The 56,281-nt window shown below is 71.6% G+C and carries 50 protein-coding genes and 1 tRNA gene (2 of these 51 cut by a window edge); 33 read left to right on the plus strand and 18 right to left on the minus strand.

Features of this window, described 5'->3' with window-relative positions; translation table 11 throughout:
* A protein-coding gene (locus ACF3NS_RS05235; RefSeq protein WP_392468262.1) for a condensation domain-containing protein crosses the window boundary here: on the minus strand, positions 1-154 show its 5' portion. It extends 1,676 nt beyond the left edge of the window; the window shows 154 of its 1,830 coding nt (coding positions 1-154); it begins with the start codon at positions 152-154; its stop codon lies beyond the left edge, outside the window.
* Between the two features lie 102 nt (positions 155-256).
* On the opposite strand from ACF3NS_RS05235, the gene ACF3NS_RS05240 reads away from it, so the two are divergent.
* The 4 genes from ACF3NS_RS05240 (at position 257) to ACF3NS_RS05255 (ending at position 6,247) form a co-directional block, all read left to right on the plus strand.
* Positions 257-808, plus strand: coding sequence for a DUF5709 domain-containing protein (locus tag ACF3NS_RS05240; RefSeq protein ID WP_288799579.1), 552 nt, complete (start codon positions 257-259; stop codon positions 806-808).
* Positions 809-1,039: 231 nt separating this feature from the next.
* Positions 1,040-2,245, plus strand: coding sequence for an NADP-dependent malic enzyme (locus ACF3NS_RS05245; RefSeq protein WP_372490210.1), 1,206 nt, complete (start codon positions 1,040-1,042; stop codon positions 2,243-2,245).
* A 218-nt stretch (positions 2,246-2,463) separates the two neighbouring features.
* Positions 2,464-3,921 (plus strand): sugar transferase, encoded by a 1,458-nt coding sequence (locus tag ACF3NS_RS05250; RefSeq protein ID WP_392468265.1) that lies wholly within the window; start codon positions 2,464-2,466, stop codon positions 3,919-3,921.
* Positions 3,922-4,972: 1,051 nt separating this feature from the next.
* The gene (locus ACF3NS_RS05255) at positions 4,973-6,247 is read left to right on the plus strand and encodes a hypothetical protein (RefSeq protein WP_392468267.1); all 1,275 of its coding nucleotides are present in this window, start codon (positions 4,973-4,975) and stop codon (positions 6,245-6,247) included.
* Here the strand turns inward: ACF3NS_RS05255 and ACF3NS_RS05260 are convergent.
* A complete protein-coding gene (locus tag ACF3NS_RS05260; protein WP_392468269.1) occupies positions 6,244-7,113 on the minus strand; it encodes a glycosyl hydrolase in 870 nt (289 codons plus the stop codon). The two genes, ACF3NS_RS05255 and ACF3NS_RS05260, sit on opposite strands and share 4 nt — an antisense overlap.
* A 316-nt stretch (positions 7,114-7,429) precedes the next feature.
* On the opposite strand from ACF3NS_RS05260, the gene ACF3NS_RS05265 reads away from it, so the two are divergent.
* The 5 genes from ACF3NS_RS05265 (at position 7,430) to ACF3NS_RS05285 (ending at position 13,337) form a co-directional block, all read left to right on the plus strand.
* The gene (locus ACF3NS_RS05265) at positions 7,430-8,770 is read left to right on the plus strand and encodes a glycosyltransferase (protein ID WP_392468271.1); all 1,341 of its coding nucleotides are present in this window, start codon (positions 7,430-7,432) and stop codon (positions 8,768-8,770) included.
* Between the two features lie 14 nt (positions 8,771-8,784).
* Positions 8,785-9,864: a glycosyltransferase family 4 protein gene (locus ACF3NS_RS05270; RefSeq protein ID WP_392468274.1), complete on the plus strand. Its 1,080-nt coding sequence runs from the start codon at positions 8,785-8,787 to the stop codon at positions 9,862-9,864.
* Positions 9,865-9,899: 35 nt separating this feature from the next.
* The gene (locus ACF3NS_RS05275) at positions 9,900-10,550 is read left to right on the plus strand and encodes a hypothetical protein (protein ID WP_392468275.1); all 651 of its coding nucleotides are present in this window, start codon (positions 9,900-9,902) and stop codon (positions 10,548-10,550) included.
* A gap of 145 nt (positions 10,551-10,695) precedes the next feature.
* Positions 10,696-12,000 carry a hypothetical protein gene (locus tag ACF3NS_RS05280; protein ID WP_392468276.1) on the plus strand — a complete coding sequence of 435 codons (1,305 nt, stop codon included), beginning with the start codon at positions 10,696-10,698 and terminating at the stop codon, positions 11,998-12,000.
* The gene (locus ACF3NS_RS05285; protein WP_392468278.1) at positions 11,997-13,337 is read left to right on the plus strand and encodes an oligosaccharide flippase family protein; all 1,341 of its coding nucleotides are present in this window, start codon (positions 11,997-11,999) and stop codon (positions 13,335-13,337) included. The genes ACF3NS_RS05280 and ACF3NS_RS05285 overlap by 4 nt, the downstream gene beginning before the upstream one ends.
* Before the next feature lie 19 nt (positions 13,338-13,356).
* Here ACF3NS_RS05285 and ACF3NS_RS05290 read toward each other — a convergent pair whose 3' ends face one another.
* Together ACF3NS_RS05290 and ACF3NS_RS05295 are read right to left on the minus strand one after the other, a co-directional pair.
* Positions 13,357-14,538 (minus strand): cellulase family glycosylhydrolase, encoded by a 1,182-nt coding sequence (locus ACF3NS_RS05290; RefSeq protein WP_392468279.1) that lies wholly within the window; start codon positions 14,536-14,538, stop codon positions 13,357-13,359.
* A 55-nt stretch (positions 14,539-14,593) separates the two neighbouring features.
* Positions 14,594-15,661, minus strand: a complete 1,068-nt coding sequence (locus ACF3NS_RS05295) for a glycosyltransferase (protein ID WP_392468280.1) — start codon at positions 15,659-15,661, stop codon at positions 14,594-14,596.
* 148 nt (positions 15,662-15,809) lie between these two features.
* On the opposite strand from ACF3NS_RS05295, the gene ACF3NS_RS05300 reads away from it, so the two are divergent.
* Positions 15,810-16,634 carry a hypothetical protein gene (locus ACF3NS_RS05300; protein WP_392468281.1) on the plus strand — a complete coding sequence of 275 codons (825 nt, stop codon included), beginning with the start codon at positions 15,810-15,812 and terminating at the stop codon, positions 16,632-16,634.
* Between the two features lie 355 nt (positions 16,635-16,989).
* Here the strand turns inward: ACF3NS_RS05300 and ACF3NS_RS05305 are convergent, their stop codons facing one another.
* Entirely contained in the window at positions 16,990-17,853 is an 864-nt protein-coding gene (locus tag ACF3NS_RS05305) for an Fpg/Nei family DNA glycosylase (protein WP_392468283.1), read from the minus strand.
* Between the two features lies 1 nt (position 17,854).
* Entirely contained in the window at positions 17,855-18,880 is a 1,026-nt protein-coding gene (locus ACF3NS_RS05310) for a Ku protein (RefSeq protein WP_392468285.1), read from the minus strand.
* An 83-nt stretch (positions 18,881-18,963) separates the two neighbouring features.
* On the opposite strand from ACF3NS_RS05310, the gene ACF3NS_RS05315 reads away from it, so the two are divergent.
* On the plus strand, positions 18,964-19,956 hold the full coding sequence (locus tag ACF3NS_RS05315; protein WP_392468287.1) for a DNA ligase: 993 nt from the start codon (positions 18,964-18,966) through the stop codon (positions 19,954-19,956).
* Positions 19,949-20,821 carry a non-homologous end-joining DNA ligase gene (gene ligD, locus ACF3NS_RS05320; RefSeq protein WP_311966637.1) on the plus strand — a complete coding sequence of 291 codons (873 nt, stop codon included), beginning with the start codon at positions 19,949-19,951 and terminating at the stop codon, positions 20,819-20,821. The genes ACF3NS_RS05315 and ligD overlap by 8 nt, the downstream gene beginning before the upstream one ends.
* 104 nt (positions 20,822-20,925) lie before the next feature.
* Here ligD and ACF3NS_RS05325 read toward each other — a convergent pair whose 3' ends face one another.
* Complete coding sequence (locus ACF3NS_RS05325; RefSeq protein WP_392468289.1) at positions 20,926-21,924, minus strand: hypothetical protein; 999 nt, start codon at positions 21,922-21,924, stop codon at positions 20,926-20,928.
* 281 nt (positions 21,925-22,205) lie between these two features.
* On the opposite strand from ACF3NS_RS05325, the gene efeU reads away from it, so the two are divergent.
* From efeU to ACF3NS_RS05345, 4 genes are all read left to right on the plus strand, one after another.
* The gene (gene efeU / locus ACF3NS_RS05330) at positions 22,206-23,090 is read left to right on the plus strand and encodes an iron uptake transporter permease EfeU (RefSeq protein ID WP_392468292.1); all 885 of its coding nucleotides are present in this window, start codon (positions 22,206-22,208) and stop codon (positions 23,088-23,090) included.
* A complete protein-coding gene (gene efeO, locus ACF3NS_RS05335) occupies positions 23,087-24,265 on the plus strand; it encodes an iron uptake system protein EfeO (protein ID WP_392468295.1) in 1,179 nt (392 codons plus the stop codon). The genes efeU and efeO overlap by 4 nt, the downstream gene beginning before the upstream one ends.
* Positions 24,265-25,560, plus strand: coding sequence for an iron uptake transporter deferrochelatase/peroxidase subunit (gene efeB, locus ACF3NS_RS05340; protein WP_154593899.1), 1,296 nt, complete (start codon positions 24,265-24,267; stop codon positions 25,558-25,560). The genes efeO and efeB overlap by 1 nt, the downstream gene beginning before the upstream one ends.
* Before the next feature lie 367 nt (positions 25,561-25,927).
* Positions 25,928-26,833: a hypothetical protein gene (locus ACF3NS_RS05345; RefSeq protein ID WP_392468298.1), complete on the plus strand. Its 906-nt coding sequence runs from the start codon at positions 25,928-25,930 to the stop codon at positions 26,831-26,833.
* 287 nt (positions 26,834-27,120) lie between these two features.
* Here the strand turns inward: ACF3NS_RS05345 and ACF3NS_RS05350 are convergent, their stop codons facing one another.
* The 3 genes from ACF3NS_RS05350 to ACF3NS_RS05360 form a co-directional block, all read right to left on the minus strand.
* Complete coding sequence (locus tag ACF3NS_RS05350; RefSeq protein WP_392468299.1) at positions 27,121-28,992, minus strand: alpha/beta fold hydrolase; 1,872 nt, start codon at positions 28,990-28,992, stop codon at positions 27,121-27,123.
* A gap of 222 nt (positions 28,993-29,214) precedes the next feature.
* Complete coding sequence (locus ACF3NS_RS05355) at positions 29,215-30,882, minus strand: FAD-binding dehydrogenase (RefSeq protein ID WP_392468302.1); 1,668 nt, start codon at positions 30,880-30,882, stop codon at positions 29,215-29,217.
* A gap of 144 nt (positions 30,883-31,026) precedes the next feature.
* Positions 31,027-32,157 (minus strand): threonine aldolase family protein, encoded by a 1,131-nt coding sequence (locus ACF3NS_RS05360; protein ID WP_392468304.1) that lies wholly within the window; start codon positions 32,155-32,157, stop codon positions 31,027-31,029.
* A 135-nt stretch (positions 32,158-32,292) separates the two neighbouring features.
* On the opposite strand from ACF3NS_RS05360, the gene ACF3NS_RS05365 reads away from it, so the two are divergent.
* The 3 genes from ACF3NS_RS05365 to ACF3NS_RS05375 are packed head-to-tail and all read left to right on the plus strand — an operon-like array spanning position 32,293 to position 36,409.
* A complete protein-coding gene (locus tag ACF3NS_RS05365) occupies positions 32,293-34,530 on the plus strand; it encodes an MMPL family transporter (RefSeq protein ID WP_392468305.1) in 2,238 nt (745 codons plus the stop codon).
* Complete coding sequence (locus ACF3NS_RS05370) at positions 34,527-35,789, plus strand: sensor histidine kinase (RefSeq protein WP_392468308.1); 1,263 nt, start codon at positions 34,527-34,529, stop codon at positions 35,787-35,789. The genes ACF3NS_RS05365 and ACF3NS_RS05370 overlap by 4 nt, the downstream gene beginning before the upstream one ends.
* Positions 35,786-36,409 carry a response regulator gene (locus ACF3NS_RS05375; RefSeq protein WP_392468310.1) on the plus strand — a complete coding sequence of 208 codons (624 nt, stop codon included), beginning with the start codon at positions 35,786-35,788 and terminating at the stop codon, positions 36,407-36,409. Before ACF3NS_RS05370 ends, ACF3NS_RS05375 begins: the two co-directional genes overlap by 4 nt.
* A 47-nt stretch (positions 36,410-36,456) precedes the next feature.
* Here ACF3NS_RS05375 and ACF3NS_RS05380 read toward each other — a convergent pair whose 3' ends face one another.
* The gene (locus ACF3NS_RS05380; protein WP_154593891.1) at positions 36,457-37,068 is read right to left on the minus strand and encodes a LysE/ArgO family amino acid transporter; all 612 of its coding nucleotides are present in this window, start codon (positions 37,066-37,068) and stop codon (positions 36,457-36,459) included.
* A 71-nt stretch (positions 37,069-37,139) separates the two neighbouring features.
* Between ACF3NS_RS05380 and ACF3NS_RS05385 the strand changes: the two genes are divergently transcribed.
* The gene (locus ACF3NS_RS05385; RefSeq protein WP_154593890.1) at positions 37,140-37,997 is read left to right on the plus strand and encodes an ArgP/LysG family DNA-binding transcriptional regulator; all 858 of its coding nucleotides are present in this window, start codon (positions 37,140-37,142) and stop codon (positions 37,995-37,997) included.
* Positions 37,998-38,103: 106 nt separating this feature from the next.
* Here the strand turns inward: ACF3NS_RS05385 and ACF3NS_RS05390 are convergent, their stop codons facing one another.
* Entirely contained in the window at positions 38,104-38,922 is an 819-nt protein-coding gene (locus ACF3NS_RS05390; protein WP_392468315.1) for an HAD family hydrolase, read from the minus strand.
* Positions 38,923-39,046: 124 nt separating this feature from the next.
* Between ACF3NS_RS05390 and ACF3NS_RS05395 the strand changes: the two genes are divergently transcribed.
* The 5 genes from ACF3NS_RS05395 to ACF3NS_RS05415 are packed head-to-tail and all read left to right on the plus strand — an operon-like array spanning position 39,047 to position 41,637.
* The gene (locus ACF3NS_RS05395; RefSeq protein WP_392468318.1) at positions 39,047-39,289 is read left to right on the plus strand and encodes a hypothetical protein; all 243 of its coding nucleotides are present in this window, start codon (positions 39,047-39,049) and stop codon (positions 39,287-39,289) included.
* On the plus strand, positions 39,286-39,579 hold the full coding sequence (locus ACF3NS_RS05400; RefSeq protein ID WP_392468320.1) for a hypothetical protein: 294 nt from the start codon (positions 39,286-39,288) through the stop codon (positions 39,577-39,579). The genes ACF3NS_RS05395 and ACF3NS_RS05400 overlap by 4 nt, the downstream gene beginning before the upstream one ends.
* Before the next feature lie 35 nt (positions 39,580-39,614).
* Positions 39,615-40,610 (plus strand): FAD:protein FMN transferase, encoded by a 996-nt coding sequence (locus ACF3NS_RS05405; RefSeq protein WP_392468323.1) that lies wholly within the window; start codon positions 39,615-39,617, stop codon positions 40,608-40,610.
* Positions 40,607-41,275, plus strand: a complete 669-nt coding sequence (locus ACF3NS_RS05410; protein ID WP_154593885.1) for a ferric reductase-like transmembrane domain-containing protein — start codon at positions 40,607-40,609, stop codon at positions 41,273-41,275. The genes ACF3NS_RS05405 and ACF3NS_RS05410 overlap by 4 nt, the downstream gene beginning before the upstream one ends.
* The gene (locus ACF3NS_RS05415) at positions 41,272-41,637 is read left to right on the plus strand and encodes a hypothetical protein (RefSeq protein WP_392468326.1); all 366 of its coding nucleotides are present in this window, start codon (positions 41,272-41,274) and stop codon (positions 41,635-41,637) included. The genes ACF3NS_RS05410 and ACF3NS_RS05415 overlap by 4 nt, the downstream gene beginning before the upstream one ends.
* An 85-nt stretch (positions 41,638-41,722) precedes the next feature.
* Here the strand turns inward: ACF3NS_RS05415 and ACF3NS_RS05420 are convergent, their stop codons facing one another.
* Positions 41,723-43,267: an amino acid permease gene (locus ACF3NS_RS05420; RefSeq protein WP_288799309.1), complete on the minus strand. Its 1,545-nt coding sequence runs from the start codon at positions 43,265-43,267 to the stop codon at positions 41,723-41,725.
* Positions 43,268-43,565: 298 nt separating this feature from the next.
* Here ACF3NS_RS05420 and ACF3NS_RS05425 point away from each other — a divergent pair, with 298 nt between their 5' ends.
* The 5 genes from ACF3NS_RS05425 to pntB all read left to right on the plus strand — a co-directional run bounded on the left by ACF3NS_RS05425 (position 43,566) and on the right by pntB (position 49,628).
* A complete protein-coding gene (locus ACF3NS_RS05425) occupies positions 43,566-44,684 on the plus strand; it encodes an energy-coupling factor ABC transporter permease (RefSeq protein ID WP_392468330.1) in 1,119 nt (372 codons plus the stop codon).
* Positions 44,677-45,510, plus strand: coding sequence for a cobalt ECF transporter T component CbiQ (gene cbiQ / locus ACF3NS_RS05430; RefSeq protein WP_392468333.1), 834 nt, complete (start codon positions 44,677-44,679; stop codon positions 45,508-45,510). Before ACF3NS_RS05425 ends, cbiQ begins: the two co-directional genes overlap by 8 nt.
* Positions 45,492-46,274 carry an energy-coupling factor ABC transporter ATP-binding protein gene (locus tag ACF3NS_RS05435; protein ID WP_154593880.1) on the plus strand — a complete coding sequence of 261 codons (783 nt, stop codon included), beginning with the start codon at positions 45,492-45,494 and terminating at the stop codon, positions 46,272-46,274. The genes cbiQ and ACF3NS_RS05435 overlap by 19 nt, the downstream gene beginning before the upstream one ends.
* A 321-nt stretch (positions 46,275-46,595) precedes the next feature.
* Positions 46,596-48,224 (plus strand): Re/Si-specific NAD(P)(+) transhydrogenase subunit alpha, encoded by a 1,629-nt coding sequence (locus ACF3NS_RS05440; protein ID WP_392468337.1) that lies wholly within the window; start codon positions 46,596-46,598, stop codon positions 48,222-48,224.
* A 6-nt stretch (positions 48,225-48,230) separates the two neighbouring features.
* Positions 48,231-49,628: a Re/Si-specific NAD(P)(+) transhydrogenase subunit beta gene (gene pntB / locus ACF3NS_RS05445; protein ID WP_392468340.1), complete on the plus strand. Its 1,398-nt coding sequence runs from the start codon at positions 48,231-48,233 to the stop codon at positions 49,626-49,628.
* A gap of 726 nt (positions 49,629-50,354) precedes the next feature.
* Here the strand turns inward: pntB and ACF3NS_RS05450 are convergent.
* The 4 genes from ACF3NS_RS05450 to upp form a co-directional block, all read right to left on the minus strand.
* Positions 50,355-50,531: a hypothetical protein gene (locus ACF3NS_RS05450; protein ID WP_392468343.1), complete on the minus strand. Its 177-nt coding sequence runs from the start codon at positions 50,529-50,531 to the stop codon at positions 50,355-50,357.
* Between the two features lie 184 nt (positions 50,532-50,715).
* Positions 50,716-51,711, minus strand: coding sequence for a PH domain-containing protein (locus ACF3NS_RS05455; protein WP_392468346.1), 996 nt, complete (start codon positions 51,709-51,711; stop codon positions 50,716-50,718).
* A gap of 15 nt (positions 51,712-51,726) precedes the next feature.
* Positions 51,727-51,897 (minus strand): hypothetical protein, encoded by a 171-nt coding sequence (locus ACF3NS_RS05460; protein ID WP_154593876.1) that lies wholly within the window; start codon positions 51,895-51,897, stop codon positions 51,727-51,729.
* A 206-nt stretch (positions 51,898-52,103) separates the two neighbouring features.
* Complete coding sequence (upp, locus tag ACF3NS_RS05465; RefSeq protein ID WP_288798669.1) at positions 52,104-52,742, minus strand: uracil phosphoribosyltransferase; 639 nt, start codon at positions 52,740-52,742, stop codon at positions 52,104-52,106.
* Between the two features lie 97 nt (positions 52,743-52,839).
* On the opposite strand from upp, the gene ACF3NS_RS05470 reads away from it, so the two are divergent.
* Both ACF3NS_RS05470 and ACF3NS_RS05475 read left to right on the plus strand, forming a co-directional pair.
* Positions 52,840-53,271 (plus strand): nucleoside deaminase, encoded by a 432-nt coding sequence (locus ACF3NS_RS05470; RefSeq protein ID WP_154593969.1) that lies wholly within the window; start codon positions 52,840-52,842, stop codon positions 53,269-53,271.
* Positions 53,272-53,281: 10 nt separating this feature from the next.
* Positions 53,282-53,371, plus strand: a tRNA-Ser gene (locus ACF3NS_RS05475).
* 419 nt (positions 53,372-53,790) lie between these two features.
* Here the strand turns inward: ACF3NS_RS05475 and ACF3NS_RS05480 are convergent.
* Positions 53,791-55,899, minus strand: a complete 2,109-nt coding sequence (locus ACF3NS_RS05480) for a hypothetical protein (protein ID WP_392468350.1) — start codon at positions 55,897-55,899, stop codon at positions 53,791-53,793.
* 66 nt (positions 55,900-55,965) lie between these two features.
* Between ACF3NS_RS05480 and ACF3NS_RS05485 the strand changes: the two genes are divergently transcribed.
* A protein-coding gene (locus ACF3NS_RS05485; RefSeq protein WP_392468353.1) for an enoyl-CoA hydratase/isomerase family protein crosses the window boundary here: on the plus strand, positions 55,966-56,281 show its beginning. Its footprint extends 479 nt past the window's final position; only the first 316 of its 795 coding nucleotides appear in the window; it begins with the start codon at positions 55,966-55,968; its stop codon lies off the right edge, out of view.

Here is a 56,281-nt window from a genome sequence, read left to right on the forward strand (position 1 = left end):
CCTGCCCGACGAGCTCGGTCAGGAGGGCCACGCCCCAGGCGGGTGATGCGGGATCGGTGAGGTGTCCCTGCAGCATGCCGCGCTGGGCGGGGACGAGGGGGAGCCGACGACGGGTGGCGCGGTCCGTCGAGGGGGCGGCGGCCGAGAACGTCACCGCGCCAGGATAGGTGAACGGCGCGAGCACCGGGGTCGAGTGCGGCGGACGCTCCCGCCGGGCGACGCCGTCGCGCCGGCCCGCCGTGGCAGAGTGGGCACTATGAGCGACCAGTTCAATCTCGAGCCCGGCGACAGCGGCGACCAGGACTCCTTCAGCATCGATGACGAGACCCAGCTGAGCGGCGAGGACCAGCTCCTTGAGCGAGGGGTGGACGACCTGCTCGACGAGGGCTACTCACCGCCCGAGCGCCCGCGGGAGGTCGAGAGCTATGGCATTACTGCCCAGGAGCAGCACGACGGCGAGACCATCGACATGCGGCTCGAGGAGGAGCTGCCGGACGACCCGCAGGACGAGCACGACCCCCGCGCGCACGTGCGCCACGGCGACGACCGCGTCGGTGGCGACGACCCGGACGCCATCGCCGCTGAGGACGACTTCCTCGGCGACCCCGAGGTGGGCGATCGTCGTGCCGGCCGGCTCGTGGCGCCGGACGAGGGCGCGCACGAGGACCGTGAGTCGGATCTCGTGGCCGAGGACGAAGGGTTCAGCGGAGGTGCGGCCTCGGCCGAGGAGGCCGCCGTCCACGTGATCGACGGCGACCGTGACCTGGACGAGGACGAGGACGATCGCGAGTACCCGCGCCTGGGCTGACGCCCTGCCTCGGCTCACCCGGGCCTGCCGGGTCCTGTGACTGAGCGCACGGTGACGGCCGGCATACCGGCCGGTAGCCTGTGGGGACCGTGATCGCCCGACGGTGGCTCGGCTCCCACCACGGAGTCGTCTGCCGAGGGTGACGCACCGAGACCATCGGCTCGAACGGCGACCCATCCCGTCGCGACGACCACGCGCCCAGCGCTGCCACGCCGTCCTTTGGGGTCTGCCATGTCCTATGCCCACGCGTCCCGCCTGACCACCACGCCGGATCCGATCGTCCCCGACCCGACCGACCCGATCTTTGCCATGCACCTCGGCGGCAAGATCGAGACCGCGCTGCGGTGCGAGGTGCGCGATGCCACCGACCTGTCCCGCGCCTACAGCCCCGGCGTCGCCCAGGTGTGCACGGCGATCGCCGAGAACCTCTCTCTCGCCGACACCTACACCTCACGGGCCTCGACGATCGCGGTCGTCAGCGACGGGACCGCGGTCCTCGGGCTGGGGGACATCGGGCCGCACGCCGCGATGCCGGTGATGGAGGGCAAGGCGATGCTCTTCAAGCACTTCGGTGGCCTCAACGCCGTCCCGATCTGCCTCGACACGACCGACGCCGACCAGATCGTCGAGACGGTGGTGGCGCTCGCGCCGACCTTCGGCGGCATCAACCTCGAGGACATCAGCGCCCCGCGGTGCTTCGAGATCGAGCAGCGGCTCAAGGACCGGCTCGACATCCCCGTCTTTCACGACGACCAGCACGGCACGGCGATCGTCACCCTGGCCGGGCTCATGAACGGCGCGAAGGTCCTCGGTCGCGAGCTGGCTTCCCTGCGCATCGTCATCACCGGGGCCGGGGCGGCGGGCGTCGCCATCACCAAGGTGCTGCAGCGCGCAGGGGTGCGCGACATCGTGGTCTGCGACCGCCAGGGCATCATCGGCTCTCACCGCGGTGACCTGCCGCCCCACAAGAGGCAGCTTGCCGCCACCACCAACCACCGGGACCTGTCCGGCGACATCTCGCGGGCACTGCGCGGCGCCGACGTGCTGATCGGCGTGGCCGGGGGCACCGTGCCGGAGGCAGCGGTGAGCCGGATGGCCGAGGACGCCATGATCTTTGCGCTCGCCAACCCCGACCCCGAGGTCCACCCCGACATCGCGGCCCGTCACGCGGCCATCGTGGCGACGGGCCGCAGCGACTACCCGAACCAGATCAACAACGTCCTCGCCTTCCCCGGGATCTTCAAGGGGGCCCTGAGCGTTGGTGCTTCCCGCATCACGGAGGGCATGAAGCTGGCAGCCGCCGAGGCCATCGCAGCCTGCGTCCCTCACCCCACGCCCGATCGTGTGGTTCCCAGTCCGTTCGACCCTGCGGTGGTCGAGTCGGTCACCCGATCGGTCGCACGCGCAGCTCAGATGGAGGGTGTCCTTCGTCACTGACGTGACAGATGGGCGTAACCGGGCGTATGGAGACCCGCTAAAGAGCCATACACTACGTGTCGGTCTAGGGCCGATGGGGTGAGTACCGCTTCGCAGTTGGTCCGATAGATACCCGCCGGTCACCTCGGTGCGAGAGCCTGTGCAGGTGGGCCGGTCGGTCCTCGTGCAGGCGTCTCGGCTCACCGGCGCAGCCGCACCTCATCCTGAAGAAGACGGGCATGACAGACGTGATCGACTCGCGCGGCAAGCACCGCGCCGTGAGCGGCTCTACTCGCGCGCGCCCTCGTCTGCTCACGGACCCCGAGCTCCACGCCTACACGCCCACGCTGTGGACCAGGGTGCGCAGCGTCGCGGCGGCGACGGTCATCGCCGACGTGACCGCCTGCCTGCTCGCCTGGCTGCTGACGGGCATCGACGCCCGTCCCGCGCTGCTGATGACGGCGATCCTCGTGGCGCTCTTTGCGGGCAGCAAGCTCTATGACTCGCGGCTCAACCTCTCCGCGCTGGACGACCTGCCCGCCATCGCCGGCCGCTGGGTCATCGCGTGCGCCGCCGTCGCCATCGTGGGGGCCGGGGTGGAGAGCCGCCCGATGGCCAACGTCGTCCAGGAGCTGCACGTCCTGGCCTTCCCCCTCGCCCTGCTCGCCCTCGTCCTGATCGGTCGCGCCCTCGTCTACGCCGCCATCCGCTGGGCCCGCCGGACGGGACGCGTGGGGCACCGAGCCCTGATCCTCGGCGCCGGTGTGGTCGGTCACGAGATCGCCCAGCTGCTGCAGGACCACCCGCAGTACGGCCTGCGCCCCTACTGCTTCCTGGACAGCGACCCCAAGGTCGTCGACTCCATGGATGTCCTCCCGGTCCTCGGCGGGCCCGAGGAGCTCGAGCGCACCCTGACAGACAACCGGATCCACGTCGTGATCGTCGCCTTCTCCTCGATGAAGGAGTCGGAGATGGTGCCGCTGATCCGCACCTGCGACCGCCTGGAGTCCGAGCTGTTCGTCGTCCCCCGCCTCTACGAGCTGCACCACGTCGAGGGAGACATGGACACCGTCTGGGGCGTTCCGCTGGTGCGGCTGCGGCGGTCGGCATACCGCTCGCCCATGTGGCGCGTGAAGCGGCTGGGCGACATCGTGCTGTCCGGCCTGGCGCTGGTCGTCCTGTCCATCCCCATGGCGCTGGTCGCGCTCGGTGTCCGGCTCGACGGCGGGCCGGGGATCATCTTCAGGCAGGAGCGGGTGGGGGTCGACGGTCGTCCCGTCACCGTCATGAAGTTCCGCTCCATGCGCCCCGTCAACGAGGCCGAGTCGCAGACCAACTGGAACATCGCCAAGGACAACCGGTTGAGCGCGTTCGGCAAGTTCATCCGCAAGACCTCCCTCGACGAGCTCCCGCAGCTGATCAACATCCTGCGCGGCGACATGAGCGTCGTCGGCCCACGCCCCGAGCGCCCATACTTCGTGGAGCAGTTCCAGCAGATGTACCCCGCGTACGGTGCCCGCCACCGCGTGCCCTGCGGCCTGACCGGCTGGGCAGCCGTCAACGGGCTGCGCGGCGACACGTCGATCGCCGAGCGCGCGCGCTTTGACAACTACTACATCCAGAACTGGTCGCTCTGGCTGGACGTCAAGATCATCCTGCGCACGGTGAGCGCGGTGGTGACCGGCGCCGGTGGGTGATGGCTTCCCCCTCTCCGAGGTCACCGTCGCCATCGGAGCGCCTGGCCCAGGGGAGGGCGTCTGTGGTCCGTTCCCCGGTGGCCGCCGTCTGCCTGGTTGCCCTGGCCCTGCCCGGCATGGCCATCTTTTTCCCCGACCTGGACGATCCGACCCAGGCGGACGCTGTCCTCGTCCTCGGAGCGTCGACACCCGAGCGCCTGGCTGCGGCTCGAGGCGTAGCCGACAAGGTGCGTCCGCGCGCGGTCATCATCTCGGCATCCCGATGATCTAGGGGGGCGATACCGAAGCCCTGCGAAGGCCCGTCCGACTACCTGTCTACTGCTTCGACCCCGACTCCGCCACCACTCAAGGGGAGTCACGCGCTTTCGCGGAGCTGGCGCGGCGCCATGGGTGGCGGCGGTTCGTGGTCGTGACCTTCCGACCTCAGGCCAGCCGAGCCCGCCTGCTCGTAGGGCGCTGTTGCGACGGCCATATCAACGTAGTCGACTCCCGCGAGCACCTTCCCTGGGCCTACATGTACTTGTACCAGTCCGGTACCTTCGCCAAGAGCCTTGTGCGCCAGCGATGCTGACTTGTCCGACGTGACCTGTCCCCGTTGTGTAGCCTGATCAGAACGTCGACACGACTTGGGGGAGTAGAAGTGACGTGGCGAGAGTCTTGGAGGAGTGTCCCGACCTGGCTGACGTCTGGGGATGAGCACATCGCTGTCCAGATCCATCAGCCTGAGGGCCCTTTGACGGCGGCATGTGTCCTTGTTCCCTCCGCGGGACGGGAAGCCATGGTGAGTTTCCGGGCTGTCCGGGCGCTAGCAGTGCAGCTCCAGGAGGCCGGGGTCCTAGTCCTTCGCCCCGATCTGAGCGGCCACGGGGACTCCGCTGCCGTCCCTATGTCGGACGACCCCGCGACACGGTGGGCGGAAGATGTGCGAGCCACCGCCGAGCTGGCCCGTTCGCTCGCTCCGGGCCTCCCGGTCAACGTGGTCGCCCTTCGGCTGGGTGCGCCCATCGCTCGGCCCGTCCTCGACGCTTTCGACGGCGCGCGAGTGGCATGGGTGCCGGTCCGACCCAAGGCGTGGCTTCGGAGCGAGACCGTCGCCCGAAAGGTGGGGGTAGAGGTACCGGTCCTCGACGATCCCGCCCGGGTCGAGCTGCTCGGGGCGGTCCTGGATTCTGATCAGGCGGCGGCGTTGAAACGACTCCCCGGCATCTCCGTTGACGACGAGCAATGGATCGTCGTGGAGCCGCAGGACGACGAGGTGGTCTTCTGGGGCGGCGAGCCACACTTCGCTGAGGCGCCCCGCCGTCAGCTCGGCGCTATCTCTAGCGCACTGCAGCATGGTGACCCGGTCTCCCCGGTTATGTGGGAGCCGGTGCGGCGCTGCGAACGCCGAAGGGGCGGCCTCGTGATCGCGGAGGAGTGGGTCGAGGTGGGGCCCCATCGGCTCCCCGGCGTCTGGACCCAGCCGGAAGGCTTCGAGGGGGAGCACGTGGTCGTGACGACTGCGGGAGGTGCCGAGAGCAAATGCGGTCCCGGAGGGTTCTGGGTGCTCACCGCTCATGACGTAGCAGAGACGGGCGCAGCGAGCCTGCGGACGGAGCGTCGGGGGTCCGGGGAGCTCAGCGACCCGACGGAGCCGGCGGAACCAAACCCCTACGTGCGGGGAGCCGACAAAGACGTGGCCGACGCCATCGCTTACGCCCGGGCCCGTGCTCCGCAGGCTAACGTCATCGGAACTGGTCTTTGTATTGCCGGTTGGATGTTCTCGCGGGCTTCCGCTCGCGGAGGCCTCGACAAGGTCATCATTTTCAACAACCTCGCGTGGCAGCCAGGACTACGGTTCTACGCTCGTCTGGATGCCAAGGCTAATCTGACGGCGTCTCTGGCAGGCAAGAAGTTGGTCGCCCAAGGCGGGGCGGCACGAACCCCGTCCGGAGAGAAGCCCTGGTGGTCCACGTTCAAGGCTGTGGTCAAGGGACCGTTCAAGGGTGTTGGGGGTCGGGTGCCAACTCGTCTGTGGCGCGTCCTGTCCCGAGCTGAGCTCGTCCAGTACCCGGGCGATCTGTGGCGGGTGGCGTCTCGGACCACCGCGTACGACTTCCACTTCGGGGAGGTCGACGGGGGCTTCTTCCTGGCAGCGCGTGGTCGGGAGGCGCTCCGTACCCTGAGGGCTGAAGGGGTCTCGGTCACCGCGCGGCTCTGGCGCGGCCTAGATCACAGCCTCTTGGCGGCCTCTTCGCGCGCCATCGCCACGCAGGTCCTCCGTGAGGAAATCTCTGGCGAATCAGGTGCGTCGGCGCACTCGACGGACCTGACCGCCACTCCTTAGGATCCCGACAGCGCCGTGAGGATGGCATCGTAAGAGCTCTTGGGTGTCCCCCCCTCGTCGAGCACCCCGAAACCCGCAGGGCTCTGGCTCCCCGTGCTGTCTCTCAGTTCATAGGCGATGAGCACCGCAGAGCGGGAGCGGGCCATCGCCTGGAGCAGGTGCACGTACGCCCTGCGCTGGTCCTCCTCGGAGAAGGTCCCCTTCTCGGTCTGCAGGCCGAACTCGGCGAGATAGACCTGCTTGCCGAACCGAAGGGCCAACCGGTCCAGACGCGCCGGGACAGCGTCCACCAGGCTCATGTCGGTGGCGGGGTAAGCGTCGACGGAGAGAACGTCGAGAGTCGGGGACAGTACACCGAAGTACCTCTCCCACCGGCGCTCGGTGCGATCATCGCAAGGCCACCCGGTGACGTTGGTGGTCACGGCCCGAGGAAGAGGTCCGGATCCGAAGACGGCGTGAGCGGTGGCCAGCGACTTGCGCAGACTGTCGAGGTAGGCGGCACTCGGCTCTATATGCGCGAACGTTCGGTAGTGGGTGGTGTCGGCCTCGTTGAAGATCTGCCACGTATCGACGTAGGCGCCCAAGGCATCTCTCAAACCGGTCCAGTAAACACGCGAGACGCCACGATAGGTCTCGTCGTCCAGGGGCTGCGACCAGTCGGGGGCTCCTGACGTGACGAGCATGACCTTGAGGCCGCGTGAGTGGGCATATCGGGCGGCCGCGGCCTGACGGGACAGGGCATCGCGGTCCCACTCCACCGAGGAGCGCGAGCCCTTCGGTGCGATGCGCCACGAGGGCACGTCGTATCGCACCCACTGCTGCCGCATTGAGACCAGCCGGTCCACGTCTCGCTTGAAGGTGTCCACGGTCGACTGAGGTGACGAGTCAGGACCCGCTACCCGGAATCCGGTTTCCTGGCCGTGGCGAAGCAGCCGCTCGCCCGCGGGCGTTGGTCGTGGCGAGGCAACGCACCCCGCCAGAGCGAGCAAGCAGGCCACCAGGAGGATCCTGGTGAGTTGACGGCGTTGCCTGGTGCTGATGTCGACTCCTGGAGCGTGTCCGGGCCCGCTGGGTTCGGGGGGAGGGATGCCCAGCATTTCGCAGATGAGGCGCAGCGTCGATTGCTAGGCTAAAAATGAGTGCTGGTGTCGCCAGCGGTCCCCTCTCCCCTCAGGAAACCTCATGCCCTCGAGCGTGGTCATCGCGCTGCTTCAATCCTTGCACCCCGATACCCGGGAGGCGGTCGACCGGGTTGCCCTCGGGCACGAGAGGGTGACGGTGCGTCAGGTCTCGAACCTGGTGGCAGCGGCGACTGCACATCCCAATGAGCGGCCTGACCTGTTGGTGGTGGACCGCCGGGACAGAGGCGCGCGGGCGTCCGCGGCCGCAGCCAGCTTGCTCGGCCTCCCTGTCACCTGGGTGGGGGACGGCGCGATGCGGTCGGTGGGCGCTCCCGTGGTCCCCTGCGAGCTCTTCGACGACGTGGCGCTGGATGCGACCCTGACGGCAGTGCATCGTGCAGGGGTGGCTGTCGGCGGGGGGCCGAACGTGTCAGTCATCGTCACCACCCTTAACGAGGGATCTGCCCTCGCGGGCCTGCTGGTCGAGCTGGCCACTCAGATGCGGGCCGACGACGAATGCGTCGTCGTGGACGGGGGTTCGACCGACGACTGCGTCGTGCTAGCCAGAGCCATGGTGGGCAGCGACCCCCGCTTCCGTATCGAGATCTCGCCCGGGGCGGGGATCTCTGAGGGCCGCAACATCGGCATCAGGCTGGCCCGTCACGATCACCTCGTCTGCACGGATGCAGGGTGCCATCCGGCAGCGGACTGGCTGGGTGCCATGCGCCAGGCCTTCGACGCTGGAGCGCGGCCTGGGCTGGTCTCGGGGGCATACCAGGTGAGTCACCGAGACCGTCTCGAGCAGGCCCAGGCCTTGGCCTGCTACCCCGACGAATGGGAGGCGCGCCACCCCGACGTGACGACCCGTCTTTACACCCGTCTCTTCGGCACGGCTTTCGACCCCCGTTTCTGCGTAGGTCGGTGCGTAGGCTTCACCCGAGAGGCCTGGGAGTCGGTGGGTGGGTTCCCGGAACACCTCCCGACCGGCGAGGACGTCACCTTCGGATTGGCAGTGTCACGGGCCTATCCCGTGGTGGGGGCCACCGACGCCCGTCTCGTCTGGGATCAGCGCGGCTCGTTGCTGTCCACCTGGAAGATGTATCGCAACTATGGGCGATCGAGTGCCGATGGCGGCAACGTCAAGCTCCTGATCAGGGATGGGATCCGAGGTGCCGCCTATGTCCTTGTCCCTGCACTGATGCTCGACGCGCGCGGTAGACGAGTGGTGGCCGCGGGAGCAGCGGCCTACCAGAGCGTGCCTGTGCGTCGAGCACTTCGGGCCGGGGCCCCGGCCTCGGTGCTTCCTTTCATCCCGGTCGCGATGGCCACCAAGGACCTTGGGAAGCTGGCCGGCGCGGTCCAAGGTTTCGCACGCGCTCGCGGTTGGATGGCGGCGCGATGAGGGTCTTAATCGCCATGCCGTCGCTCCGCCGCGGCGGAGCCGAGCGGCACTCCGTCTATCTCGCCACGGCGCTGACGGCCGCCGGGCACCAGGTAGACGTGGTGGCCTTGTCGGATGGCCCCTTCTCGCAGGACTTCTCCGACGCAGGGATCCCGGTCACCGTGCTCGAGGTGGGGTGTGGCGCTCGCGCGCTGCCCACTGTGACCCGCCGGCTCTCCCAGGTCGTCGACCGGCTGAACCCGGATGTCATCTCTGCCCACGACGTAAACGTAGAGATGGCCCTGCGGGGAGTGCTTCTGCGACGCTGGCGACCGGCCATCGTGTGGAAACACACCTATGGGCACATCGGGCACCGCGGGGCGCGCGAGCGACTCGTCGAGGCGGCCTCCGGTCATCTGGTGGCGGCGTACGGGGCCGTGTGCCATACCCAGGTGCGCTATCTGTGCCAGGCGCTGGGGCTCCCCTCCCGCAAGATCCACGTGCTGCCCAACACCGTGCCAATGGCCCCGGAGGCCAGCTGGCCGGTCGATGAGCCGCTCACCGTAGCCATGGTGGCGGCGATGCGCGCTGACAAGGGTCATGACGATGCCTTGCGTGCCTGGTCCGGTGTCGTCCGCCGGCACCCTGAGGCCACCCTCGTCCTGGCCGGGGATGGTCCTGCCCGGGATGAGATCTTGGGTCAGATCAGCCGACTCGGTCTGACCAGGAACGTGCGAGTCCTGGGTGAGGTCGCGGAGCCGCTGCAGGTCGTTGCGCGGTCTCACGCTCTCCTCTTGGCGTCGTACAACATCGAGTGCTTCCCCTACGTCGCACTCGAAGCCATGTCCGTGGGTCGTGGCGTGATCTCCACCAGCGTGGGCGGACTGCCCGAGATGGTCGACGACCGGGTGACGGGGATGCTGGCCCCGCCACGGCATCCCGACGCCCTTCGCGATGCGATCCTGCAGGCCGTCGAAGGCAACGGGCTGCGCGACCTGGGTGCTGCCGGGCGCCAGCGCCTAGGCCATTGCTTCCCGATGGCAGCGTGGAACGCCCGCGCTGTCCAGCTGATCGAGACGGTGGCAGGAGCCACCCGAGGAGGCGGTGCTGAGTGATGGTCCGGACGAGCGTGCCCACGGTTCGCCGAGCGTTGACGATCGCTCTGGCTCTCGCCCTTCTCGGGGCCATCTCTGCGCTGCTGGCCGCCCAGGGCAACCGCCCCTCGTGGACCGCTTCGCGCCAGGTGCTCGTGCGCACGTGGAACGTCGACGGCCTGGTCCTCTCGGGGCAGCCTGCGCAGCTCACGGACGAGGACCGGGTGAGCGCCACCAAGATCGCGACGTCATACGAGGTGTTCGAGCGGGCGGCGCGCACGGCCCGAGACCTCGGCAGCGTCAAGCAGCTGCAGGACTCCGTCAGCGCCAAGCTCGAGGCGGGGTCCAACCTGATCACCATCACCGCTGAGGCACCGTCGGCCCAGCTCGCCGACCGCCGCGCACAGGGGGTCGCCGAGGCTTTCTCGGCCGCGACCAAGGAGCGGCAGTTCAGCCTCGCGGACGATCTCATCAGTCAGCGGACGTCTGAGGAGGTCAAGCAGCGGGCGAGGGCCGTTCGTGAGATGGATCCCGTTCAGATCTATCGTGGCTCCGAGCCGACCAATGGCCGACCCTCACTCATCCGTTCCGCCGCGTCCGGAGCAGTGCTCGGTCTCGGCGTGGGCGCCCTGATCGTTGCTGCCTGGACATTCCTTCCGCGGCTTCGTTCCCGTTCGCAGGGCACCCCGGCGGGGAGAGACCGCTGAGGCCGTCGTGAGTACCGACGCCGCACGGCACCGGGGGCCACTTACTCTCGCCGCTCTCCTGGAGCGGCTTGCGCCTGTCGGCCTCGGTCTCTTCGCGTACTTGGCCTGGCAGGTCGGTCAGCGCGGAGTCCACCCCGTGGTCGTCATGACCGCGCTGATCCTGGTGGCCCTCGCAGGCTCTGCCGCTGTCCTGCTTGTCGTCCGACCCTGCCTGGTGCCGTGGGCCGTCATCCCGCTCTTCTGCCTGACCCAAGAGCTTCAGCTCCGGGTTGCTGGACCGGTCGGAGCGTCTAAGGACCTGCTCACGCTTCTGCTGGCTGCCCAGGCACTGGTGATGGTCTCCCGCAGCCCCCAGACCCGGGGAACCCTTCGGGACTTTCGAGCGCCTCTCGGGTTCTTGGCCGTCTGCATCGCTTTCTACCTTTTGAACCCGGCTGGTTCCCCTCTGCTGGGTTGGGTCTTCGGGGCACGGCTGTTCGTCCAGGCGTCTTTGCTCTTCCTCATCGGGCTGCTCGCTCGAGAGCCTCTGCGGACGCTCCGGCACGGCGTCGGTGCCGTGACGGTGATGGCGCTTCTGGAGGCCGTCTTCTCCCTGATGCAGCAAGCGGCAGGACCACGAGCCCTGGTCTACGAATGGGGTTACGCCTTCGGGTCGCAGGTCCGGCTGACCTCGTCTGGGGGGACACGTGTCTCAGGGACTTTTGGTGATCCCTTTCAGCTCATGGCTCTAGGGGTGCTCGCCGCCGTCGTCGCCGCCTTCCTGGCTCACGGCTGGCGCCGCTGGTTGCTCCTCGGGTCGGTCCTGGCGATCACGGCTGCGACGAGTGTGCGCACCGCCCTGGTGCAGCTGGCTGCGGTCGTCGTCCTCATGGTGCTTCGCCGAGGGTGGCGCAGTCTCGCCGCAACCGCGGGTCTTTTCGCGGTGTCGGCCGGGCTAGTGCTGGGGCTGAGCGCATCTACAGCCGAGTACCCAGGGGCCCCAGAGAAGCCCCTGCTGTTGGGTCTGAACGGCAGGACCACGGCCTGGTCCTTGGCCGTCAAAGGACCCGAGTCCTTGATCATGGGCAACGGTGTCGGAGCCGTGGGAGTAGGTTCGACTCGTGGCGCCCAGGGCCTGATCACCAAGGCAAGCAAGTACAACCCGAAGGCCGAGTCCAAGGCAGCCTTCGCGGGCGACAATGCCTTCCTGGACTCTGCCTACCTCCAGGTGCAGTCGGACATCGGGATAGTCGGGTCGCTCGCCTTCCTGGCCTACCTTGGCTCGCTCGCGTCGTGGATCTGGCGGCGACTGCGCACGTCGGATGCGGCCTGGGCGGCGGCCGCAGTTCTGGCGACTTCGGCCATCGACTGGGTCGGGCGGTCTTCCTACGCCAGCTACTCCACAGGGTTTCTGACCCTATATCTGCTCGGCCTGTGCGTGGCCGCTGCCCGAGAAGAAGGGATGCCGTGAGCGACTCGGTCCATGTCCCCACCCCACTGCAGGTCGAGGACGACGACGCCGACGGCCTTGCGCCTAGCAGGGACTCCGCTCCGCGAGGCGGTTCTCAGCTGGCGCGGCTGGGAGTTCTCGCGGCCCTCGTGTCCCGCTTGGCCGGCCGCCTGATCGGCGTTCTCTTCGTGCTCGTCCTCGCGCGGACCAGTAGCGACGCGACGGTGGCCGGGTACGGGTACCTCCTGGGCACGTCCACTCTGATCCTGACGATCAGCGACCTGGGTGTGGCCGCCATATCAGGACGTGAGGTCGCGAACGGGCGCTTGCCTGGTCCTGCTGCACTGGCCTCCGCTATCCCGGTCCAGGGTTTGACCATCGCAGCCGCGTGCGCCGTCATGGCCGTCCTCGTCCTCGTCGCCAAGCCCCAAGGCGTGGACACCCCTAGCTTGCTCCTGACCCTGCTGTTCATGGCCTGCAACGGCATGGTCAATCTCTGGGCAGAGGTCCTCCGGGGGACCGGCCGCGTCGTCGCCGAGGCGACCCTGCAGACCATCGGCCCCTTCCTGCTGGTCGGAGCCGGCATGGTGGTGGCCATCAACGGCGGCCGAACCGCGGACCTCCTCGCCGTCGTGGCTGGGAAGGAGTTCCTCATCCTCGTGGCCAGTGTCCTGCTGCTGCGGCCCCGGAGAGTTCCTGGACTCATCCATATGCGAGAACTCATCAGCAGCAGCTTCACCCTGTCCATCGCGTCCACAGCAGTAGTCCTGATGTGGCGTCAGGGGACCATCTACACCGGCGCGCGATCCTCAGCGGCGGTCGTGGCGGCCTACATCGTGGCCACGCGTTTCCAGGATGCTGGGGCGACGCTGTCCAGCACCATCGGCTTCGGGCTCCTCCCCGGCGCCGCCGCCGCGAAGCAATCCGCCGAGGAGGAGTTTCGGGCGCTCGTCCAGGGTTACTTTCGCAAGTGTCTCGGTGTCGGAGTTCTCGCCGGAGCGATCGGGGTGACCTTTGCGCACCCCATCACGGTCCTGGCCTTCGGGGAACGCTGGTCCAGCGCTGTGCCGGCCGTCCGGCTCGTCGCAGCCGCGGCGCCGCCCATCATGGTGATGTACGTGATGTGGACCTCGTTGCTCGTGAACCGACAGGAGAGATGGCTGCTCAAGTGCGCCGTGGTGGCCGCGCTCCTGTCGGTAGGCGCGACCCTCGTAGGGTCAGCTGCGGGATCGGATCTCGTGTGGGCCGCAGCGGGTACCACGCTAGGTGTCTACGTGCTGGCTCTAGGGCTCTACTGGCGTTATCGAAGCCTGGTTCGCTACGCCGGCCGGCACGCCCGGGGCAGGCTGCCTCGCTGAGTTGCCCCGGGCTCGCACCTCACCGCAGGAAGGCTGCGGCTTCCCGGAACGACCAGTAAGCAGCCTTGGGCGTTCCGTCGGTGCGGACCAGACCGAAGTTGTTCTCGTAGACGTTGCTGTCGTTCCGGTCCCGGAAGGCGTACCAGAACATGTTGGTCACCTGCGGGTAGTTGTCGTTGACCAGGATCGCCGCATCCCTGAGGAAATATGCCTGGGTGGTCTCGTCCACTCCGTCATAGGACCCAGCCTGTCGGCCGGTGGTCCACCCGAACTCCGTGAACCAGATGGGCGTTCCCTCGTCTCCGAACTGCTCCATGACGGCTACGGCCGCGGGAGTGTTGGTCATGCGGTAAGGGTTCGTACCCACCGGTGCCAAGCGGGGCGAACCATTGGCCGGGGCGACATAGGGGTGCAGGGCCAAGACGTCGAAGTAGTCCTTCGCCCCTGCGGCGTACAGCCGGCGCAGCCAGGCTGCGTCGATCCCGCTGACTCCGGCTGCGACCACGGTGGACCGGGGATTACCGGCCTTGAGCCCCCGGTCGGCCGAGCGCAGCAGGGGGAGGTACTCGCCAGGATCGACCACAGAGCACGTGCGTGTATCGCAGTCCGGCTCGTTCCACACCTGCCAGGCGTCGATTCGACCGGCATACCTCTGCGCCAGAAAACGCGCCGGCCCCTCGATTAGGGCGCTGTCCCGCGGGATCCCGTACCGGGTGTTCTCCTTCACCGGCACCCACGAGGGGGCTCCCATGATGGTTCCCAACACCTTGATGCCGCGGCGGCTGGCCTCTTGAGCGATGCGGTCCAGCCGGTTCACATACCACTGGGAGTAGGTGTCCTTGTTGTGCTCCTGCAGCGAGGCCCACGAGACGTCCACGCGGATCCAGGTGACGCCAGCACTCTGCATGAGGTCCAGCTCCTGGGACAACTTGTCGAAGTCGCGCCAGCTGACATTGGTGTGGGCCCCCAGCTGTAGACCGCGAGCCGCCCTCTGGGGCACCGGTGCACCGGAAGGGGACGTGCCGGGCGCGAGCAGGGCCGGGCCTGGCGTGGGCGTGAGAGCGGCCTGCGCGGGCGCTGTTGCGGTGGTCGTGATCGTGCCTAGGAGCAACAGGGCGCTTGCCAGGTGACGAGCCCGGGCAAGGGAGCGGATCTGGGGCATGGCGGTCTCCGGTTCGGAGGGGAAGGGGGCGAGGAGCACGGTGCCAGGACTAGGCACCTCTGACTAGACCTCGGCGCGATCGCGACCCACACGTTCAACCGATCACTGCCTCGTACGCCCTGACGGTGGCATTGGTGGTCAAGGAGATGTCCAGAGTCTCCACGGCTCGACGCCGGTTGCGTGTTTCGGCTGCGGCACGCCTCACATGGTCCTGCGCGAGCGTGCCCCTCAAGGCGGCCGCCAGAGCAACGGGGTCGTCAGGTGCCACCAGGTCTGGGAGGTCGAGGGCCTCCCGCACCCCGTTGACATCCGTCGCGACGACCACTCGGCCAGCGGCCATGGCCTCGAGCACGACCAGGGGCATCCCTTCCCAACGAGAGGGGACCACCACTACGTCCGCCGTCCCGAACCAGGGAGCGGGATCGCCCCGCCCGACGAGCGTGGTGCGAGGAGGAAGAGCCGCGGCGAGATCATCGTGGTCCGGGCCGTCCCCGACGAGGAAGAGGCGGGCCTGCGGGAAGGCCGCCACCACAGCGGGCCAGCACGCAAGGAGAACGTCCTGGCCCTTCTGCCGACATAACCGTCCCACGCACACCACCGTCGGGTCGTCTTCAGCCATGCCGAGCGCGGTGCGGGCCGCGGCCCGCTCCACAGGGTGCCATTGATGCGTGTCGACGCCATTGGGCACGACGACCGTGCGGCCGGGGAGAGTGTGCCGACGCTGGCCGAGGGCCTTCTCGGCCTCGCTGACGCAAACCGTCAGCGAGGTCCAGCGCGTGGCGAGCCGCTCCCACAGCTGGGAAGCAAGCGCGACCGGCCCCGACACCGCCTCGTAGGACCAGGCGTGCGGTTGGAAGACAGTGGGGCGTCGCCCGCGAACCGCGAGTCGCCCTGTCAACCCGGCCTTGGCGCTGTGCAGATGGACGAGGTCGGGCTGGACACGGGTGACGATCTTCTGGAGGGCGCGGGTCTCCAGGACGCTGGACGGGCCAGGGGAGCGGGTGGCGGACCATGGGTGCAGCACGGCCCCGAGCGCGGCCGCGTCGTGAGCCAGGTAACCGTCCGTGGGGCACGCCAGGTGCACCGACCATCCTCGGGCGATCTGGTCCTGCACGAGACTGAGGACGACGTTGGCGACGCCGGCCTCGGTGGGCTGGCTCACGTGAAGGACGGTGACCACGGATGAACGGTACCCAGGAGTTGGGCATCTTCTGGGCAATCTGCAGATCCGGGGAGATGCACGCCACGTCCGCGGGATGGCGGGCAGCAACTGGGAGGGGGTCAAGCGCCGATTGAGTTAGCCTCGCGAGGTGCTGCTCGCCGTCATCATGCTGGCCCTCGGGGTCCTCACGTACGGGATCTCCGGCGCCCGGTTGCACCGAGGCTCCCAGGCCGAGGGCGGCGCGTTGCGCTCCCCGAGCTGGTGGATCGGGACGGGCCTGCAGGGGGCGGGGTTCTTCTTCACCCTCTTCGCTCGTCGCTTCTTGCCCCTCTTGCTCGTCCAGGCCTGCGTGACCTCGGCCCTGGCCGTGACCGCAGTGATCCAGCACGTCCAAGGAGTCCGTCGGCTGCGGGCCGTCGATGCAGGGGCGGTCGTGGCCGTCGTCGCAGGCATCGCGCTGCTGGGGATGGTCACGGTGACGGGCGCGCCGCCACCGATCGAGACGCGCTACATCATGGTGCTCCTGGGCTGCGCCGCCATCTGCGCCGCGGGGCTCCTGCTGCCTGGCGGTCCGGTGGTCAACGGCCTCCTGTCCGGGTTCGGCTTTTCGTTCTCGGCGATCTGCGCCCGCCTCCTGATCGGCGATCATGCGCATCCGTTGTGGCGGTTCTGGGAGCTGCCGCTGCTGAGCTGGGTGGCGGGCTTCCTCATCGTGGCGGGGATGGTTCTCGGTCAGGCGCATCTGACGAAGGGCCTCGCCCGCGGGCATGCAGCCCCGGTCCTCGGCTGCAACTACGGGATGGCCACGGTGTTCCCCGCGGCCTTCGGCGTCCTGCTGCTGGGGGAGCGCACCCGGCCGGGGTCGACCTGGCAGGTGGTCGCGGGGCTGGTCCTGGCTCTGGCCGGTGCCTTCTGGCTGCTGCGGGGCGAGGACGCAGCGGGCGAGCTCGACGGGGCCGATGCTCACGCCTGACCGGCCCGATCAGCGGAGGTGCTCACCGACGAAACGGAGCTGGTCTAGGGCGATCGAAGCGACCTACCACCGCCGATGCCGACAACGCGGACTCGGCAGGCTCACCCCGACCGAGTTCGAGACCATCAACCAATCCGCTCACGCGGCCTGACCCACCGCACCACCACCGTCAACTAAATCGACAGCAGTCCCGGTCGAGACGGCGGTCGCCGTCGTCGACGGCTCGGTGACCGCGGGGTCCTCGTGCCTGCAGGCGGACACCAGACCAGTGGCCGAGACGGCGCCGAGCAGGCCAAGAAGAGTACGTCGGTCCATGCCAGGAGCCCACGGCGGTCGACCGGGAGAAGGCCGGGAGTCAGCGGCGGCGCTGGCAGCGGCCGCACCAGTAGAGGGTGCGGCCGGCCACCTTGGCGGTGCGGATGCGGCTGCCGCAGGTCGGGCAGGGCTCGCCCGCGCGCTTGTAGGTCGCGAACTCCCGCGGGAAGGTCGTGCCCAGCGAGCGGCCGGTGATCACCGGGGGTTCCTCGCCCGCGGCGAGCCGCCGCTCGGCCTCCTCCACCTGCGGCTCGAGGGTGAGGATCTGCCCGTACGCCACACCCAGCGGCAGCAGGCGCACGAGGTCCGCCCAGATGGTGTCCCAGGAGCTCTGGCGCAGCTCGCGCCCCGGGCGGTGGGGGTCGATGCGGTGGCGCCACAGCACCTCGCAGCGATAGACGTTGCCCACCCCGGCGACGACCGCCTGGTCCATGAGCAGCTCGGCGATCGTCTTGCGGCTCCGGGAGATCCGCGCCCACGCCTCGTCCGGGTCGGCGTCGGCGCGCAGGGGATCGGGGCCGAGCCGGTCGAGGACCGAGTGCGCCTCCTGCGGCGTGATCAGCGCGCACACCATCGGCCCGCGCAGGTCGGCCACGTGCGTGTCCGACGCGAGCCGCAACCTCACCTCTCCCTGCACCGGGACGTCCTCGGGCCGTATGCCGTCCGCCAACGGCGTCACCGCGAAGTTGCCGATGAGGCCGAGGTGCACGTGCAGCCAGCGGTCCCCGTCGACCTCCACCAGCAGGTGCTTGCCGGCGGCCTGCGCACCGATCAGCACCTCGCCGTCCAGCTGCGCGGCCGAGTCGGCGAACCTCCCCTGTGGGCTGCTCGCCCTGACGGGCTTTCCGGCATACGCCCGGTTGATCCGCCCGGCCAGGGCATGGATGGTGTGACCCTCCGGCACCTCAGCTGGCCTTCTTGGTGGTCCGCTTGGCCGTGGACCTCTTGGCCGCGGCCTTCTTCGTGGTGGAGCTCGCGGCCTTCTTGGCGGGGGCCTTGCGCGCGGTCGCCTTCTTGGCCGCGGGCTGGTCGCCCTCCTCCGCGGCGTCCTGCGTGTCGGCGTCGGTGTCGTCCTCCTCGGTGTCGGCGCTGTCGTCCGACCCCGAGCCCTCCTGCCCCGCACCGGAGTCCGCGGAGGTGTCCTCGCCCCGCGCCGCCTTGGCCCGGTCGACCGAGCGCTGCAGCGCCGCGAGCAGGTCGACCACGTCGCCGCCCTCGTCGTCGCCCTTGGCCTTGGGCGCCGCCTTGACGTCACCGCCGGCGAGCTTGCGCTCCACCAGGGCCTGCACGGCCTGCTGGTAGTCGTCCTCGTAGTCGTTGGGCTCGAAGTCGTCGACCATCGACTCGATGAGCAGGTCCGCCATCTTGACCTCCCGCTCGTTGGGCTCCGGGATGTCGTCCAGCACGTCGAACGACGGCGTGCGCACCTCGTCCGGCCACAGCATCGTCTGCAGCACGATCACGTCGTCCTTGACCCGCAGCACCGCCATGGACAGGCGGGTGCGGACGGCGACGGTGACCACCGCCATACGATCCGTGGAGCGCAGGGCCTCGCGCAGCAGGGCATAGGGCTTGACCGCGCTCTTGTCGGGCTCGAGGTAGTAGGACTTGTCCAGCAGCAGGGGGTCGATCTGCTCCGCGGGGACGAACTTCTCGACCGAGATCTCCTTGGAGCTCTTGGAGTCCAGGCTCGCGAGATCCTCGTCCGTGATCATCACCATCTTGCCGTCGGGCGACTCGTAGCCCTTGGCGATCTCGGAGTAGGGCACCTCCTCGCCGTCCGCCGCGGCGACCTTCTTGTACTTGATCCGCGAGCCGTCGCTCTTGCGGACCTGGTGGAACTGCAGGTCGTGATTCTCGGTGGCCGTGAAGAGCCGCACCGGCACCGTGACGAGGCCGAACGAGACCGCGCCCTTCCAGATCGCACGCATGACCTGCTCCTTCGTCGCTGGTAAGCCGCTGGTGAGCCGCTGGTAAGTCCTCCGGGGCCCATACCCATGAGTCAGGATGAGGTATGCGCCCGATGCTCGCCACCCCCACGACCCAGGTGCCGCACGGCGACGCCTGGGTCCACGAGGTCAAGTGGGACGGCATGCGCATCCTCGCCGACCGGTCACCCGCGGGGTGGAGGCTCTCGGCCCGCTCCGGGGCCGACGCCACCGTGCGCTTCCCCGAGTTCGCGGGGTTGGCCCGCGCCGGGGACGACCTCCTGCTCGACGGCGAGGTCATCGCGCTGCAGGGCGGGGTGCCGTCGTTCGCGGCGCTGAGCGAACGCATCCACGTCTCGGACGCGCGGGTGGCCCAGGCGCTGGCCGAGGTGCGGCCCGTGACCTACATGGTCTTCGACCTGCTGCGGTTCGGCGGGCAGGTGCTGATCGACCAGCCGTGGTCCGTGCGGCGCTCGCTGCTCGAGCGGCTCGACCTGGAGTCCTTCGGGGCGGGAGGGTCGGCCTGGAAGGTGCCCGAGGTGTATGACGACGGCCGGCTGCTGCACGACGTGACCCGCCACCAGGGCCTCGAGGGGGTGGTGTCCAAGCGGCGGGCCTCGGCATACCAGCCCGGCGCCCGCAGCCCCGACTGGCTCAAGCTCCCACACCGCGCCACCCTGTCCGTCGTGGTCGGCGGGTGGCGTCCCGAGACGTCGGGGCGGGACCGCGTGGGGGCCTTGCTGGTGGGGACGCCGCCGGCCGACGGGTCCGGGCTGCTGGAGCTGGACGGGCGCGTGGGCGCGGGGCTCGCCGGCCGTGCGGGGGAGGCGTTGCGGCCATTGCTCGACGAACGTGCTTGTGGGAGTGCGCCGTTCGTGGGGGAGGTGCCGCGTGAGGATGCCACCGGTGCGCGCTGGGTCGAGCCGACGCTCGTCGTGGACGTGCAGTCCCTCGGGCGGGCGGGCAACGGCAGGCTGCGGCAGCCGGCCTACCTCGGTGTGCGCACCGACCTGACGCCCGCGGACCTTCTCCCCTCCGCCCACTGGTCAGGTGCAGACGGGGACGTCGGCCGTGCCTGACCACGTGAGCGTCGAGATCGACGGCCGCACCCTGCGGCTCAGCTCCCTCGACAAGGTGCTGTATCCCGAGACCGGGACCACCAAGGGCGAGGTGTTGCAGTACTACGCGCAGGTGGCGCCGGTCCTGCTCGAGCAGCTGCGCGATCGCGCCGTGACTCGCATCAGGTGGCCGTCGGGGACGGGTGGGCCGTCGTTCTTCGAGAAGAACGTGCCCCGCGGCACCCCCGCGTGGATCCGCACCGTGACCCTGCCGGCGCCGGGCTCGACGCGCGACCGCGAGACCATCACCTATCCCGTCATCGACTCCGTCGCCGGACTGACCTGGCTCGGCAACCTCGCCGCGCTGGAGCTGCACGTGCACCAGTGGCGGGTGTCGCCGTCGGGGGAGGCGCTGCACCCGGACCGGCTCGTCGTCGATCTCGACCCCGGGCCCGGCGCCGGGCTCGCGGAGTGCTCGCAGGTGGCGCTGTGGGCGCGAGACATCTTGTGCGACATGGGGATCGGCGATCTGTGGCCCGTCACCTCCGGATCCAAGGGCCTCCAGCTGTATGCCGAGCTCGACGGCACCCACCCCGTCGCCGTGGTCCGCGAGGTGGCTCAGGGGCTGGCCGTCGCGCTCGAGGCGGGCCACCCCACGTTGGTCGTGTCGTCGATGGTCAAGGCCAAGCGCGGGGGCAAGGTGCTCGTCGACTGGAGCCAGAACACCGCCTCCAAGACGACGATCTGCCCCTGGTCGCTGCGCGGGAAGTTCGGTCGCCCGACGGTGGCCGCGCCCCGTGAGTGGTCGGAGCTGGAGGACGCCGTCGCGGGGCGGACGCCCCTGGAGCAGTTGAGCCTGGACGAGGCGCTGGCCCGCCTCCCCTGACCGGACCCCACCCCTCCCGTGCCCGGTTGCCGCCCCACCCGCCCCCGTGTGCCGCCATTGGTCACCAATGACGTCTTGGATCGTTCACATGAGGCCTCAAGACGTCATTGGTGACCAATGGCGCGGGGTGAGGGGAGGGCGCGGGAGGGGAAGGCGCGCGTGCTCGGGTCGTGGCGCGTGCTCGGGTCGTGGCGCGTGCTCGGGACGGGGCGGCCGAGCAGTCGAGCCTGGTCGGCCATGGCGGATCGCAGCTGCTTGAGGACCCCACCGACCTGCGGATAGTCCTGCCGCGTGCCCACGACGACCCGCACGCCCTGCTGCTCGACGCGCCGGATCCGGGCGATGTCGTCCTGCCTCTGGTGCGAGGACTCGTAGTGCCACAGCCCGTCGTACTCGAACCCGACGCCGAGGTGCCGCCAGTACATGTCGAGATAGGCGACCAGGCCGCGGGACCTGTCGTAGATCGGGGCGTTCAGCTCCGGCTCGGGCAGGCCCGCCTCCAGGAAGCGCAGGCGGAACAGGGTCTCGCGTGGCGACGCGCTGCCCTCACGGACGTGCTCCAGGGCGGCGAGCGCAGCCACGCTGCCCGGGTGCCCGGCGGTGACGGCCGCCACCAGCCGGTCCAGGGTGCGACCGGTCCGCCAGCCCACGACGGCGTCACCGAGGATGACGAGGTCCTCGCGCCCCAGCTCGCCCGCCAGCTGGGCGAAGACGTGCTCGTGGGCCACCACGGGTGTGGCAAGGGTGGGCAGCACCACGTGATGGGGCACAGGCCCGCGGTGGCCCCTCACCTCGGGGCGACGGCACGCGTGGGCCGTGCCCGCCACCAGCACGTCGATGAGCTGCTCCGGGAGCCAGCCGGCGGGCAGGGGGAGGTCGAGCAGGCGAGCTGCGGTCACATGGCTGTATGCCGCGCCCTCGGGCAGGACGACGGAGAGCATCCGGGCCTGCTCGAGCACGGTCTGCGGCGGCGAGGGGGCGTAGACCCCCTGGAAGACACGGGCCAGCTGTCTGAGGTCCGCGACGGTCATGCCGGCGGCGAGCGCTTCGGCGCGGGTGAAGGCCGGACGTCCGGCCAGCGATGGGGGCAGCACGAGGGACATGCAGCGATGGTCGGGCGGCCGGCTCGCGGCGTCATACGGTCATCCACAGCCGGGGCGGAAGGGCTGAGCGTTGTCCACAGGTCGCCGCAGCTCCCACCCTCCGCCATTGGTCACGAATGACGTTTTGGATCGTTCACATCACGCCGCGAGACGTCATTGGTGACCGATGGCGCAAGGGGCGGCGGGGGTGGGGCTGTGGGGGAGGTCATGTTGCCCGGTGAGGTGAGCGTCGCCTAAGTTAGGGAGGCCTCACTCACGTCGACCAGGAATCGTAGGCTGCCATGCTCGCCAACTACCTCATCGGGCTGCGTGAGGGACTGGAGGCGTCGCTGGTCGTCGTCATCCTCGTCGCCTACCTCGTGAAGTCGGGACGCCAGCACCTGCTCGGGCGCATCTGGGCGGGAGTCGCGTCGGCGATCGCCATCTCCCTCGCCTTCGGCGCGCTGCTCACCTTCGGCCCCAAGGGCCTGACCTTCGAGGCGCAGGAGGCCATCGGCGGCGGGCTGTCCATCGTGGCGGTGGGGTTCGTGACCTGGATGATCTTTTGGATGGCGCGGCACAGCCGTGGCCTGTCCGGCGAGCTCAAGGGGGCGGTCGACCGGGCCGTCGAGGGCGGCCGCACGGGCGCCCGCGGAGGCCTCGTGCTGGTCGCGATGCTGGCTGTCGGCCGCGAGGGTCTCGAGACCGCGCTGTTCCTGTGGGCGGCCACGCAGGCCGCAGCCCGCGACAACGCCTCCACCACGGCACCGCTGGTCGGCGCCCTCCTCGGCCTGCTGACCGCCGTCGCGCTCGGCGTCGGCGTCTACCGGGGAGCACTCAAGCTCGACCTCGGCGCGTTCTTCCGCTGGACCGGCGCCTTCCTCGTCCTCATCGCCGGCGGGGTCCTGGCGTATGCCGTCCACGACCTGCAGGAGGCGCGCATCCTGCCCGGCCTGCACACCCTCGCGTTCGACGTGTCCGGCACGATCGAGCCCAGCTCGTGGGTCGCCACGCTGCTCAAGGGCGTCTTCAACTTCTCTCCCGCGATGACCGTGCTCGAGGTCGCCGCGTGGGTGCTCTACGTCGTCCCCGTCATGGCGTTGTTCGCCGCGCGGGTCCGTCGCCCCAAGCCCCCGGCCCCGCGTGCGAGCGCGGCGTCCGGCATACGTCAAGGAGCCTCTGCATGACCCGCCTCGCCGCCACCGGCGCGTCCCTCGCGATCGCCGCGCTCGCGCTGACCGCCTGCACCGACAACACCGCCAGCACCTCCTCGGGGGGCGGGACGCAGGCCGGGGCCGGCCAGGGCACCCTCACGGTCACCTCGACGGACACCGAGTGCCAGGTCTCGGCGTCCGAGGCTCCCTCGGGCACGCTGAAGTTCGCGGTCACCAACGCCGGCTCCAAGGTCACCGAGTTCTACCTCCTCGCCGAGGACGGCCTGCGCATCGTCGCCGAGGTCGAGAACATCGGGCCCGGCCTGTCCCGTGACCTCGTGCTCAAGGCTGCGCCGGGGACGTACAAGACCGCCTGCAAGCCGGGCATGGTCGGCGACGGCATCCGCCACGACTTCACCGTGACCGACTCCGGCGCCAACCTCGAGGCGCAGGGCGCCGACAAGGAGCTCGTCGCGGCGGCCAACAGCCAGTACGCGTCCTACGTCAAGGACCAGACCGAGCAGCTCCTCACGGGGACGAAGGCCTTCGCCGCCGCCTACAAGGCCGGCGACACCGCCAGGGCCAAGGAGCTCTACGCCCCCACCCGCGTCCACTGGGAGCGGATCGAGCCCGTCGCGGAGTCCTTCGGCGACCTCGACCCGATGATGGACGCGCGCGAGGCCGACCTCGAGCCCGGCCAGAAGTGGACCGGCTGGCACGTCGCCGAGAAGGACCTGTGGCCACCGAAGGCCGGCTACACCGCGCAGACCGCCGCCCAGCGCGCCGCGATCGCGGACCAGCTGGTCAAGGACACCGAGACGCTCTACCAGCGCACCCGATCCATGCAGTTCACCACCGACCAGATCGGCAACGGCGCCAAGGGCCTGCTCGACGAGGTCGCCAAGGGCAAGGTCACCGGCGAGGAGGAGATCTGGAGCCACACCGACCTGTGGGACTTCCAGGCCAACGTCGACGGCGCCCGCGTGGCCTGGCAGGGTCTGCGCCCGATCCTCAAGAAGAAGGACGCCGCTCTGGACTCCCAGCTGCAGCTGAAGTTCTCGGCGCTGCAGAAGCTCCTCGACCAGCACAAGGTCGGCGAGGGGTTCCAGACCTACGACACGCTCTCCAAGGAGGAGGTGAAGGCGCTGTCGGACGCGGTCAACGCGCTCTCCGAGCCGCTGTCCAGGCTGACGGCCGCCGTCATCTGATGCCCGAGTCCCTCTCTCGTCGTGGGCTTCTCGGCTGGGGAGCCGCCTCGGCCGCCGTGGGAGCGGCCGGCTTCGCGGGTGGTATGGCGACCGCCAACGCCTCCGAGGGTGACGGCGGGCGCGCGGGTGGGGGCACGACCGGGGACGCGAGAGCCGTTGCGTCCGACAGCTATCCGTTCTACGGCACCCACCAGGCGGGGATCGTCACGCCCGCCCAGGACCGGCTGCACTTCGCGGCGTTCGACGTCACGACGACCTCCCGTGAGGACCTCGTCGCCCTGCTGACCGCCTGGACCGCGGCGGCCGCCGAGATGACGGCGGGTCGGCCGGTGGGTGGGGACCCGACGTCATACAGCGCGCCCCCCAACGACTCCGGCGAGGCGGACGGGCTGTCGGCGTCGCGGCTGACGCTGACCTTCGGCTTCGGGCCCACGCTGTTCCGGGACGCCGCGGGCAAGGACCGGTTTGGGATCTCGGGACGTCAACCCGCTGCGCTGCAACGACTTCCGCACTTCCCGGCGGACGCGCTCGACCCCGCGCGCAGCGACGGCGACCTGTGCGTCCAGGCCTGCGCCGACGACCCGCAGGTCGCGGTGCACGCCATCCGCAACCTGGCGCGCCTCGGGTTCGGCGTCGTGTCGCTGCGGTGGTCCCAGCTGGGCTACGGCCGCACCTCGTCCACGTCCACCGCGCAGGCCACCCCGCGGAACCTGTTCGGCTTCAAGGACGGCACGGCCAACCTCAAGGCCGAGGACCCGTCCGCGCTCGACGCCCACCTGTGGGTCGGCGCCAAGGACGACCCCAAGGCACCGTGGATGGCGGGCGGCTCCTACCTCGTGGCCCGCCGCATCGCGATGAACCTCGAGACCTGGGACCGCTCCTCGCTGCGCGAGCAGGAGGCGGTCATCGGTCGCGACCGCCGCGAGGGCGCGCCGCTCTCGGGCGGGAAGGAGTTCACCGCACCGGACTTCACCGTCAAGGGACGCGAGGGGCAGCCGCTGGTCGCGGCGAGCTCCCATGTGGCGATGGCGCACCCGACGCGCAACGGCGGAGTGCAGATGCTGCGTCGCGGCTACAACTACACCGACGGGTCGGACGACCTCGGGCGCATGGACGCGGGGCTGTTCTTCATCGCCTACGTCCGCAACCCCGCCAGGCAGTACATCCCCATGCAGACTCGCATGGCCAAGCAGGACGCTCTCCAGGAGTACCTCCAGCACCGGGGGTCGGCGTTGTTCGCCATACCGCCGGGTGCCAAGGAGGGCGAGCACATCGGTCAGGCCCTCTTCGCGTAACGGGCGCGTGGTGGGTGGCGTCGGGAAGTGACCCGGCGGGGCGCGTGGAACGATCAATGCGCCGCTGAGGCGTCACGACGTGCCCCCCGAGTCAGTTTGTGTCGCCGATGGGGTGACGGAAGTGACCACTCGGGGGCGGGTGGGGTGCTGAGGTCGTGATTGGCGACAGGAAGTGACCCGGCGGGGCGTGTGGAACGGTCAAAGCGCGGCTGAGGCGCCACCACATGCCCCCTCGGGTCAGTTTGCGTCGCGCGCCCGCGCGGCTGGTGTGACCTGGGTCACCGCCCGCTGTGGACAGCGCGAGCCACACCGCCCCGCCTGTGGAGGACGGCGCGTGGGGGGCGCGGGAGGCGTCCAGGCTGGCGGCATGCGCACCCCTCTCCTGCCGCCCGAGATCGTGGACGGCAAGTGGTACACCACCGACCAGCTGGACCGCCTAGGCCTGACACGTGCCCAGCGGCGTCAGCTGGTCGCGGCTCATCGCGGCGTCCACGGACGACGACTGCCACGGACCGTGATCGAGGACATCGAGGCGGTGAGCCGCGTCGTGCCCGACGATGCCGTCGTCTGCGGGGAGTCGGCGCTATGGGTCCACCACCTGCCACACGCACAGCAGTGGTCGCCGACGCCCCGTCCGCCGATCCACCTGCTGGTGCCCGGCGAGCGTCGGATCCGCCTGGCCACGGTACGTGACCACCGCCTGGGCGGCCGCCAAGCAGACACGGTGCACGTCGAGGGGCTCCCGCTCCGCGTGCTCTCGCCACCGGCGCTGTACGCGCAGATGGCCCCGCACCTGTCCTTCCTCGACACCGTGATCCTCGGGGACGCGGTTGTCGGGTGGCGGAGCGTGTGGACGCCGGAGCACCTCGAGGCGGCACTTGGGCCTGGGCTTCCGGGTGTGGTCCAGGCCCGACGTGCGCTGAACCACGTGCGACCCGGGTCCAACTCGGTCACGGAGACCAGGAGTCGCCTGCTTCTCCTCGAGGCCGGTCTGCCCGAGCCCGAGCTCAATGCCTCGGTCGTCGTCGACGGCACCTGGCTGGCGTACGTCGACTTCCTATGGCGGCGGCACCGGCTGGTGGTCGAGTACTACGGCGTCCACCACTTCACCTCTGACCGCCAGCGCCGCGACGACCTGCACCGGGTGAGGGGGCTGCGTGACCACGACTATCGGGTCGAGGAGCTGACCAGCCGGGACCTCGCCCGCCCCGCGGAGTTGGTGGCACGTGTGGCCAAGGCGCTGCGCGAGCAAGAGGTCGCGCTGGGACTCTGACCTCGGGGGTGGGGTCCCGGGCGCCCGACGGGAAGTGACCGGTCGGGGCGGGCGGTGTGCGGAGGCCGCCGGGTTGGCGACGGGAAGTGACCCGTCGGGGCGGACGAAGGGCGGAAGCCGGGGGTCTCGCGACAGGAAGTGACCTGTCGGGGCGGAGGGGGCGCCGAGGATGCGGGGTTGGCGACGGGAAGTGACCCGACGGGGCACCCGGGGCGGTCACAGCGGGGTGCTGGATCGCCCGTGGTGCCCCGCCGGGTCACCTGAACGTCTGCGCGCGACGGACGGGGTCAGTCCAGGCGGGTGAACAACGGGTGGTCGGGCTTGCAGCTCGTGTCCGAGGCGGGGACGAGCCGGTTGACGAGGTACTTGGTGCGGAGCCGGTCGACGCACGTGCTCACGCCGAGCGCCCCGTGGCCGTAGCCGTTGGTCAGGGTGATCAGCCGAGAGGTCTTGAGCTCCTTGCGGTAGGCCACGGCACCGCTGTAGGGCGTCGCCGGGTCGTGATGGTTGCCGATGATCAGGACGGGCGTCGAGGTGGCCTTGTCGAACGGCCCGCGGTAGGCGTCGGGATTCATGCCGGGCCACCCCGCGCACACGCTCGCCGTCCACAGCCACGCCGGACCGAACCCGGGGGCCTGCCACTTGACGCGGCGGTCGGCCGCGATCCAGGCCTTGGGGTCCTTCGGGTTGAGCGAGTCGGAGCACAGCACGCCGTGGAACCCGGCGTCGTAGACCGGCGCATCCGGCTCCCCGGGCGGCTCCTCCGCCGAGGGGGCCGCGGCCAGGCCTGACGAGCGCAGGACGGTCGAGCTCAGCCCGAGGACCGGGCCGTTCGTGCGGTGCGCCCCCTTGGGGGCCGTGGACTCCGACAGCGGTGCCGGGGCCGGGTGCTCGCGGTCGACCTTGGCGGCCAGGGCCTTGAGCCGCGCGACGGCGGCCTTGGGCCGCGACCTGGGTGTCGCCTCGGCCGCGACCTGGCCGTCCGCCGAGGCGGTGCCGGCGGCCTTGCGGACCGGCGTCGTCGGCGCGATCGCCTGGCGCAGCTCGGTGATGGCGGGCATGAGCAGCGGAATGTCGTCGGCGGAGTAGAGGACCTGCAGCGCGAGGGCGATCACGTCGTCGTAGCGCAGGTAGTTGCCGTCGCCCATGTCGACCGGGCCCTTGGACAAGGTGGTGAGGATGGCCTGCCAGTCCTGGCGGACGGTCTTGGCCTCGGCACACAGGCTCGTGCCGCCCCGCTCGCACTCCGTGAACGCCGACATCAGCGCCTCATGCGCCCCGAGGTGGGAGTTGAGACGCTCGGTGACCGGCTTGGTGCGGTGCTCGCCGCCGCGGCCGGTGGCCCAGGCGACGGGGTCGAGGACCCCGTCCACGACCAGGGCGCGGATGTTGCCGGGATACAGGGCGGCGTATGTCGCACCGAGGTAGCTGCCGTAGGAGATGCCGTAGTAGCTGATCTGCTTGTCGCCGAGCGCGCGCCTCGCGAGGTCCATGTCGCGGGCGGTGTCGGCGGTCGACATGTGCTTGAGGATGCGCGGCATGGCGGTGGCGCAGGTCTTGCGGTAGGCCCGGTCATAGGCCAGGTGCTGCGCGAACTCCTTGTCCCACAACGGGAACATGTGCTCGTCGAGCTGCGGCATCTCCTCGCCCGGCTTGCCGACGCACATCGCGAGGTCCTCTCCCTCGATGCCGCGCGGGCCCACCCCGACGATGTCGAAGCGCTTGCGCACCTGGGCGCCGAGCTCCTGGGCGAAGAGGCCGACGGTCTGGGTGGCCGGTCCGCCGGGACCGCCGGGGTTGGTGAACAGGGCGCCGATGCGCTGCGAGGGGTTGTCGGCCGGCCGTCGGCTGATCGACAGCTTGGTGGTGCCCAGCGTGGGGTCGCCGTAGTCGAGCGGCACCTCCAGGGTGGCGCACTGCAGGCCGGAGCCGCAGCGGGTCCAGGCGACCTTGGGTGAGGCCATGGCGCGCAGGGCCGCGGCGGTCTTGGCGTCGTCCCTGGGCGCGCGGACGAAGGCGCTGGCGGTGGTGGCGCCGGAGCCGAGGCCGGCGCCGACGCCCGGGCCAGGTGACGCCAACGTCGGTGAGGCGGCGGCGAGGCCACCTGCGGCGGTGATCAGGACTGCTGCGGCCGCAGCGGCTGGACGAGTCAGTGACATGGTCTGCTCCCCGGTGCTCGACGTCGGTCCCCCAGGTGCGTGGAGGCCCCCCGCACCCCATGCCGACGCGGCCATCCTTGCGCCCGATCGGGAGTCGGCACCAGACCTACCCGGGAGAAAGTTGGGAGCGGTCACGCGGCGTGACCGCTCCCGGTCATCGCCCCGGCGTTCAACCGCTCAGGTCACGCGCGGTGACGGGTGGTTCCCGGCATACGGACAGGATCAAGCCGTCGCCGCCGCAGCGGCGCGTCCGGCGGCCCGGCCGCTGAACAGGCAGCCGCCGAGGAAGGTCCCCTCGAGTGCGCGGTAGCCGTGCATGCCGCCCCCGCCGAAGCCGGCGGCCTCGCCTGCGGCATACAGGCCTGGCACGGCCGAGCCAGCGGCGCTCAGGACCCGCGCCGACAGGTCGGTCTCGAGCCCGCCGAGCGTCTTGCGGGTGAGGGTCGACAGCCGGACCGCGATCATCGGTCCGTGCGCGGGGTCCTCGAGACGGTGGGGCGGGGCGGTGCGGATCAGCTTGTCCCCCAGGAAGCGTCGCGAGCCGTGGAGATGCACGACCTGGCTGTCCTTGCTGAACGGGTTGGCGATCTCGCGGTCACGTGCCCGGACCTCACGGCGCACCTGCTCGGGGTCGAGCCCACCGTCGGGCTCGAGCGCGACCATGCCTGCGACGAGCTCGTCGAGGGTGGTCGCCTGCACGAAGTCCTCGCCGTGGTCCAGGAAGGCCTGCACCGAGGGCGGCACGTCGGTGCGGACGCGCGAGGCGACACCGCGCCACGAGCGGCCGGTCAGGTCGAGGTTCTGCTCCTGGCCGGACAACGTGAACTCCTTGCCCGCGATGGTCTTGTCGAGGACGAACCAGCTGTGGTCCGCACCGACCTGCTGCAGGTGCGCGAGCGTCCCCATCGTGTCGAAGCCCGGGAACAGCGGCACCGGCAGACGCCGTCCCGTGGCGTCGAGCCACAGCGACGAGGGGCCGGGCAGGATCCGGATGCCGTGCCCAGGCCAGATCGGGTCCCAGTTGTGGACGCCCTCGGTGTAGTGCCACATGCGGTCGGGGTGGATCAGCCGGCCACCCGCCTCCTGCGCGATCCCGATGCCGCGGCCGTCGACGTGGGCGGGGACGCCGGTCACCATGTGCCGCGGCGGCGTGCCGAGCCGGTCGGGCCAGGCCGCGCGCACCAGGTCGTGGTCGCCGCCGATGCCGCCGGTGGCGATGATGACGGCCTGCGCACGAATCTCTCGCTCCTGCAGCACGGTCCGGTTGGTGGGGCGGCCGCGGTCCGCGCGGTCGGCGGCCAGCACCGAGGTGCGCACCCCGACGACCTCGCCGCCACGGCCCGGCTGCGCGCCCTCGACGATCAGCGAGTCCACGCGGTGGCGGAAGCCGAACCGTACGAGCCCACGGTGCGCCAGGTCGTGGAGGCGTCGCTCGAACGGCTCCACGATGCCCGGGCCCGTGCCCCACGTGATGTGGAACCGCGGGACGGAGTTGCCGGGGCCGAGGGCGCCATACCCCCCACGCTCGGCCCAGCCGACCACGGGAAACAGGCGGTGCCCCAGCTGCCGCAACCACGAACGCTTCTCCCCCGCAGCGAAGCTCACGTAGGCGCGGGCCCACTCCCGGGGCCAGTGGTCCTCGGGGCGGTCGAAGCCCGCAGTGCCCTCCCAGTCCTGCCAGGCCAGCTCCTCGGAGTCCTTGATGCGCAGCCGGCGCTGCTCGGGGGAGTCGACGAGGAAGAGCCCGCCGAAGGACCAGTAGGCCTGCCCACCGAGCGACTGCTCGCCCTCCTGGTCCAGCAGCAGCACCTGCCGCCCGGCGTTCGCGGCCTCGCACGCGGCCACGAGCCCGGCGAGGCCGGCTCCCACGACGATGACGTCGGCGTCCATCTGTGGCTCCTTCGCTCGGGCCCACGGGCCGGTCGGGGTCTCACCGTATGCCGGAACCGCCCGCCTCGGGAGTGCCCCACCTCGCCGACTGGTCAGGTATCGGCGGGGCGGGTGTCCAGTGGTGACCAGTCGGCGAAGGGAGGGTCAGGGGGCAGAGCCCTCGGCCCCCATCTCGGCCGCCAGGGCATCCGCGAATCCGGTGACGTCGGCCTCCGTCGTGTCCCAGGAGCACATGAGCCGGACCTCGCCGGTCGCCTCCTTCCACACGTAGAAGGGGTAGCGGGCCTGCATCCGTAGCGTCACCTGCGGCGGCAGCGTGGCGAACACGGCGTTGGCGGCGACCTCCTGGGTGACGGTGACGCCGTCGATGCCGCGCAACGCCTCCCCGAGCCGGCGGGCCATGCCGTTGGCGTGCCGGCCGGACTCGCGCCACAGGTCGCCGGAGTAGAGCGCGAGCAGCTGGGCCGACATGAAGCGCATCTTGGACGGCAGCTGGGTCGACAGCTTGCGCACGAACTCCATCCGTCGCACGGCGTCGGGGTTGATGACGACGACCGCTTCGACACCCATCAGACCCGCCTTGGTGCCGCCGAGCGAGACGACGTCGACGCCGACGTCGGTGGTGATGTCGCCGAGCGAGCAGCCCAGCGCCGCAGCGGCGTTGGCGATGCGGGCGCCGTCGAGGTGGACGAGCATGCCCAGGGCGTGGGCGTGCTCGCACACCTCGCGGAGCTGGTCAGGGGTGTAGAGCGTGCCCACCTCGGTCGACTGGGTGACGCTGACGACACGCGGCTGCGCGTGGTGCTCGAACCCGAATCCGTAGGCCTCCCGGTCGATCAGCGCGGGCGTGAGCCGACCGTCGGGGGACTCGACGTCGACGACCTTGATGCCGGCGACCTTCTCCGGGGCGCCGCACTCGTCGGTGTGGATGTGGGCGTGGGAGGAGCAGATGACGGCGTCCCAGCGGTCCGTCATCGCCGACAGGGCAACGACATTCGCGCCCGTGCCGTTGAAGGTCGGCCAGCACGAGGCGCTCTCGCCGAAGTGCCTGCGCACGACCTCCTGCAGCGCCTCGGTGTAGGGGTCAGCGCCGTAGGAGCCGACGTGGCCTCCGTTCGCCACGGCGAGCGCCTCGAGGACCTCCGGGTGGACACCGGCGTAGTTGTCGCTGGCGAAGCCGCGACGCTCGGGGTCGTGCAGCCGGTCGCGAAGTCGGTCGTGCAGGGGGTCGCTCTGGGGGTCGTGCAGGGGGTCGAGGGGCAGGGTGGGGGGCATCGTCACGTCCTTGGGTTGGGGTCCACCAAAGGTATGACGCCGGACCCCACCCGCAGCCGATGTCCGTCGCCGGATCCAGGTCAACGCTTGTGGAGGCGCCGCACCGGTGCCACCGAACGACCCCACGAGGACCCGATGAGCACACAGACCCCCACCCAGAGCACGCCGAGCACGCATGGCTCCTCGGTGCCGAGCCCGCCTGGGGCCTGGCGACGCCTCGCGGACGCCGTGACCTCCCGGCGCGGCGCCTGGGCCACCCTGGTCCTCGCGCTGCTCGTGACTACGGCGCTCATGGGGGCGCTACGCGGCGCCGAGATCGTCCGGGCAGATGAGACGCTGCCGCCCGACTCCGAGTCCGCCCGGGCGGCAACGCTGCTCGCGGGCTTCCCCCGCAGCGAGCTCAGTCCCGTCATGGTGGTGATGACGCGGTATGACGAGCGCCCGCTGGCAGCCGGCGATCTCGCGTCGGCGCAGCGCGTCGGCGAGGCCGCCGCGGGCAGCGTCGGGCAACGGGCATCGCGCCCGATCCCCTCGCAGGACGGCCGCGCGGTGCTCGTGAGCATCCCCGTGCGGGCGGACCGTCCCAACACCGACATCGCCACCGACGTCAAGGCCATGCGGGCGGCGATCGCGGGGACGGGCGAGGCGACGGCGGGCGACGCCGGCGGGGCGGCGGGGGAGCCGCGGCTGCGCGCGCAGGTGACCGGAGGGCCGGCCTTCGGCGCGGACGTGGCGGGCGCCTTCGACGGCGCCGACCTGCGCCTGCTCGCCGTCACGGTCGGCATCGTCGCGGTGCTGCTCCTGCTGACCTACCGCTCCCCGGTGCTGTGGCTGGTCCCCCTGGTCGTCGTGGCGCTCGCGGACGGCCTGGCCGGAGTCCTGGCCAAGGCCATCGGCGAGGCGCGGGACCTCAGCTTCGACAGCGGGATCGTCAGCGTCCTCGTCTTCGGCGCCGGGACCAACTATGCGCTGCTGCTGATCTCGCGGTACCGCGAGGAGCTGCCGCGCACCGACGACCACCGGGTCGCGCTGCGGGACGCCCTCGTGGCGACCGGGCCGGCGGTGCTCGCCTCCAACGTCACCGTGGTGCTGTCGCTGCTCACCCTCGTGCTCGCCGTGCTGCCCGGCACGCGGGGTCTTGGCCCCACGTCGGCGGCGGGGCTGCTGGTCGCGGCCGTGTTCGCGCTGGTGGTGCTGCCGGCCGCGCTGGCCATCTGCGGCCGCAAGCTGTTCTGGCCGTTCGTCCCCCCACTACCTTCGCGGCCTTCCCGCACGGGTACCGCGCCGCAGACTGACCAGTCGTTGTCCCCCCTTCGCCGACTGGTCGGTTCTGGACATGGTGTGGCGTCGGGAAGTGACCGGTCGGCGGGCGTGGGGCCGTGGGCCCGCGTGGCGCGCGCCGTGACCCGTCGCCCATGGCCCGTGCTCGCCGCCGCCCTGGCGGTCGCCGCCCTCATGGCCGCCGGACTCGCCGGGACCCGCGTCGGCCTGTCGCAGACCGAGCAGTTCCGGGTGGCCTCCGAGTCCTCGGCCGGACTGCAGACCCTGGCGCGCCACTACCCCCAGGGGGAGAGCGCCCCCATGACGGTGGTCAGCCGCACCGAGGCGGCGCCCCGGGTGGCCGAGGCGGCCCGGCATACGGCCGGGGTGGTCCGCGTCCAGACCCTCGCCGAGCACGACGGGTGGAGCCGCACCATGGTCGTCGGGGACGCCGAACCCGACTCTCCCGCAGCGCAGGACACCGTCCGCGCGCTGCGTGACGCGGTGCACGCCGTGCCTGGCTCGGACGCGGTCGTCGGCGGTCAGACCGCCCGGCAGGTGGACGCCGAAGCCGGCGCGCGCCATGACCTGCTGCTCGTCGCCCCGCTCATCCTGCTGGTCGTGCTGCTCGTCCTCGTCGCCCTCCTGCGCGCGGTCGTCGCACCGATGATCCTGCTGCTGGTCAACGTGATCAGCGCCGTCGCCGCCATCGGGCTGGGGACGTGGATCGGGCGGACGGTGTTCGGCTTCCCGGGGCTGGACGTGCTCGTGCCGCTGCTGTCCTTCCTGTTCCTCGTGGCGCTGGGGATCGACTACACGATCTTCCTCGCGCACCGGACGGTGCACGAGGCGCAGGAGCACGGCCTGCGTGAGGGCGTCGTGCGCGCCGTGGGCGCCACGGGCGGGGTCATCACCAGCGCGGGGGTGGTGCTGGCGGCGGTCTTTGCGGCGCTCGGCGTGCTGCCGCTCGTCACCCTCGGTCAGCTGGGCCTGATCGTCGGCCTCGGCGTGCTCGTCGACACGCTGCTCGTGCGCACCCTGGTCGTGCCCGCTGTGCTCGCCGCCGCCGGTGAGCGGCTCTGGTGGCCACGACGGCTAGCCTCGACGGCATGATCCCGGACACCCGTCCGTCGACCGCGCGGCGCCTGCAGGGGGCGCTGCACGGTCTGGTGGGGGTGCTCCTGGTCGTCGCCGCGGTGCGCGGGATGGTCCTCGGCACCTCGCCGGCGCTCGTCGCCCTCGCCTCGGTGGCCCTGCTCGGCTGGTATGCCGTCGGCGCCGGCCTCGCGCGGGGAACCGCCTCCCCGCGCGGTCCGGCACCGGTCCGCGGCAGGGCCGATCCGAGCAGGGGGCTGGCGACGGCGTGGATGGGCGTCCTCGTGACGTCCTGGGCGTTGGTGGTGCTGCTGGTGTCGCCCGAGTTCTCGTGGCTCGCCTTCCCGTTCATCCTGATCGGCGTGCTGGTGCTGCCGCCGTCGGTCGCCCACCCGCTCGCCGCCGCGATGACCGCGGTAGTGGTCGTCGCGCAGCTGCGCGGCGCCGGTCCCGAGTCCCTGCGCGCCGGCATGGTGCTCGGGCCCATGCTCGGGGCGCTGGTGGCGATCGGGACGGGCGCGGCCTACCTGCGGGTGCTGCGCGAGAGCGAGGACCGGCGGCGCCTCGTCGAGCAGCTCGTCGCCGCCCAGGACGACCTCGTGGCCGTGCACGACGAGCTCGCCGCCACCCAGCGCGAGGCCGGGGTCGCCGCCGAGCGCACCCGCATCGCCCGCGACATCCACGACACGCTCGCGCAGGGCCTCAGCTCGATCGTGCTGCTGTCCCGCGCCGCCGCTGCCGACCCCGCGTCGCGCGAGGCCCTGCTCGGTCAGATCGAGGCCACCGCCGTCGACAACCTCGACGAAGCCCGTCGCGTCGTGGCCGCCCTCACCCCCTCCGTGCTCGAGCAGGCGCCGTTGCCCGCCGCGATCGGGCGGCTCCTCGAGCGGCTGGGCGCGCAGTCCGGCATACGCACCGTCCTGCACGTCGACGGGGACGTGCGCACGATCCCGACCACGGTCGAGGTGGCGCTCCTGCGCGTGGCGCAGTCCGCGCTCGCCAACGTGCGCCTCCACTCGGGGGCCTCCCGGGTCGTCGTCACCATCTCGTATGCCGATACCTCCGTCTCGCTGGACGTCGTCGACGACGGGAGGGGCTTCACCGAGTCGCGGCTGATGTCGGCGCCGCTCGGGGGCACGGGATTCGGCCTGCGGGCCATGCGGTCGCGCCTCACCGAGCTGGGTGGGCGGCTCGACGTGGAGTCCGCGCCTGGCGATGGCACCGCGATCGCCGCTACCGTCCCCCTCGCGACCCCCCATCCGCAGGAGCTGCCATGACCGTGCGTGTCCTCGTCGTCGACGACCACCCGGTCGTGCGGGCCGGGCTGCGCGCCCTGCTCGCGGTCGACGCGCGGGTGGACGTGGTCGGGGAGGCCGCCTCGGGCGAGGAGGCGCTGGTCGTGGCGCGGGCCCGCCGCCCCGACGTCGTCCTCATGGACCTGCAGCTCGGCGACGGCCTCGACGGGGTCGCCGCCACCCGCGCCCTGCGCGAGGACCCCGACGGGCCCCGCGTGCTGATCCTCACGACCTATGACACCGACGCCGACATCGTGCGCGCCGTCGAGGCGGGGGCCGCGGGCTACCTGCTCAAGGACACGCCGGCGGCCACGCTCGTGGCCGCCGTCGAGCGCGCCGCCCGGGGGGAGACGGTGCTGGCGCCGCGCGCCGCCGAGGTGCTCGTGGGGCATCTGCGCCACCCCCGACCGGCCCTGTCCGACCGCGAGGCGCAGGTGCTCGCGCGGGTCGCCGACGGCCACAGCAACCGGGATATCGCGCGCGAGCTGCTGATCAGCGAAGCCACCGTCAAGACCCACCTCGTCCACGTCTTCGACAAGCTGGGGGTGGACTCGCGGACGGCGGCCGTGGCCGTGGCCCGGGAGCAGGGGCTGCTGCGCTGACCCGACGGTCAGCGCCGGTCTGGTCTGGTCTGGGCTGGGGGATCGGGTCAGGCGCCGACGACGAGGCTCACGCCGAGCGCGATCATCACGACCGCGATCACCAGGTCGAGCAGCTGCCACGCCCGGGGCCGGGCAAACAGCGGCCGCAACCAGCGGGCGCCATACCCGAGGGCGGTGAACCACAGCAGCGAGCCGGCCGCCGCCCCGAGCCCGAACCACCACCGGCCGTCCCTCCCGTGCGTCGCCGACAGCGAGCCGAGCATCACGACCGTGTCGAGGTAGACGTGCGGGTTGAGCCAGGTGAAGGCGAGCGTGGTCACCACCGCGGCCCGCAGGCCGCTCACGCCGCGCTCCTGCGCCGTGAGGGTGCCCGGGTGCCGCGCCGCCAGGGCCGTGCGGATCCCGAACTGCACGAGGAAGATCGCGCCGCCCCACCGCGCCAGCGTCACCACGGTCGGGTGAGAGGTGATGAGGGCGCCCACGCCGGCGACGCCCGCGAGGATCAGCACGGCGTCGGACAGCGCGCAGATCGCGACGATGACGCCGACGTGCCGGCGCAGCAGGCCCTGCCGCAGCACGAAGGCGTTCTGGGCGCCGATCGCCACGATGAGGCCGAGTCCGGTCAGCAGGCCGATGGCCGCGCTGTGCAGGGGGGACATGACGACGACGCTAGGCGGCGGCCGCCGGTGCAGTCCAACGACAGTTGCTGGGGATTCCTTAGCATTGCTTCATGTATGCCGACTCCCACCAGCTCGCCGCTCTGCTCGCCGTGGTCGAGGAGGGCAGCTTCGAGGCGGCGGCGGACGAGCTGCGAGTCACACCCTCGGCCGTCAGCCAGCGGATCAAGGCGCTCGAGCGCCGGGTCGGCCAGGTGGTCGTGCAGCGCACCCGGCCCTGCCGCCCCACCTCGACGGGCGAGGTCCTGGTCCGTATGGCGCGGCAGCTGGCGCTCCTCGAGGCCGAGGCACGGGCCGCGCTCACTGCCCAGTCGGCGGCGACCACGATCGCCGTCGCCCTCAACGCCGACTCGCTGGCCACGTGGGCGCGCGACGTGCTCGTCGAGGCGGCCGAGGCCGGCGACATCGGGCTCGAGCTGCACGTCGAGGACCAGGACCACAGCCTCGAGCTGCTCCGGGCGGGACGGGTGCTCGCGGCGCTGACCGCCGACCCCGTTGCGGTGCAGGGATGCTCGGTGACCCAGCTGCCGCCGATGCGCTACGTCCCGGTCGCGACGCGCTGGCTGTGGGAGCGGCACGAGCACGACCTGTCGCGCCTGCCCGTGGTGCGGTTCAACGACAAGGACGACCTGCAGGACGCGGTGCTGCGCGAGCTCGGCGTGACCTCCACGGGACTCGCGCACACCGTGCCCTCGACCGAGGACTTCGCGGCGGCCGTGCGGTGCGGGCTGGGGTGGGGCGCGCTGCCCCTCGCACAGCTGGGGGAGCGGGGTGACCTGGGGGAGCGGGGTGACCTGGTCGAGGTGGCGCCGGGCCACGACGTGGTGGTCCCGCTCTACTGGCAGCGGTGGCGGATCGAGTCGGCCGTCCTGGACCGCGTCACCGAGTGGGTGCGTGCTGCCGCCGGCTGACCTTCCCCTGCCCCGCCCTGCCGTGCCCTGCCCCGCCCTGCCTGCCCTGCCAGCGCTTCCCTCCCCGGATCGTGAGGGTTTCGTCCACGGATGGTGGACGAGACGCTCACGATCGCCAGAGGGCGGCCTCGATGATCCGGGCCACGCCGTCCTCGTCGTTGGCGGCGCAGCGATGCGTGGCGGCCTCGACCGCTGCGGCATGGGCGTTGGCCACGGCAAAGCTGCGACCGGCCCAGCCGAGCATCGGCACGTCGTTGGGCATGTCGCCGAAGGTCCAGACCTCGGCCGACGACACGTCGTGGCCGGCGCACCAGCGTTGCAGGGCAGTGGCCTTGGTCACGCCGAGGGCAGTCATCTCGGCCAGCCCCGGCGCGCCGGAGTAGGCCAGGTGGACGTCCCCACCCACCAGCTCGCTCGCCCGCGCGACGAACTCCTCGGGCCCGAGCCGGGGGTGGCGCGCGATGAGCTTGCCCGGCAGCTCGTCCTCGAGCAGGTCCTCCAGGGCCGCCACCCGGCGGGCGTCGTCGACCACCGTCCCGTCCGGCGCCCGCAGGTCGCGCAGCGCCGGCTCGATGCCGAGACCCGAGCGCCCCTCGACGCCGAAGCCGATGCCCGGCAAGGCTCCTCGCAGGCGTGACACCACGTCCAGGGTGACGGGCGCCGGGATGGTCCGCTCCTCCACGACGGCGTCGACGTGCGCGTCGTAGACGAAGGCGCCGTTGCTGCACAGCACCACGCCGTGCGCACCCACCTGCTCGCGAAAGGCCTTCATCCACCGCGGTGGTCGTGCCGTCACGACGATCACCGTGCAGCCCGCCGCCTCAGCGGCGGCGATCGCGGACGCGGTGCGCGACGACAGCGTGCCGTCGGATCGCAGCAGGGTCCCGTCGAAGTCGGTGGCGAAGACGCGCGGGCAGTCCGGCATGAGGGCCACTCTCCCACGCGCGGCCCTCACAGGGAGGCCACAGAGACGACCAACGACGGGCATAGGGCGCAGCGGTGGAGTGGGGGCATCACACCGAGGAACGCACGAGATCAAGGAGCACGCCATGGGATTCAGCGCACTAGGTCGATCGAGGCTGGTGGCCACGCCGGCCGTGGCGGCGATGATGCTCGTCGCCGCGCCGGCCGCCGCCCAGGCCTCCGGAGCAACGCCCGGCCACCGTGCCGTCGACCGTCAGGTCACGGTCACGACGCAGGTGCCGGAGACGGCGCTGTATGGCGGAGGGACCACCCGCCGCTTCACGGGGAGCGTCTCGAGCCTCGACGACATCCGCCGGGTGGTGTCGTGAACGCCGCCCGCCGCACCGGGGTGCGGCGCATCCGCCAGGCCACCGCGTCGCTGGCCGCCCTCACGGCCGCGGTCGCGGCGGCCGCGATCGGCCTGACGACCATCCCCGACACCGCAGCGAGTGCAGCCGGGGTGGCCGGCGCGAGCGCCGCGTCCACGACGAGCACCTCGTCCAGCGCCACGGACGATGCGTCCACCTCGTCCACCTCCTCCAGCACGGGCACCACCAGCCAGACCGACGGCCTGACGGCGGCCCAGGGCGCGCCGGCGGCGCACTCCTCCGGCAGCTGACGGCATACCTCCCCTCCATCACGAAAGGCCCTGCCATGCAGATGATCTCCGCTCCCCGCGGACCCGCCCTCGAGTGGGCCCTGTGGTCCACCACGATGCGCCTCGTCACCTCCGAGGAGCGCGCCCTGCCCGCGGCCAAGCGGCTCGTGGACCATGAGCTGCAGGCGGTCGAGCTGGCGGCCAGCAGGTTCCGGCGCGACTCCGAGGTGTCGCGGCTGGCCCGGGCCGGCGGGCGGCCGGTCCGCGTGAGCCCCACCCTGCTCGCCCTCGCCGAGGCCGCCGTGGCCGCCGCCGTGGTGACGGACGGCGCCTGCGACCCGACGGTCGGGACCGCGCTGGACCGGCTCGGCTACGGGCAGGACCTGGAGGGGGCGGGCCGGGTCGTGCCCCTCGCGCGCGGCACGCTCCGCCTCGTCGAGCGGCCGGCTCCCGGCTGGCGGCGGATCGGCATCGACCGCGCGGCCGGCACCCTCACGGTGCCCGCCGACGTCACGCTCGACCTCGGCGCCACCGCCAAGGCGTGGGCGGCGGACCGCTGCGCGCGGGTCGTGGCCGACCAGCTCGGCACCGGTGCCCTGGTCAGCCTCGGCGGCGACGTCGCCACGGCCGGCCCCGCCCCGACCGGCGGGTGGGCCGTGTCCGTCCAGGACCTCCCCGACGATCCCGCGGCCCTGGTCGCCCTGCCCTCCGGCTGGGCCCTCGCCACCTCCAGCACGCGCAAGCGCCGCTGGCGGATCGAGGGCCGCGAGCTGCAGCACATCCTCGACCCCGCGACGTCCCTGCCCGTCGTCCCGCACTGGTCCTCGGCCACGGTGGCCGCTCGCAGCTGCGTCCTCGCCAACGCCTGGTCGACCGCGGCCCTCGTCGTGGGGCCGCACGCGCCGGGGCTCCTCGCACGCGCCCAGGTGCAGGCCCGGCTGCTGGGCCTGCGTGGCGACCTGACCTTCGTCGGGGGCTGGCCCTCTGCGGCCGAGGGTGTGACCGAGCGCCAGGCGGGTGAGGTCGCGCGAGCCGCGAGGGCCGCGTCGTGAACGAGGCTCTCTGGGTCCTCGGCCGGGCCACCGGCGTCAGCACGCTCGTGATGCTCACGGTCGCCACGGCCCTCGGGGTCGTCATGAGCGGCGGCTTCCGGCATCGCGAGCTGCCGCGCTTCGCCCTCGCCGAGATCCACCGCCGGGCATCGCTGCTCGCGACCGGGCTGCTCGTCGTGCACGTCCTGTCGCTGTGGCTGGACGCCGAGGCCCAGCTCGACGCCGTGGACCTGCTCGTGCCCTTCCTCAACGCCCGCAACCCCCTGTGGTGGGGGCTCGGCACGCTCGCCCTCGACCTGCTGCTCATCGTGGTCGTGAGCAGCCTGCTCCGCAAGCGACTGCCCCATGCCGTATGGCGGGGCCTGCACCTGCTCGCCTACGCGTCGTGGCCGTTCGCGGTCCTGCACTCCGTGGGCGGCGGCACCGACTCCGCCACGTGGTGGGTGCGGCTCACGGCCATCACCTGCTGCGCGGTGGTCGGCGGAGCCGTCGGCTACCGCCTCGTGCGCCGCTCGGGCTCCCGCCTCGTGCACCGCTCGGGCTCCCGCCTCGGGCGCACCCTCCCGCCCACCGGCCGCCCCGTGAGCGCCAAGTCCGCTCCCGCGGCCAACCCCGCCCCTGCGGCCGCCACCACTACCGCCACTGTCCAGGAGTACCCGTCATGAGCACCAGGTCTCGCGGTTCGCAGTCGATCCGCACCGCCACCGCGGTCCTCGCCGGCACCGGCGTGGGCGTCGCGGCCGCCGTCACCGGCATCGTCGCCGCGCAGGGCAGCACTGCCGCCCCTCCCGACCAGGCCCAGCCGTCCCAGCAGCAGCTCCAGCGCCAGCAGCTCCAGCCCCAAGGTGGCCTGCAGCAGCTGCCCGGCATACCGGGTCAGTCGCAGGACCAGCAGGACCAGCAGGACCAGCAGGACCAGCTGGATCAGCAGGGCAGCCAGGGAGGCTGGACCCAGCAGGACCAGCTGGGAGGGCAGGGGATCGGACCCGGCCAGGGACCGGCGATGGGACGCAGCTCCGGCAGCTGACGCCCCCCCGCGTTTCCCCCAAGAACGCCGAGTGGTCACATCCCGAACGTCGGGATGTGACCACTCGGCGTGTGGGAGGGGTTGTTCAGGCGTCGTGGCGGGTCGAGCCGTTGGCGTCAAAGCTGCCGCCGGCCGCGGGGTTGCCGATGTGCTCGTAGGGCGTGGCGGCGTGCCCCTGGACGTTCAGCCGGGAGTGGGTCCGCGAGTACATGAAGTAGATCGCGAAGCCCAGCGCCATCCAGATCAGGAAGCGGATCCAGGTGTCGAGCGGGAGGTTGAGCATGAGGTAGAGGGAGACCAGGGCGGCGAGCCAAGGCAGCACCGGGGAGCCGGGCACCTTGAAGGACCGCTGCAGGTCGGGGCGCCGCTTGCGCAGAATCGGCACCGCGACCGAGACGAGGACGAACGCCGACAGAGTGCCGATGTTGACCATCTCCTCGAGCTTGCCGATCGGGGTGAGGGAGGCCACGAGGGCGACCAGCGTGCCGACGATCAAGGTGATGCGCACCGGGGTGCCGGTCCTGGGGTGGGTCCGGCCCAGCCACGGCGGCAGCAGCCAGTCGCGGGACATGGCGAAGACGACGCGCGTCGCGCCGATCATCAGGGTCATGACGACGGTGAACAGGCCGGCGACGGCGCCCGCCGAGATGAGGGTGGACGCCCAGCCCTGGCCGACGCTCTCGAAGGCCGCGGCCAGTGCGGCCTTGGGGTTGATCTTGTCGTAGTGCACCATGCCCGTGATGACGAGCGAGACCGCGATGTAGAGGATCGTGCAGATGATCAGCGAGGCGATGATGCCGATCGGCAGGTCGCGCTGCGGGTTGCGGGCCTCCTCGGCCGTGGTCGCCACGACGTCGAAGCCGATGTAGGCGAAGAACACGAGCGAGGCGCCGGCGAGGATGCCTCCCCAGCCGTAGGTCGTCGGGTTGAGGCCGAAGATGGTCTGCAGCAGCGGGGCGTGCATGATGCCGGCGTTGGACGCGGCCGGGGCGATCGCGTCGGGGATGAACGGGGTGTAGTTCTCCGTCTTGATGAAGCGCATCCCGGCGACGATGACGAACAGCACCACGAAGAGCTTGAGGGCGACGAAGATCAGGTTGACCCGCATCGACTCCTTGATGCCGTAGGCGATCAGCGCGGTGATGACCGCGACCAGCAGGAACGCAGGCAGGTCGAAGGCGGCCCCCGGCGACACCGACGCGGGGAAGGTGATGCCGAGGTGGCCGAGGAACACGACGAAGTACTGCGACCAGCCCTGGGCGACGACGGAGGCGCCGAGCATCATCTCGAGCAGGAGGTCCCAGCCGATGATCCAGGCGACCAGCTCGCCGAGGGTCGCGTAGGAGAAGGTGTAGGCCGAGCCGGACACCGGGACCGTGGACGCGAACTCGGCGTAGCACAGCGCCGCGAGGCCGCAGGCGAACGCCGCGATGGCGAACGAGATGACGATGGCCGGGCCGGCGTACTGGGCGGCGGCGCGACCGGTGAGGGTGAAGATGCCGGCCCCGATGATGACCCCGATGCCGAAGACCGTGAGGTCGACCGCCGTCAGGTTCTTCTTGAGCTGGTACTCCTCCTCGACGGTCTCGGCGATGGACGCCTCGATCGATTTGGTGCGGAACAGGCTCATCTGGTCAACTCCTCGGGGTGGGGTGCGGCACGCTGGGTCTGGCCGTGAAGGCCACCGCGCGCCATAGCGTGCACCCGCACGAGGGCCGCTGGGAAGGGCGCCAGCGTGGACCGTGACCGGATCGTGCCGCCCACCGTCCGCATACTGGTCAGTATGCCGTCGTCGCCGGTCAGGGCCAGGTGCGCCGGCGGAGGAGGGTGTGTGCCGCCGCCCCCTCGCTACGGCGGCACACCGGTTGCCACCCCATCACGGCGAGGGCCGTATTGCAATGCCTTCGCAACAGGGAAATGATGGCGTCATGCACATCCCAGACGGGTTCCTCGACGCTCCCACGTCCATCGGCACCGGCCTGCTGGCGGTGGGCGCCACCGCCCTGTCACTGCGCCAGGCGCGTCGCGAGCTCGGCGAGACCGGCCCCGTGCTCGCGGGGCTGGTGGCCTGCTTCATCTTCGCCGTGCAGATGGTCAACTTCCCCGTGGGGGCGGGCACGAGCGGCCACCTGCTCGGGGGAGCGCTCGCCGCGGTGCTCGTGGGTCCCTGGACCGGGGTGCTCGTCATGACGACGGTCCTGATGGTCCAGGCGCTCGTCTTCGCCGACGGCGGGCTGACCGCCCTCGGCGCCAACGTCACCGTCATGGGCGTGGTCGGCGTCGTCGTCGGATCGCTGGTCGTGCGCGGCGTCCTCGCCGTGCTGCCGCGTCGCCCCGCCTCGGTCGTGCCGGCCGCGGCGCTGGGGGGCCTGCTGTCCGTCCCGGCGGCGGCCCTCGCCTTCGTCGTGCTGTATGCCGTCGGCGGCACCGCCCCCATCCCGCTCGGCACCCTCACGACCGCGATGCTCGGCTGGCACCTGGTCATCGGCGTCGGCGAGGCCGTGATCACGGCGGCCGTCGTGTCCGCCGTCGTCGCCTCGCGCCCCGACCTCGTGCACGTCGCCCGCCACCTCGTGCCGGACCTCCAGCTGGTGGACCAGGACGGGCACCGCACGACCGTGCGGGCCGACGCACCCGTGGGTCGCGGCCGGGCCCGGGTCACCCCGGGCTTCGCCGGCGGGCTCCTCGCCACGTCCCTGCTGGTCGGCGGCGGGCTCAGCCTCCTCGCGAGCAGCCACCCCGACGGCCTGGAGTACGTCGGTGAGCGCCTCGGCTTCGGCGCGTCCGCGACGGACTCGGCCGCGGCCTCGTCGCCGCTCGCGGACTACTCCCTCTCGTTGCTGGGTCACGGCGCCGTCGCCGCGATCGCCGCCGGCGTCATCGGCGTCCTGCTCACCCTGGCGGTGGGCGTGCTCCTCTCGTCCCTGGCGGCCAGGGCCACCAGGGGCTCCCGGTCGTCGCGCGCCGTGGACCCCCACGCCTCCGGGGAGGCGGGCGACCACCGGCGCAGCCCGGCGGAGGTCGGGGCGACCCGTCGCGATGGCTGACGCGCCAAGGCTGCTCACGGAGCGCCCGCTCCTGGGGCACGAGCACAGCCACCAACACGGTGGCGGCGCCCCCGAGGAGGGGCTCGTCATACCCCGCGACAGCGTCGTCCACCACCTGCCGCCGCAGGTCAAGCTGGTCTGCCTGCTGGCGTTCATGGTCGCCGTGGTCGCGGTGCCGACCGGCGCCTGGGTCCTGCTGGGGCTGGACGCGCTGCTGCTCGTCGCCGTCGTGGCGGCCTCCCGGCTGCCGTGGTCGCACGTGCTGCGGCGGCTCGCGGTCGAGGCGCCGTTCGTGGTCTTCGCCCTGGTGACGCCCTTCGTGGCGACGGGCCCCCGCGTCGAGGTGCTCGGCCTGTCCGTGTCGCAGCCGGGCCTGGTGGCGGCCGGCACCATGCTCGCCAAGGCCACCCTGGGCGTCCTCGCGGCCGTGGTCCTCGCCTCGAGCACGGCCCCCCGCGAGCTCGTCGCCGGGCTCGAGCGGCTGCGCCTGCCGGCAGCGTTCGTGGCCATCCTGACGTTCATGGTGCGCTACCTCGGCGTCATCACGGCCGACCTGCACCGCATGCGGGTGGCCCGCGAGTCTCGCGGCTTCACCGGAGGGCGGGCCGGGCACCTCGCCGCCGTCGCCGGCGGGGCGGGGGCGTTGTTCGTGCGGTCCTACGAGCGCGGCGAGCGGGTCCACCAGGCGATGCTGGCGCGGGGCTACACCGGGCGGCTCCCGGCGGCGGCGTCGTCGCGCCCCGCGTCCGCGGCCGAGTGGCTGACCGGCGCGGCCCTGCCCCTCGCCGCCGCCGTACTCTTGGCCGGATGGCACCTGCTCCCGTGACCCGACCACCCGCGCTCGACGTGCAGCGACTGGCCTTCGCCTACCCGGACGGGCGGCAGGTGCTCTACGGCGTGGACCTGCAGGTCGAGGCGGCCGAGCGGGTAGCCGTCCTCGGCCCCAACGGCGCCGGCAAGACCACCCTGCTCCTGCACCTCAACGGCATCCTCGGCTCCGTCAGCGGAGGCACCGGCGCCGGCAGCGTCGCCGTGGGGGGCATCCCGCTGCGGCGCGACACCCTCGGCGACGTGCGACGACGGGTCGGCATCGTCTTTCAGGACCCCGACGACCAGCTCTTCATGCCCACGGTCGGCGACGACGTGGCCTTCGGCCCGCACAACCTCGGCCTGCGCGGCCCCGCCCTCGACGAGCGCGTCCGCCGGTCCCTGGACCTGGTCGGGATGGGGGACGTCATCGACCGCCCGCCCCACCACCTGTCCTTCGGCCAGCGCCGCCGCGTGGCCGTGGCCACCGTGCTCGCCATGGAGCCCGACGTCCTCGTCCTCGACGAGCCGTCCTCCAACCTCGACCCCGCGAGCCGTCGGGAGCTCGCCGACATCCTGACCTCGCTCGACGTCGCGATCCTGATGGTCACCCACGACCTGCCCTACGCCCTGCAGCTGTGCCCGCGCGCCGTGCTGCTCGACGAGGGCCGCATCGTGGCCGACGGGCGCACCCGTGACCTGCTGGCCGACGACGGGCTGATGCGGGCGCACCGCCTCGAGCTGCCCTACGGCTTCGACCCCCTGTCGGTGCCCGGCGCCTGAGCCTCCGGCATACGGGCCTCGGGCATACGGGCCTCCGGCATACGGGCCGTCGCCAGGACGCAGGAGGAGGCCTCCCGCCATCGCTCGTGACACCCCCGAAGGGCCACGAGCCCCCTGATCGCAGGCGGGAGCGACGCTACCAACCCCGGTGGGGCTCGACCCAGACGTGTGCCGCCACACGGCACAGCCCGGCACTCAGGGTGGTGAACGGTCGCACACCGCGACCGGGTGGCGCAGCTCCGGCACGGCGACGGGGGGCGGTGGCAACCGGCGCGCAGCATGGCCATACAGTGAAGCCACCCACGGCGGAAGGCTCCACCCATGCAGATCGGTGTCCCCCTCGAGACGCTCCCCGGCGAGACCCGCGTCGCCGCCACCCCCACCAGCGTCGCTCAGCTCGTCCGGCTCGGATACGAGATCGTCGTCGAGTCCGGGGCCGGCGCGGCCGCCAGCCTGCCGGACGCTGCGTATGCCGACGCCGGCGCCACCGTCGTCGACCGCGAGACGGCCTGGGCCGCCGACATGATCTACAAGGTCAACCCGCCCGGCGAGGACGAGCTCCCGCTCCTGCGGGAGGGCGCGACCCTCGTCAGCCTCGTGCAGCCCGCCCTGCGACCCGAGCTGGTCGAGCGACTCGCGGCGCACCGACTGACGGTCCTCGCGACCGACGCCGTGCCCCGCATCTCGCGGGCGCAGTCGCTGGACGTGCTGAGCTCGATGGCCAACATCGCGGGCTACCGCGCGGTGGTGGAGGCGGCGCACGAGTTCGGGCGCTTCTTCACCGGCCAGGTCACGGCCGCCGGCAAGGTCCCGCCCGCGACCGTGCTCGTCGCCGGCGCCGGGGTGGCCGGGTTGGCCGCCATCGGCACCGCGGGCGCCCTCGGCGCCGTGGTCAAGGCCACCGACGCCCGCCCCGAGGTCGCCGAGCAGGTCGAGTCGATGGGCGCTCAGTTCCTCGCCGTCGACGTCGAGCAGGAGGTGTCGACCGACGGCTACGCGCACGGCACGTCCGCGGCCTACGACCAGGCCGCCGCGCGGATGTACGCCGAGAACGTCCCCCAGGCCGACATCGTCATCACCACCGCCCTGATCCCGGGCCGACCCGCACCCCGGCTCATCACCGCGGCGATGGTCGCCGCGATGCGTCCCGGCTCCGTCATCGTCGACATGGCAGCGGCCACCGGCGGCAACGTCGAGGGCAGCGTCCCCGACCAGCGCGTCGTCACCGACAACGGCGTCGTCATCCTCGGCTACACCGACCTGCCCGCCCGCCTGCCCGGCCAGGCCTCACAGCTCTACGCGACCAACCTCGTCAACCTCACCACGCTCATCACCCCCGGCAAGGACGGCCAGGTCGTCCTCGACCTGGAGGACGTCGTGCAACGCGGCATGACGGTGGTGCTGCAGGGCGAGACGCTCTGGCCCCCACCACCGATCCAGGTGTCGGCGGCGCCCCCACCGGACGCCGCGGTCACCAGCGGGTCCGCCTTGGGCGGGGGTGCGGCGGGCGCGGGCGCGACGGCTGCGGGCGGGGGTGCGAGGACCGCGCGCCCCGGCCCTGGGGTGACCGGCGCCGAGCCGGCGACCCCGCACGGCGGCGGGCGGCCGGCATACGGCCGGGGTCTGCTGCTCTCGCTCGGGGTGGTCGCGTTCCTGCTGCTGGCCGCGTCCTCGCCGTCCGCGTTCCTCGGCCACTTCATGGTGTTCATGCTGGCGTGCGTGGTCGGCTACTACGTGATCGGCAACGTCCACCACGCCCTGCACACTCCGCTGATGTCGGTCACCAACGCCATCAGCGGCATCATCATCGTCGGCGCGCTCGCCCAGCTCGGGCGCGGGCACCTCGCCGTCGACGTCCTCGCGTTCGCCGCCGTCCTGGTCGCCAGCATCAACATCTTCGGCGGCTTCACGGTGACCCAGCGCATGCTCGCGATGTTCCGGAAGGGCTGACCGCCGATGACCGCCGCCCTGTCCTACGCCGCCCAGATCGTCGCCGGCCTGCTGTTCATCCTGGCCCTCGCCGGGCTGTCCAAGCACGAGTCCGCCCGCCGGGGCAACGCCTTCGGCATCGTCGGGATGGCCCTGGCGCTGCTGGCCACGATCGCCCTGGTCGTCACCCTCAACGGCCTCGACGCCCTGCTCCTGCTGCTCGTGGCCATGATCGTCGGCGGCGCCATCGGCGTGCACCGCGCCCAGCGCGTCGAGATGACCGGCATGCCCGAGCTGATCGCGCTGCTCCACAGCTTCGTCGGGCTGGCGGCGGTGCTCGTGGGCCTCAACTCGTGGATCGAGGTGACCTCGAGCGGAGTCGGGCACCTCGACGTGCTCGAACGCATCCACAACGGCGAGGTCTTCCTCGGCATCTTCATCGGCGCGGTGACGCTGACCGGCTCGATCGTGGCCTTCCTTAAGCTGTCGGGCAGGACGAGGTCGGCGCCGCTGATGCTCTCTCACCACAACGTCGTCAACCTCGCGGCGCTGGTGGTGTCGCTCGGGCTGATGGTGTGGTTCGTGCCGACGGGCAGCGGGATCCCCCTGGTGCTGATGACTGTGATCGCGCTCGCGCTCGGCTGGCACCTCGTCGCCTCGATCGGCGGCGGCGACATGCCCGTGGTCGTGTCGATGCTCAACAGCTACAGCGGATGGGCCGCCGCCGCAGCGGGATTCATGCTGAGCAATGACCTGCTGATCATCACCGGCGCGCTGGTCGGCTCGTCCGGCGCCTACCTGTCGTACATCATGTGCAAGGCCATGAATCGGTCCTTCCTGTCCGTCATCGCCGGCGGCTTCGGCTCGGACGGCGCGGTGGCGGGGGAGGCGCGCGACTACGGCGAGCACCGCGAGACCTCAGCCGAGGAGGTGGCCGCGCTGCTGACGGAGGCCCGCTCGGTGGTCATCACCCCGGGCTACGGTATGGCGGTCGCGCAGGCGCAGCACGGCGTCGCCGACCTGGCCGCGCGGCTGCGCGAGCGCGGGGTGCAGGTGCGCTTCGGCATCCACCCGGTCGCCGGACGCCTCCCCGGGCACATGAACGTCCTGCTCGCCGAGGCCAAGGTCCCCTACGACATCGTCCTCGAGATGGACGAGATCAACGACGACCTGGCGTCCACCGATGTCGTGCTCGTGATCGGTGCCAACGACACGGTCAACCCCGCCGCCCTCGACGACCCGTCCAGCCCCATCGCCGGGATGCCGGTGCTCGAGGTGTGGCACGCGCACGACGTGATCGTGTTCAAGCGATCGATGTCGACGGGCTATGCCGGCGTCCAGAACCCCCTGTTCTTCGAGGACAACACCCGCATGCTGTTCGGCGACGCCAGGGAGCGCGTCGACGACATCCGGGGCGCCCTCTGACCTCACGCCCAGCGAGATCGGTGCAGCCTCCTGGTCAGGGACCCGCATCCTGCTGCCATGCCCCCGAGATGCGACGTCCCCGCCGAGATCCTCGCGCGCGCTGCGGACCGTTCCGGTGTCGTCTCCCGACGTGAGCTCCTGGCGGCGGGCCTGACCCCACGGTCGTGGCACGCATGACGCGAGCCTGGCGACGTCTCCTCCCGGGGGTCTACTGCCTGGACCTCAGGCCCGAGGCGCCGGAGGACAGCATCTCGTTCGCCCAGCGGGCCCAGGCCGGCGTGGTGCTCGCCGGTGGTGGCGCGGTGGTCGGGGGCATGGCGGCGGCCTGTCTGCTGGGGTTGGTGGACGACCCACCCGCCGTCATCGACATCGTCCTGCCTCGACGGCGTCGGCCGGCTCCACAGCCCGGCTATCGGTTCGTGCGGGTGCGACCCGGGGTGTACGCGACCCCACTCCCGCGTGACCTGCCCACGCTGAGGATCGAGGACGTGGTGCTCGACCTCGCGGCCACAGCCCCCCGGGACAGAGCGATCGGTCTCGTGGCCACGGCCTGCCAACGGCGCCTGACGCATCCTTGCCGCCTCGCCGATCGTCTCGCCGCGCGGACCCGGCACCCTCGACGCGCGCTCCTGCAGGGGCTCCTGGCGGACGTGGCGTCCTGGGTCGACAAGCTACCTCGAGGTCGGATATCTGCGACGGGTGGAGCGAGCCCACCGTCTGCCCGCGTCAGTTCGTCAGGTCGTCGTGCCTGCGACCGGGCACCGCAGCGACGGCGCCTATCCGGACTCGCGAGTGCTGCTCGAGCTCGACGGCACGGCCTTCCACCCAGGGGCCCAGCGCCTGAGGGATGCCGAGCTGGACGCCGCCCACCTCGTCGAGGGGGTGGACGACGATCCGGATCACCTGTCCGATGGTGTTCGACCAGGCGTGCGCGACCGCTCGACGCGTGATGGCCGTGCATCGTGCTCGCGGCGGCCAGGGTGCGCTTGGGCGGTGCCCCGAGTGTCCCCCTGCGGGACCGGTGCAGGTTGCTGGTCAGATCTGACACCGGACCTGCACCGATGAGGGCAGGACGAGGGGGTGTGGGTCAGGAGAGGGGGTCGCCGCCGCTGCGATAGATGCTGGTGCCGCTGTCGGGGCCGCGCTCCGGCTGGTTGTCGTAGCGCTCCGCGAAGCGCTCCCAGCTGCTGAGGAGCTCGCGCGCCTCGGCGTCCTGTGAGACGCGGGCGTCCACCACCGGCAGGTCGGCGGTGTCATGGCCGTCGCGCGGGCCACGGCCGGGCGCGCCGCGGCCGGCCCAGCCACGTCCATCCCGACCCCGCTCGTCGCGACCGCCGGCACCTCGCCCGGCGTCCCGCCCCGCCGCGCGGGCGCGCTCCGCGTCGCGGTCCTGCTGCCAGTCCTCGTCCCAGCGGTCGCGGTCGCGGCGGGTCGCAGGTGCCACGCGCTGCATCCGCATCGGCCCGGGCTCGACCTGCACGACGTCGCGATAGAGGTCGTCCTCGTCGCGTTCGTCGGGCCAGGCGTGGGCCTCGTCGACGTCCTCGTCGACCGCGGTCACGCGCTCGCGGTCCTCGACGGCAAAGATCTCGGCGCACAGCGCGCGGTAGTTGTGGTCGGGGTTGGGCACGAAGCGGATCTCCGACAGCGCCTGCTGCTGGCCCGCCGACTCCATGACGAAGGTCCCCCAGCCGAAGATCCGACCCGCGATGGAGCGGTGGTAGCTCATGTCGGTGACCTTGCTGAGCGGCATCATCGCGACCTTCCGCACGATGAAGCCGTAGGTCAGCATCAGGCGCTTGTTGGTCGCCACCACCCACTGCTGGCGCCACTCGAAGACCATCCACACGGCCCGGGCGACGGCGGCGAACCACACCCACCACAGGACGTTGACGACGCCCCCGAGGCCAGCCGACACGTGGGTGTCGACCACGATCACGAGCACCAGGATCGCGACGGCGGTCAGGACGGGCTCGGCCACCACGACAGGGTGCTGGTGGATGGCCACGACCAGCTGCTCACCGTCGAGGACATATCGCCTGCGCACCGACGGCGGCAGGTGCGGCTCCTGCGAGGCGTCCATCGTGGGGCCCTCGGGTCACCTGTTGAGCAGCGCGTCGAAGAACCGGCCGAGGGCCTGGACCGCCTGCACCAGGATCTCCCAGACCGTGAGGACGATGTCGGCGGCGCGGTCGGGGGAGACGATGATCGCGTAGATGAGGAACGCGATCAGCAGCCACAGGAAGAACTTCTTGACCTTGGGGTTCACGGTGCGTGGCTCCTAGCTCGGGGGTGGCGCGGGGCACGGATCAGCGCTCAGTCAAGCAGCGGGCGTGCCTGCGGGGCATGGTGGCTCGCCGCGACGAGGGTTGAGGTTGGATAACGGGCGGCCACGGCGCGATCACGGCGCGATCGCGTCCACGGCCCGGGCGGCCGCGCCGCCGGCCTAGGCCGGGCCGGCGGCATACGGCCCGGTCAGACGACGCCGTAGAGCCGGTCGCCGGCGTCGCCGAGGCCGGGCACGATGTAGCCCTGGTCGTTGAGGTGGTCGTCGATGGCGCCGACCACGAGGGTGACCGGGATGCCGATGTCCTTGACCGCCTCGCGGACCGTCTCGATGCCCTCCGGCGCGGCGATCAGGCAGACGGCGGTGATGTCGTCGGCGCCCAGGTCGCGCAGGAACTGAAAGGCCATGACCAGCGTGTGACCGGTCGCGAGCATCGGGTCGATGACGTAGACCTGGCGGCCGTGCAGCGAGTCGGGCAGGCGGTTGGCGTAGGCGCTGACCTCGAGCGTCTCCTCGTCGCGCACCATGCCGAGGAAGCCGACCTCGGCGCTCGGCAGCAGCCGCACCATGCCCTCGAGCATGCCGAGGCCGGCGCGCAGGATGGGGACGATGACGGGCTTGGGGTTGGCGAGCTTGATGCCCGTGGTCGGGCCCACGGGGGTCTCGATGTCGAAGGCCTCGGTGCGGACCTCCCGCGTCGCTTCGTACGCCAGCAGCGTCACGAGCTCCTCGGCCAGCCGGCGGAAGGTCGGGCTGTCCGTGCGCTTGTCGCGCAGGTAGGTGAGCTTGTGGTTGATGAGCGGGTGGTCGGCCACGTGAACCTGCATGGGGGAAACTTATCCCGTGACCGATCCCAGCGTCCCACCGGCGTCCAGGCCCGAGCCCGCCGACGGCTTCCCCGTCGACCCGCGGTGGGCCGGGTGGATGGGCGAGGCGCTGGCGCTGGCGGTCGGCTGCGGGGAGGACGTGCCGGTCGGGGCCTGCCTGTATGACGAGAGCGGCGCCCTGGTCGGGCGGGGCCGCAACGAGCGCGAGCTGCGGCACGACCCCACCGCCCACGCCGAGGTGGAGGCGTTGCGCGACGCCGCCGAGACGCGGGGCTCGTGGCGGCTCGACGGCTGCACCCTCGTGGTGACCCTGGAGCCGTGCGTCATGTGCGCCGGCGCGATCGCGGCGAGCCGGGTCTCGCGGGTCGTGATGGGGGCCTGGGACGCCAAGGCGGGGGCCGTCGGGTCGGTGTGGGACATGCTGCGCGACCCGCGCGTCCTGCACCAGGTCGAGGTGGTGGGCGGCGTGCGGGAGCAGGAGTGTTCGCGCGTTCTGACCGATTTCTTCGCGCGGCGCCGCTCCGTGTAAAGTCTCCGGCGGTGGCGTGTCCGAGCGGCCGAAGGAGTACGCCTCGAAAGCGTATGAGGGTTAACGCCCTCCGTGGGTTCAAATCCCACCGCCACCGCCACAGATCCTCACCAGGACTCCACGAGGCCCCCGACCAGCTGGTCGGGGGCCTCGTCCTGCGCGGGCGGATGGGTGGGCCGCCGGTGGGTCGGGCGGCGCGTCACCCGGCCTTGGGGAAGGCCTCCGGGTCGACGTCCGCCGCAGCGGCTGCGCCATGGCGTGGGCCGTGCGCTCGTCGGCGGTCATGGGGGGCAGGTCGGAGACGGTGCGGTGGCCCAGCTTGACCATGGTCTCGTTGAGGCGCTCGAACGCCCCGTGCGGGCGAGTCGACTCTGACACGTGGGGACCTCCGTCTCGTTGCCAGGAATCCTGGCAGGGAGCCCAACAGTGACAGAGGCCACATCGCGGGGGCCAGACCCCTTCCGCCTGGCAGAAGTCCTGGCGCGGGCGGGAGGGTGCGCGGGGGCGCGGGGAGTCGGCTCAGGCGGTGGTCGGCGGGTGCTCGGGTGGGGGCTGGGGGGCGCAGGCGGTCATGAGCACCACCAGCGGGACGATCAAGATGGTGCCCGCCGGGGGGATCGAGGTGCCCGAGTCGTTGGTGAGGAAGCCGACGATCCAGCAGAGCACGATCGCGGTGAAGCCGATGCGCAGCAGGGGGATCTGGCGCTCGAGGAGGGTCAGTGGCCGCCCGAGCGAGGAGAGAGGACGGCGCGCGGCCCACGCGGCGAGGAGCAGCAGGACGGGCACCCCGAGGTTGAGCCACTGGGAGGTCAGCATGGCCCAGTTGTTGACCACGGTGCTGCGGACGACCGTGCTGAGGTCGCCGGTCTCGATCAAGGTGGCGAGGAAGTCGCCGATGTGGCTGCGCTCGTAGCGCGGCCGCAGCATGTCGAGGGTCGCCATGACGAGCGCGGTGACCGCGCTGAGCATCGCGATCAGGGTCACGCCGCGCCAGGTGGTGCGCCGTCCCGAGGCCTTGAGCGCGAGGTAGCCGAAGCCCCAGACCAGCGCCAGGGAGCCACCGGCCTCGTCCCCCAGGGCGTAGTGCCCGTCGACGGCGACCGTGACGATCCCGATCGCGGCAATCACCCTGGCCGCGCGACTGGGATCGCGGCGAGCAAGGCGGCCGGTGAGCAGCGAGGCGGCGAGCAGCGCGCCGCTCGCGGTGAGGGCGAAGCCCACGTTGCCGAGGCCGTGCAGCCGTCCGCCGTACACGGGCTGCAGGCCCATCATGGTCATGAGCTGCAGGTGGCCGCCGAGGACCAGGTCGACGGCGAGGACGACGGCGGTCGTGGCGGCCAGGAAGCCGGCCGGGCCGGCGCGGTGCCCGCGCCACGGCCCACACAGCGCCACGGTGGCGAGCACCGCCGTCCACGCCAGGACGCTGAGCGTGAGGCCGAGGGTCGGGCGTGCCCACTGCCACCAGGGGACCAGCCCGACGAGGAAGGTCGACACCGGCACGGCGGCCACGGCTGCGGAGGTGACGCGCAGGGCTCGACCGGCGGCGGAGCGCCGGATCGTCTGGCCCCGTCGACGGTCGCGCTGCAGCACGCAGAGGATGACGACGATCACGGCGAGCGAGACCAGGACATAGGTCGTGAAGAACGGGCGGACGAGGTGGTGCTGCACGTCCAGGGCGCGCGCGGTGGCGGCGAGCTGCTCCCGCACGTCCGCGCCGGAGCTCCCGGGGAGGACGACGGGGATGCGCCCCTCGTAGCTCGTGCTCGGCAGCGCCGAGACCCGCGAGGTCACGAGAGCCGTGAGGTCGGTTGTGCGCAGGAGGCCGGGCTGGCGCGAGGAGGCCGAGGTGAGCCGGCCCTCCGGGATGCCGGGGCCGCGCACCAGGACCGCGCGCAGCGACTCGGGCGCCTGGTCGTCGGCGTGCCCGGTGACGACGAGGGTCGCGTCGCGCGGGAGCCGGTCGACGACCTGCGCCAGCCCGTCGTCGTCGACGCCGTCGAAGGAGACGAAGGTGATGGGGCAACGCCGCAGGTCCGCCCGGCGGGGGTCGGACTGGTAGGCCGCCACGGTGCCGTCCTCGCGCACCGCCCCGATGGCCGCTCCCGCCCCGGCCGCGGCGATGCACTGGCCGTGCTCGTGCAGCTGCCTGCCGAGCAGGCCGAGCTCGGCGGGCACGGGCTGGGCCAGCATCTCGGCCCGCCAGCGGGCGTGGTCGGGGAACCGCGCGGGTCCGCCCAGCTCGGCGAGGCCACCCGTCGGCACCGGTCGGGGGATGGGCGGGCAGGGCACGACGGGTCCGCTCGCGGGGGCCTCGGGCGTGGCGTCGTCCAGCGAGACGCGGAAGCCGGACGACAGCGTGGCCCAGACCGAGCCGGAGCAGCTGTGCCCGGCGACGGCGTGGGTGGCGATGTTGCCGATGGCCGCCCCCTCGGCCAGGCGGTCGAGCGTGGGGGTGCGGCGCTCGTCGACGTCGGCCCAGCGCAGGGTGGGCAGGGACACGACTACCAGCGGGCCCGGCTGGGCCACGGGCTCGGTGCGGGGGCGGAGCAGGGGAGCCAGGACGGTGACGAGGACGATCACCAGGATCCCGAAGGCCGTCAGGCGGAGGAAGGACCTGCGTGACGGCATCGCTCCAGGATAGGTGACCCGCCGTGGGGGTGCGCCCGGGGCACGATCCTGTGGTGGGGTGGTGCCATGACGAGCGTCGAGGGTCTGAGCACGTATGTCGACGGCGGGGTCGCCCGCCTCGTCCTGGACCGTCCCGCCAAGCGCAACGCGATGAGTCTGGCCATGTGGCAGGGCCTTCCGCAGGTGCTGGGAGCGCTGGCCCGGGACCGGGCGGTGCGCGTCGTGGTGGTCGTCGGCGCCGGGGAGCACTTCTGCGCGGGGGCCGACATCGGTGACCTGCTGACGGGTCACGACCCGGCCGACCCGATGGCGCCGGTGCGCGAGGCGGACCTCGCGGCCCAGCGTGCCCTGCTCGACTTCCCCAAGCCGACGGTCGCCGCGG

The organism is Arsenicicoccus cauae, assembly GCF_043162025.1.
Taxonomy (GTDB): Bacteria; Actinomycetota; Actinomycetes; order Actinomycetales; family Dermatophilaceae; genus Arsenicicoccus; species Arsenicicoccus cauae.

Bases quoted from the DNA above. Each gene is read 5' to 3' on its own strand.
- ACF3NS_RS05365 (WP_392468305.1), top strand. From the start codon at position 32,293: ATGAGCACACAGACCCCCACCCAGAGCACGCCGAGCACGCATGGCTCC.
- ACF3NS_RS05395 (WP_392468318.1), top strand. From the start codon at position 39,047: ATGGGATTCAGCGCACTAGGTCGATCGAGGCTGGTGGCCACGCCGGCC.
- ACF3NS_RS05380 (WP_154593891.1), bottom strand. From the start codon at position 37,068: ATGTCCCCCCTGCACAGCGCGGCCATCGGCCTGCTGACCGGACTCGGC.
- ACF3NS_RS05420 (WP_288799309.1), bottom strand. From the start codon at position 43,267: ATGAGCCTGTTCCGCACCAAATCGATCGAGGCGTCCATCGCCGAGACC.
- ACF3NS_RS05310 (WP_392468285.1), bottom strand. From the start codon at position 18,880: ATGCGTGCGATCTGGAAGGGCGCGGTCTCGTTCGGCCTCGTCACGGTG.
- ACF3NS_RS05350 (WP_392468299.1), bottom strand. From the start codon at position 28,992: ATGTCACTGACTCGTCCAGCCGCTGCGGCCGCAGCAGTCCTGATCACC.
- ACF3NS_RS05470 (WP_154593969.1), top strand. From the start codon at position 52,840: ATGGGCGAGGCGCTGGCGCTGGCGGTCGGCTGCGGGGAGGACGTGCCG.
- efeB (WP_154593899.1), top strand. From the start codon at position 24,265: ATGCCCGAGTCCCTCTCTCGTCGTGGGCTTCTCGGCTGGGGAGCCGCC.
- pntB (WP_392468340.1), top strand. From the start codon at position 48,231: ATGACCGCCGCCCTGTCCTACGCCGCCCAGATCGTCGCCGGCCTGCTG.
- ACF3NS_RS05355 (WP_392468302.1), bottom strand. From the start codon at position 30,882: ATGGACGCCGACGTCATCGTCGTGGGAGCCGGCCTCGCCGGGCTCGTG.
- ACF3NS_RS05375 (WP_392468310.1), top strand. From the start codon at position 35,786: ATGACCGTGCGTGTCCTCGTCGTCGACGACCACCCGGTCGTGCGGGCC.
- ACF3NS_RS05390 (WP_392468315.1), bottom strand. From the start codon at position 38,922: ATGCCGGACTGCCCGCGCGTCTTCGCCACCGACTTCGACGGGACCCTG.
- ACF3NS_RS05270 (WP_392468274.1), top strand. From the start codon at position 8,785: ATGCCGTCGCTCCGCCGCGGCGGAGCCGAGCGGCACTCCGTCTATCTC.
- ACF3NS_RS05360 (WP_392468304.1), bottom strand. From the start codon at position 32,157: ATGCCCCCCACCCTGCCCCTCGACCCCCTGCACGACCCCCAGAGCGAC.
- ACF3NS_RS05280 (WP_392468276.1), top strand. From the start codon at position 10,696: ATGACCGCGCTGATCCTGGTGGCCCTCGCAGGCTCTGCCGCTGTCCTG.
- ACF3NS_RS05415 (WP_392468326.1), top strand. From the start codon at position 41,272: ATGAGCACCAGGTCTCGCGGTTCGCAGTCGATCCGCACCGCCACCGCG.
- ACF3NS_RS05425 (WP_392468330.1), top strand. From the start codon at position 43,566: ATGCACATCCCAGACGGGTTCCTCGACGCTCCCACGTCCATCGGCACC.
- ACF3NS_RS05315 (WP_392468287.1), top strand. From the start codon at position 18,964: ATGCGCCCGATGCTCGCCACCCCCACGACCCAGGTGCCGCACGGCGAC.
- ACF3NS_RS05250 (WP_392468265.1), top strand. From the start codon at position 2,464: ATGACAGACGTGATCGACTCGCGCGGCAAGCACCGCGCCGTGAGCGGC.
- ACF3NS_RS05405 (WP_392468323.1), top strand. From the start codon at position 39,615: ATGCAGATGATCTCCGCTCCCCGCGGACCCGCCCTCGAGTGGGCCCTG.
- ACF3NS_RS05345 (WP_392468298.1), top strand. From the start codon at position 25,928: ATGCGCACCCCTCTCCTGCCGCCCGAGATCGTGGACGGCAAGTGGTAC.
- ACF3NS_RS05240 (WP_288799579.1), top strand. From the start codon at position 257: ATGAGCGACCAGTTCAATCTCGAGCCCGGCGACAGCGGCGACCAGGAC.
- ACF3NS_RS05370 (WP_392468308.1), top strand. From the start codon at position 34,527: ATGATCCCGGACACCCGTCCGTCGACCGCGCGGCGCCTGCAGGGGGCG.
- ACF3NS_RS05245 (WP_372490210.1), top strand. From the start codon at position 1,040: ATGTCCTATGCCCACGCGTCCCGCCTGACCACCACGCCGGATCCGATC.
- ACF3NS_RS05435 (WP_154593880.1), top strand. From the start codon at position 45,492: ATGGCACCTGCTCCCGTGACCCGACCACCCGCGCTCGACGTGCAGCGA.
- efeO (WP_392468295.1), top strand. From the start codon at position 23,087: ATGACCCGCCTCGCCGCCACCGGCGCGTCCCTCGCGATCGCCGCGCTC.
- cbiQ (WP_392468333.1), top strand. From the start codon at position 44,677: ATGGCTGACGCGCCAAGGCTGCTCACGGAGCGCCCGCTCCTGGGGCAC.
- upp (WP_288798669.1), bottom strand. From the start codon at position 52,742: ATGCAGGTTCACGTGGCCGACCACCCGCTCATCAACCACAAGCTCACC.
- ACF3NS_RS05440 (WP_392468337.1), top strand. From the start codon at position 46,596: ATGCAGATCGGTGTCCCCCTCGAGACGCTCCCCGGCGAGACCCGCGTC.
- efeU (WP_392468292.1), top strand. From the start codon at position 22,206: ATGCTCGCCAACTACCTCATCGGGCTGCGTGAGGGACTGGAGGCGTCG.
- ACF3NS_RS05265 (WP_392468271.1), top strand. From the start codon at position 7,430: ATGCCCTCGAGCGTGGTCATCGCGCTGCTTCAATCCTTGCACCCCGAT.
- ACF3NS_RS05325 (WP_392468289.1), bottom strand. From the start codon at position 21,924: ATGTCCCTCGTGCTGCCCCCATCGCTGGCCGGACGTCCGGCCTTCACC.
- ACF3NS_RS05480 (WP_392468350.1), bottom strand. From the start codon at position 55,899: ATGCCGTCACGCAGGTCCTTCCTCCGCCTGACGGCCTTCGGGATCCTG.
- ACF3NS_RS05455 (WP_392468346.1), bottom strand. From the start codon at position 51,711: ATGGACGCCTCGCAGGAGCCGCACCTGCCGCCGTCGGTGCGCAGGCGA.
- ACF3NS_RS05385 (WP_154593890.1), top strand. From the start codon at position 37,140: ATGTATGCCGACTCCCACCAGCTCGCCGCTCTGCTCGCCGTGGTCGAG.